Below are 56,859 nucleotides of genomic sequence, written 5' to 3' on the forward strand. Positions count from 1 at the left end.
GACCGGCTGTGGTCGCTGCTCACCGAGGAGCAGACTCCGACCGTGGGCGGCCCGCCGCCGATCCGGGCGACCAACGCGCACGTCGAGGCGGGTGAGCTCGTCGGTGTCGAGCCGCCTCGGTGGCTGGAGTACGAGTGGCGGCACGACGACGCGGTGGCAGGCACCGTGCGCTGGTCCTTCGAAGCCGATCCCGACCTCGGCGTGCGGGTGGAGCTGACCCAGACCCTGCCGGAAAAACTGGCTAGGCTACGGCCCCAACTGCTGGCCGCCTGGCACGTCCACCTGGAAGTCTTCTTCGCCGCTACCCGAGGAGACATCCGGTGCCCCTGGCCCGCCGAACGCGTCGCCTCGCTCTCCGAACGGTATGCGGCGGACCTCGGCGAATGATCAGGCCGACCATCGCAGGAACGCCGAACCGCCGGTCGCGCAACGGCGGGGCTCGGTTCAGTCGCCACGACGCTTCCGCTGATACTGAAGAGGCGCTCCGGCGGGGCATCCACGCCCGTCCGAATGAGCGGACGTACGTGACCGAGGCCTCTGCCATCACTGAATCGCCAGTGCGACGGACCACCTTCCCGGATGAATCGCGATGCGGCACTGAGCCGATAAACCCCCTACGGGGACGACGAGGGCGGCCATGACGAAACACGGTCGAGAGGCGCCTGCCGAGCGGCGCGAGCAAGCCCCGGACCGACGCAGCCGCCGCGAACAGCTCCGCGTTCACCGATCGGGCGACTCAAACCGCCCCACCACGGCGCTGGAACTGCTTACGATCCCGTAGCTACATCGGAAAACATGCACCTGACCGGCGCGTAGCCGACCCCGCGTGCCCCGCACGCACCGGCGACGAGCCTCCCCTTCTGGAGTCATGCCCTTTGTCCACGCCACAGTCCCCGCAATCCACTTCTGAGAGCACGAAAAGCTGTCCAGTTCAGCACAATTCGCCACTAGACACCGACGGGCCACGGGTCGCGTTGTACACGGAGGCATTCGCCGCGGACCCGCATCACGCCTACCGTGAGATGCGCCGCCGGTACGGCTCGCTCGTGCCGATCGAACTGGCGCCGAATGTGCCCGCGACGTTGGTGATCGGTTACTACACGGCGCTGCGAATCCTCAACGACCCGGTGCACTTTCCCTCGGACCCACGCACTTGGCAGCAGGGCATTCCCGGTGGCTGCCCGATCCTGCCGATGATGGAGTGGCGGCCGAACGCGCTGCGCAACACCGGATTCGAGCACCAGCGCTACCGGCAGGTGAATGTCGCCGCTATCGACGCGGTCGACCTGCACGCACTGCACGCGACGACCGAACAGATCGCGGGCCCGCTGATCAACGCCTTCTGCCAGGACGGTGCGGCGGATCTGATCAGCCAGTACGCGTTCCCGCTCACATTCGCGGTGCTCAATTCGATGCTCGGCTGCCCGCCGGAGATCGGGCAGCACGTCGCGATCGGCATGGCCGCCATCTTCGAGGGCGTCAACGCGGACAAGGGCAACGCGATGCTCGCCGACGCGCTGTTCGACCTGGTGCAGATGAAACGGCGGAGTCCGGGGGACGACATCACCTCGCGACTGCTGCGGCACCCTGTCGGCCTCGACGACATGGAGATGATCCACCAGTTGGTCACCCTGTACGGGGCGGGGATCGAGCCACAGCAGAACCTGATCGCCAACACCTTGCGGCTGATGCTCACCGACCGCCGATTCGCGGGCGGGATATTCGGCGGCAGCTTGTCCACCCGCGACGCACTCGACGAGGTGCTGTTCGACGACCCGCCCGGCGCCAACTACTGCTTCAGCTACCCGAAACAGCCGATCCTGATCGACGACGTGTGGTTGCCCGCGCACCAGCCGGTCGTGATCAGCATGGCCGCGTGCAACAACGATCCGGCGATCCACACCGGCCAGCACACCGACAGCCGGGCGCACCTGGCTTGGGGAGCCGGACCGCACTCCTGCCCCGCCAAATCGATGGCGTACCTGATCGCGCAGGACGCCATCGACCAACTACTGGATGCCCTGCCCGAGATGCGACTGGCGGTCGAGCCGGAAGAGCTGTCCTGGCGACCTGGACCGTTCCACCGTGCCCTCGTGTCGTTGCCCGTCGTCTTCCCGGAATCCCCGCCGATGCCCGGGTTCGGGTAGCCGAACGGCGGTGGCGCCGCACGCCGAGGCCCGGTGTGCGGCCGTGACGGCGATCGATGAATTTTATTCGCCCTGATCGTGATTCGTGAAAATCCGGGCGCGATGGCGGAGAATCCACGCGGCAGCCACGAGCCGCTCATCCGATCGATCCCGTCAGGAGCACATGTGACCACATCCGTTCCGGTGAACCTCAAGCACGCGCGCGATATCCATCCCGACATCGACGTGCCGCTGGTTCGAGACGCCATCCACCCGGAGCGGACGCTGTGGTCACCCGCCGAGTTACACCGGTTGACCAGCTTGGTGGCCGCGGAATTGGCCACGCCGCTGCTGGACATCGTGCGCTTCGACGCCGAGCAGCGCTGGTGGACCCGCCTGGCCCTGACCATGGGCGTGGAGTTGTGGCTGCTGTCCTGGGCTCCTGGGCAGGGCACCGAACCGCACGACCACGGCGGCGCGTCCGGCTCGTTCACCATGACCGTGGGGGAACTCAGCGAGGAATATCTGCATCTGGGCGGGACGGTCCAGAAGGCGGAACGACGGGCAGGTGACACGGTCGGATTCGGCCCCGATCGAGCGCATCAGCTGCGCAACGACAAGCCGTGGCCCGCCGCGTCGGTGCACGCGTACTCTCCCCCGCTTCGACCGGTCCGCGAATACCGTACGCTGGCTGACTTCGCAGGGACGTCAGCGAGCGGAGTGGATGCACGATGAGTACAGGCGCCGAGGACATGGTGACCAGGGCCAGAGCGCAGCTGGAACGGGTGACGCCGGAGCAGGCCGCCGCGGTGCAGGCCGAGGGCGGACTGATCGTGGACATCCGGCCGCACTCGAACCGCAGTGCCGAGGGTGAGATACCCGGCGCGGTCGTGGTCGAGCGGATCGTCCTGGAGTGGCGCCTCGACCCGAACGGCGACCACCGGCTGCCCGGCGTCGCCGCCGACACCCCGGTGGTGATCGTGTGCAACGAGGGCTACGCCTCCAGTCTCGCGGCCGCCGACGGGCTGCGTCTGGGACTGCGTCAGGTGACCGACCTCGTCGGAGGGTTCCGAGCCTGGAAGGCGGCGGGCTTGCCGGTGGTCCCGGGCGGAAGCCCGGCCGTGCCGTAGCCGACCTGCGCCGCACCGTCAGTAGACGTACACCACCGCGTTCTCGCCGCCGCTGCACGTGACGACCTGACCTTCGGGCAGGCAGTTCATGGTGTAGCTGCGGCCGGTGACCGGGCTGATCGCGACGACCGAGCGCGGCGCGTCACGAGTCGCGTTCTGCGTCTGGCCGAGTGCGGCATAGGCTCTGCGCACCTCCTCGGCGAACGCGCAGCTGGTCACGGCGGTACCCGTCGCCGACTGGGTGAACGTCCCGGCGGCGGCCTGCCCCTGGCCGCACGGCTTCGCACCCGCGGGCAGCGTGACCTGGGTCGGCTTCGCCGAGGTCGACGTGGCCGACGGGGCCGATGTGCGGCTCGGCGCCCGAGTGGTGGGCCCGGCCACCGGCGCGGACTCCTCGGAGTGCGCGACGGCGGAGGTCGTCTCGACTTGCCCGCGGCCGAACGACTGCCAGGCGATCGCGCCGCCGACGGTCAACGCGACGATGGCGAAAACGGCCACCATGATGGGCAGCGCTATGGAGCGACTCGGACGAGACTCGGAGTAATCGGGCTCGTCGTACTCGTCATAGCCGTACTCCGGTTCGTCGCGGCCCAGGGGGCGGCCGGTGCGCGCGGGGTAATCGCCATGCGGCGGATAGTCGGTGCGAGCCGCGTGTGCGTGGTGCTCCGCCGGCGCCAGATACTGGGTCGGGGCCGAGTCCGGTGCGGGAAGGTGGTCGGGCGTGCCGTGCGGTGCGGGTGGCTGTTCTCGATCCGGATACTGCGGGTAGTTCCCGAGCCCCGGATGACTTTCGGTGAAGACGTTTTCGGCGGCCTGCGAATAGGGTTGCGGCGGCGTATCGGAATACGCCTGCGCCACAGTCGGTTCCGCGTATACCCGCGTGGAATCCGGATCGGCGTACGCGGCGTCGTCCGCCTGCCCCGCGTACGCGGAATCGAAAACCCCCGGCGCGGCTGAACCCTGCCCGAACACCTGCGTCGGCGGGGCAGCGGGCTCCGGATACACCCGAGTGGAATCCGGATCGGGGTACGCGGCGTCGTCCAGCTGTCGCGCGTACGCGGAATCGAAAACCCCCGGCGCGGCGGAATCGGTGTAGCCCTGCCGATACACCTGTGTCGGCGGCGCGGCAGGCTCCGGCGCCTGCGGGTATCCCGCCGCCTCCAGATACGCCTGGGTTTCCGGATACAGGTGCGCGTCCGGGAAGGGACGTATCGGAGGCAAGTCCACCTCCGGCGGGAACGGGGCTCGCGGCGGCTCCGGCGCATCAGCCGACGGAAGCGGCGTGAACTGGAACTCCGTCGGCCGGACCACCGTCGGCGCGCTCGGATGGATCACGGGCAGCTCGCCGGTCGATTCCGGCGCGACCGCCGCACCGGTCTGCTGCGACCGGTCGGGCGCGCGCACCACCAGCGTCTGCCCGGTGGCAGGCGCCGAGGTGAGGGCGGCGCGGGCAGCCCTGGCCAGCGCGGTCGCGGTCGGGTAGCGGTCGGCCGGGTCCTTGGCCATACCGCGGTTCACCACCTCGTCCAACGCGGCGGGAATGCCACTGGCCTGCGCGCTCGGCCGCGGCGGCGGATCGGACATGTGCGATTTGATCAGGACGTTCATGCTGGCCGCCGGGAACGGCGTCGCTCCGGTCAGGCACTCGTGCAGCACGCAGGCCAGCGAGTAGACGTCGGCGCGGCCGGTCACCGGGCCGACGTCGAAGCGCTCAGGAGCCATGTAGATGTAGGAGCCGACGGCCATGCCGACCAGCGTCACCGCGCTGTCGCCTTCGGTATGCGCGATACCGAAATCGGCTAGATACGCGAAATCCGCGTCCGTGACAAGGATGTTCGCCGGTTTCACGTCGCGATGCACCAGATTGTTCGCGTGCGCCGCGTCGAGCGCCGAAGCGATCTGCTCGATGATGCCGACGGCGCGAGCGGGGCTCAGCGGACCCTTGCCGCGCAACAGGGTGCGCAGATCGACGCCCCGGACCAACCGCATGTCGATGAACAGCACCCCGTCGATGACGCCCCAGTCGTGGATCGGGATGACGTGCGGTTCGGCCAGCCGTGCCGCGGCCTGCGATTCGCGCCGGAAACGCAACTGGTACATCGGGTCTTTGGCGAGTTCTTCGGAGAGCAGCTTGACCGCGACCACCCGGTCCTTGACCGTGTCGTACGCCTCGTATACCTCTCCCATTCCCCCCTTGCCCAGCAACGACCGCAGTTCGTACGGCCCGAACCGCGTCCCGGTTCTCGGCCCAGGTTCCTGCACCCGTCATCCTCCGCATCCCGGGCCTGGAACGCACACCGAGATCACGCGGTACGCGACCGGAGCCTGCCCGTCATAGATTGGATTCTCCGGGTGTCACCACCCCGTGGTCAAACGCGAACACGATCGCCGCGGCCCGGTCCCGCAGCTCGAGCTTGCCGAAGATATGCCCCACATGACTTTTCACGGTCACTTCCGAGATGCCGAGTTCACGAGCGATTTCCGCGTTCACCCGACCGCGCCCGATCAGTTCGAGCACCTCGTATTCGCGTGCGGTCAGCTCGGACAGGCGTGCATCCGTGTTGGTGCGCACCGGGCGTACGGTGCGGTAGGCCGACAGCACGCGGCCGGTCACCGCGGGGTCGAGCCAGGCGCCGCCGCCCGCGACCATCCGTACCGCGCGAATGAGGTCCTCGGCGGGCGAGTCCTTGAGGATGAATCCGGCCGCGCCCGCGCGCAGCGCTCCGGACAGCAACTGATCGTCGTCGAAAGTGGTGAGCACCAGGACCGGCGGAGCCCCGTCGCGCGCCCGCAGCATCCTGGTCGCGTCGATGCCGCCGACCCGTTTCATCCGCAGGTCCATCAGCACCACGTCGGGGCCGACCTCCGCGACGGCGGCGGGCACCTCGTCGCCGTCGGCGCATTCGGCGACCACGAATCCGTCCCGCCTGCGCAGGATGCGCCGCAGACCGCCGCGCACGAGCTCCTGGTCGTCGACCACCAGCACGGTTACGGCGTCCTCGCCACTGGCGGGTGTCGTCACACTCACGACCGCACCCCGGTGGCGTTCGGTTCCGACCTGCACGACGGCACGCTCCGTTCTCGGTTCACTCGCCGGTGAACGCGCACAACTCCACCTCGTTGCCCGGACCCGGCAACGCCCGATGCTCCGGTTCGCCGACGCTCGCTCACGAAACCTCCCGGCCGGTGGTGGAGCTTCCCGGCAGCACCGAACACGAGAATCCGCCGCGACCGGGCGCGAGCGGGATACCGGCTCGCACCGTCCAGCCGCGGCTGGACGGGCCCGCCGTCATGCGCCCGCCGAGCAGTTCGGCGCGCTGCCGCATACCGGACAGACCCATGCCCGCGCCGCGCTGGGCGGGCAGCCCTGCGGGCACCGTGTTGTCCACCGTGAGGGTGACCATCGTCGTGTCCACCGCGACCCGGATCCTGGCGGACGCGCCGTGCGCGTGTTTGACCACGTTCGCCAGCGACTCCTGGCCGATCCGGTACAGCGCGAGCCCGACCGCGGGCGACACCGCGCCGAGATCGCCCTCGCGGTCGTAGCGCACGTCCAGACCGGCCCGCACGAAATCGCCGACCAGATCCTCGATGTCCTCCACACCCGGTTCCGGCGCCTGCTTCCAGGGGCGCGCGTCGAGCAGGCCCACCGTGCGGCGGATGTCGGCCATCGCCTGCCTGCCGAGTCGTTCGGCGTCGGTCAGCGCTTCCACGGCTTCGTCCACGTCGCGGTCGGTCTGCAGCGCGTGCCGGGCGGCGGTGAGATGCAACAGCGTGACGCTCAGCGAGTGCGCGATCACGTCGTGCACTTCTCTGGCGATCCGGCGCCGCTCCTCGTCGGCGGCCTGCGCGGCGCGGATATCCTGATACCCGCGTTCCTGATAGAGGAAGCGGCGCTGATACTGCAGCATCAACCCGGCCATCCAGCCGAAGGCGACGCCGACCAGATAGGTCGGCAACCCTTCGGTCACATGGCCGATCAGGGCGAAAGCGACCAGTTGCAGCATCATCGCGATGGTGACCGGGATGCTCACCCGTTTCGGCGCGATCGCCGCGATCTCGCCCGCGGCGGCCACCAGGACGAACGGCGCGAAATCGGCCTCGACCGGTTGAGCGAGGAACAGCGCCTCGGCCGTCATCGCCATCGCGCCGAGCAGCAGCGGGCGCGGCAACACGCCGAGCAACGCGTGCAAGGGACCGAAAGCGCAGGTCAGTAGCACCGCCACGATCGGAAGCAGGGTCGGGAAATAGCTGTGCCGCTGGATCGCCGCCGCGACCGCCACGGCGAAGACCGCGATGTCGACGCTGACGATCACCGAGGGCGGGTAGTCGTAGGGCAACTCCTCGACGCTGCGCCGGAAGGCCGCGACCGGATCGCGCGCGAACTCGGCGCACCGCTCCCCGACACGCCGCATCGAGGCCGGCACGCGGCCCGCGCGAGGCGTACCTGGCGGTGCTTCGGATACGCCGGTCGAACCCATTCTGTAAGGCTAGCCGCCGGATCCGGGCCGGTACATCGTCCCGCGAGTGGGCCGCCGCTCCTACCGTGGTCGGAGACGCATTCGGGTCCCTGGCACGACGACAACAACACGGTCGCGTCCGTAGCGTTGGCGGTATTCACAGAGGAAGGCGATGGCCATGTCCTGGACGGATCAGCACGCTCGAACCGACATCGTGCACACCGTACTCACCCGCGCGGCGCTCGACCCGGCCGATCCCGACTTGTTCGCGGGACTCCCCGATCTGGATCGGCTGTTCGGCGGCGAGGACGGGCTCCTGCTCACATTGCGCTACCGGTGGAATCTCCACTTCGCCGCGAAACTCGACCAGGGATCGACGGCGATGGAGGCCTATCTCGAACTGGCGGCCGAGCAGCCGGTGCTGCGCGCGGTGCTCGACGCACAGTATCGTCGCCGCAAACTCGCGTCGGAGGCCATGGCGCGGTAACGCGCGACGAGGAACGAAGAACTTTGATCGACCATACGGAGCGGGGGACGACGATGCCGGAACCGGCGATGCTGGAACTATCGGGCGTGACGAAGGAGTATCGGGTCGGCGGCCAGGCGGTCCGCGCACTCGACGACGTCGCATTGCGAATAGAGACTGGGGAATTCACCTCGATCATCGGGCCATCCGGTTCCGGTAAGAGCACCTTGTTGCATCTGCTCGGCGCGCTGGACAGTCCCGACGCGGGCTCGATCCGGTTCCGGGGCGAGGAGATCGGCGTGCTGGACGAGGAGCAGCAGTCGGAATTCCGGCGTCACCAGGTCGGATTCGTCTTCCAATTCTTCAACCTGCTGCCCACGCTCTCGGCGTGGGAGAACGTGGCGATACCGAAACTGCTGGACGGCACGGGTTTGCGCAAGGCCAAGCCGCGCGCCCTGGAGTTGCTCGACCGGGTGGGCCTCGCGGCGCGGGCCGAACACCGTCCAGCCGAATTGTCCGGCGGGCAGATGCAGCGGGTGGCGGTGGCGCGGGCGTTGATCATGGACCCGCCGCTGATCCTGGCCGACGAGCCCACCGGCAATCTCGACTCCAAGACCGGCGCCGCCATCCTCGAGTTGCTCGGCGAGATCGCCGCATCGGGCAGTTCGGTGGTGATGGTGACCCACGACATGGGCGCGGTGACCTACTGCGACCGTGTGATCACCCTGCGCGACGGCCGGATCGGGTCCAACGACAAGGTCGAGCGGACGGTCAACGCGTGAACGGTCGGCGGCGCGGCGTGGACATGCGGGCGAGAAGGGAAACAGCATGATCGGCGCGGCGTGGGATCGCCTGCGGCTGTTCAACATCGGCGAGCTGCTCGCCCATCGCGGCCGCACCTTCATGTCGCTGATCGTGATGGGCGTGTCGGCGTCGCTGCTGGTGGCGGTGCTGAGCATCTCCGGATCGGTCACCGGCTCGGTGGACAGACTGACCCGCGGCCTGGGCGGGAAGGCGCAGCTGGAGGTCAGCGGGATCACCGACGCGGGATTCGACCAGCAATTGCTGCGGCGGATCGCGACCACACCCGGCGTCGCGGTGGCGGTGCCGATGCTGCGCGCGCAGATCGGCACCGGCGCCGACCGCGCGCTGCTGATCGGCGCCGACTCGAACATCGGCGCGCTGGGCAGCGAATTGACCGCGCCGATGAGCGCTTTCACGGGGAAGCTGCTCTCGGTGCCCAATGGGGTGCTGGTGGGCACCGGGCTCGGCCGCGCCGAGGGCGAGCAGTTCGCGCTCGGCGGCACGACGGTCACGGTCGCGGGTGTCCTCGACGCGGAGACCTCCCGGAAACTCGACGACGGCCACCTCATCGCCGCCCCGCTCGGGCTGGCGCAGAAGATCACCGACCGGGCCGGGCGGCTGGACTCGGTGCAGATCATCCCAGCCCAGGGCGCCGATCTCGGTCAGGTGCGCGCGGCGCTCACCGACGCGGTGGACGGCCGCGCGGTGGTGGCCGAGCCGAGTCTGCGCACCGCGCAGGCGGGCGGCGCGGTGCAGATCGTCCGCTACTCCACCACCATGGCGTCGGCGGCCGCGCTGATCGTCTCGGCGTTCCTCATCTACAACGCGATGAGCATGGCGATCGCCCAGCGCAGGCCGATGCTCTCGCTGCTGCGCGCGATCGGCGGCAAGCGCGGCCCGATGGTGCGCGACCTGCTGGCCGAGGCGGCGTTGCTCGGCGTGCTCGGCGGCGCGGTCGGCGCGGCGCTGGGTGTGTTCATGGGCAGCATCGCGATCGGCACACTGCCCACCGCGATCGTGCAGTCCGTGGAGGCACGCACCGAATACTCGGTGCCCTGGTACGTGATTCCGTTCGCCGTCGTGGCCTGCGTGTTCACCAGCGTGCTCGCGGCCTCCCTCGCCGCCCGCCAGGTGTACAAGGTCCAGCCCATCGAGGCGCTGGCTCCGGTCGGAGCGGGCCGGACCGACACCGCGAGCCCGCTGCTGCGCTGGCTCGCCGTCATCGCAGGTGGCGGGCTGGCCGGGGCGGCGGTGCTGATCGCGAGCAGCGATCTCGGCCGCTACTCGCTGACCGCGATCTCGATGTCGTTCATCGCCGCGATCCTGATCTGTTTCGCCGCGACCGGCCCGATCGTGCGGGCCGCGGCGGGGATCGCGCGCTGGTTCCGCGCTCCCGGCGCCCTGGGCGCGACCACGCTGGAGCGTTCGCCGCGGCGCGTGTGGGCGACCGCGATGACGGTGATGATCGGTGTCGGGGCCACCGTCGGCATGAGCGGCGCCTCCAGCAACATGATCGACTCGGCCACGGTCACTTTCACCGATCTGGCCCGCAACGACGTCTACGTCAGCCCCGCCTCGATGGCGCAGTTCCCGACCGGGCCGCTGCTGCCCGCGGATCTGGCGGGCAAGCTCGCGGCGGTGCCCGGCGTCGCGCATCTCAGCCCGGCGCAGATGGCCTTCGCCACGCTGGGCGGCAGTCGCGTGATGCTGCAAGGGTTTCCGCCCGACGCCAGGGAAACGCGGATGCGCATGCTCACCGACGAATCGGTCGCCCGGCTGTCGGCCGGGGAAGGCGTGGCCATCTCGCGCGACGTGGCGCGCTCACTCGGCGTCGGCGCGGGCGCGGAACTGACCCTGCCGACCCCTACCGGCCCCCACACCGTGCGTGTGTTGCAGGTGATTCCGTACTTCTCCGCCATCGCCGGCGTGGTGATGATGGACCTGAACCTGATGCGCAGCTGGTACGAACGGCCCGGGGAGACGGTCATCGCGGTCGACATCGCACCGGGCGCCGACCGCGCGGCGGTGTTCGCGGCGATACGGCAAGTGGTGCCGCCGGAGTTGAACGTGGACACCGGCGCGGACACGGTGGTGGCCGCTTCGTCGAGCATCCGGCAGGGTATGGCGATGAGCAACGCCATTCTCTGGATCGTGGTGCTGGTCGCCACGGTCGCGTTGCTCAACACGTTGATGCTCTCGGTGCTGGAGCGCCGCAGGGAACTCGGCGTACTTCGTGCCATGGGCACCGGGCGCAAGTTCCTGATGCGTTCGGTGCTGGCCGAGGCCGCCGGTATCGGGATCGTCGGCGCGGTGCTTGGTCTGGCGCTCGGCGCGTCGGTGCAGTTCCTGGGCACGGTCGCCATCGGACACGCGCTGACCATCGACGTGGCCTACCGGCCGAGCCCGATGCTGCTGGTCTACGCCGTGATCGCGCTGGCGCTGGCGCTGCTCGGGTCGATTCCACCCGCGTTGCGCGCGGCCCGGCTGCCCATCGTGGAGGCGCTGGCCGTCGACTGAGACTCCTGGTTCACAGCGGCAGGTCGGCGAACCAGGCCTTGAATTTCGCCGAGGTGATGCCGAACCCGGAGGTCGGCATGCTGTCGGTGAGGGTCACCGTGGCGAACAGCAGGTAGTTCGACCGGGCCGGGTCGTCGGCGAAGTCGACGACGAGATAGCCGTCCGGCAGTCCGCTCGCTTTCTCCTGCCACCGGTAGGTCGAATACGACTCGCCGTTGTTGCGTTCGGTTGTCGCGGTATTCGACGGCAGGTCCCGCACCGCGGCCTGGGCATCGACGGACGACTTGAAGCCGATGAGGACGTAGTCGGGCTCGTCGATCGGTGTGCCCCAGCAGTTCCAGGCCGTCGCCCAGTTCGGGAAGTCGGGTACGCCGTTGGCGCTGGACACCTTGCCGCCCGGCTTGGCGGTGCCGAGGAAGCAGGTCTTGCCGCGATAGCCCGGTCCGGAGCCGATGTCGTATTTCGTATCGACGCCTTGCGGCAGCAGCTTCGGGAACGCTTCGGCGAGCTTGTCCGCGGCGGACGGGCCCGACGGCGTCTTGGTGGGGAGGTCGAGCGGCGACGCGGAATTCGAGAATCCGACCTTCGCGACGACGATGCCGACGCCGACCAGCAGCGCGACGATCACCAGGACGATGGTCACGATCAGGCCGGTATTGGAGCGGCCCTGCGACGGATAATTCGGCTGGTGGGGCGGATAGGCGATCGGTGCCGGAGCCGAAGGCGGCGGCGCCGCAGGGTAACTCGGCTGCGGAGCCGCCGCGGCATAGCCATTGGACGCCGAGAACTGCTGGCCGCTCATGGGGTTCGGGTTGTACTGCGGTGGAGCGGTATAGCCGGGGGCGGAGGCGGTGGGGACGTAGGTCGGCGGACTCGCCTCCGGCCCGGGATAGGCCGGTTGCGCGAGGACGGTGGGCGCCGGCTGCGGTTGGTACTGCGCGGCCACCACCGTCGGAGCGGGCTCGGTGAGCGCTCGCCGCGCGGCCGAGGCGAATTCGACGCAGGAGACGTATCGGTCGTCGGGTCGCTTCGCCATGGCCTTGGCGATCACCGCGTCCAGCGCGGGCGACAGACCGGCGCGCCGGGCCGCGACGGAGGGCGGCGGCAACTGGAGGTGGCCGCGGATGATGTCGGCGGGGGCGGGCGCGTCGAACGGGGCGACGCCGGTCAGCAACCAATACAGCGCGCACGCCAGCGAGTACTGATCGGAGCGGTGGTCCAGGTGGGCCCCGGTCATCTGCTCGGGCGAGGCGTAGGCCAGCGTCGCGGTGAACATGCCGGTCTGGGTCAGGTGGGTGGAATCCTCACGCAGCCGGGCGATGCCGAAATCGGTGAGGAAGACCCGCTCACCGTGGCCGCCCACCGCGCGGGCCAGCATGATGTTCGCCGGCTTGACGTCGCGGTGCAGCACCCCCATCCCGTGCGCGTAGTCAAGGGCGGAGGCGACGCCTTCGACGATCTGCACGGCACGCTCCGGCGGCAGGTTCTGCGGGTTCACCGTGGCCGCGTCGACGCCGTCGACGTACTGCATGGAGATCCACAGCTGCTCGTCCTCGGTGCCGCGGTCGTACACCGCGACGATGTTCGGATGGTCCAACTGCGCCGCCAGGTCCGCCTCCCGCTCGAAGCGGGCCCGGACCTCCACGTCGGTGAACAGCTCCCGGTTGAGCAGTTTGAGCGCGGTCTGCCGAGGAAGTCTGGGATGACGGGCGAGATACACCGATCCCATGCCGCCCTGACCGAGGAGCTTCTCTATGGTGAACCCGGCGAACACCGCACCGCTGTCGAGCAACACGCCCCCTTCAGGTGACCGCTTTCCTACCGATCCTGGAGCCTACCGGGTGACGCCGTGGCCACGGGGTTTCGAATTCTCCGGGAAGATCGGCAAAACTATGTTCGAGACATCGTGCCGTCGACGCCGCCGCGCGCCGCGGTGATGTCTCTCGTCCGGTCACCGACCGGACGGGCCCGATGAGATATTTTGCACCGCCGTTCTACAGCGCGACGCGTCACCGGTGGTGGGGAGGACTCGGTGGTGAGGTCGACGGGATCCGCTTCGTCGTGTCGTTCGGTGCTGCGCGCCGCAGCGATGGTGGTGCTGCTCACGCTGACTTCGTGCACGCTGCTTCCCGGCAATCGGGCCGACACCGATCCCCCGGCGGTCGTCGTCGACACCGCGGGGGCGTGGCGGCCGCGGCTCGCCATATCCATGCCCGACTCGCTGGCCGCCGATTTCACCCAGTTACAACCCCAGCTCGGCGGACAGGTCGGCATGGCGATCATCCCCGTCGGCGGGGGCCGGATGACCGTCTTCGGCGACTGGGTCAGCGGCATCGCGTGGTCGACGATCAAGGTGCCGCTCGCGATCGCCGCGCTGCGGCACGACCCGCAGGAGGGCATCATCCACGACGTGGAGGCGGCCATCACGTGGTCGGACAACGACGCCGCGGAGGCGCTGTGGCAATCGCTCGGCGACGGGCTGGAAGCGGCCAAGGCGGTGCAGGACGTGATCGACGAGGCGGGCGACGCCACGACCGGGGTGGCGGGCCCGCGCACCACCTTGGACTACACCTCCTTCGGCGGCACCGAATGGACGCTGGCCAATCAAGCCCGCTTCGCCTCCCGGCTGCCGTGCCTGCCCGAGTCGTTCCAGGTCACCGAGCTGATGACGAAGATAACGCCCGAGCAGGCATGGGGTCTTGGCGTCCTGGAGGGCACGGCCTTCAAAGGCGGCTGGGGTCCCGACGACGACACCGGCGTCTACACCGTCCGCCAGTTCGGCCTGGTACCGGTGCGGTCCGGCATGGTCGCCGTCGCGCTGGCGGCGACGGCCGATTCCGGCAGCTTCGACGACTCCACCACCATCCTGAGCCGGATGGCGCGGATGCTCGGCGGTCATCTCGACGAACTGCGCGGCGGGTCCTGCCCGCCGATGTGACCCGGCTCAGCCCGGGGTGACCAAGCCGGTTTCGTAGGCCAGCACCACGGCTTGCGCCCGGTCGCGCAGATTCAGCTTCGAGAACACCTTGGAAACATGGGTTTTCACGGTTTGCTCGGCCACGAACAGGGTTTCGGCGATCTCGGAGTTCGACATGCCTTTCGCGATCAGTTCCAGCACTTCCCGCTCCCGGGGAGTCAGCGCGGACAGCTGCGGCGACGGCTTGGCGCGGGCAGCGCTGCGGCGGCGGGTGACGTCGGCGATGAGTCTGCGGGTGACCGTGGGCGCGAGCAGCGCCTGACCGTCGGCGACCACCCGCACCGCGCGGACCAGTTCCTCGGCGGGCGCGTCCTTGAGCAGGAACCCGCTGGCGCCGAGGCTCAGCGCCTCGTAGACGTAGTCGTCGATGTCGAAGGTGGTGAGCATCAGTACGCGCACCGGCGGGTCGAACCCGGCCGCCAGGATGGCGCGGGCCGCGTCGAGCCCGTTCATCTCCGGCATACGCACATCCATCAGCACGACGTCCGGGCGCAGCCGCTTCGCCTCGGCCACCGCGACCTTGCCGTCCGCCGCGTCGCCCACCACGCTGATATCCGGCTGCGCGGCCAGCAGCGCCCCGAACCCCTGACGGACCATCGCCTGGTCGTCGGCGATCAACACCGTAATTGCCACCAGCTCACCCTAATTGCCCCGTACGACTGCGCGTCGCGCCGACCGGACGCACGAGCATGCCAGGGGCCCACTGTCCCGACTGTGCATCGACGGGCACGCTCGGCCCGTGTCCGAGGCCAGCACATCTGATCGCCGCTCGGGCGCTGCGGCCACGGTCTGCTCTGATGCGATGTCTCGACACCGCTCAACTCCCGATTCGGTGTCGTGCCCGGCAGCCTCGGGTGCTTTGTGCAACGGCGGCACGTGCCTTCCGTCGCTGCCTCCGATCGGCATCCGCAGGAACCCGCAGCGCACTGCGCATCCTCCCGGCGGTGCTCAGCGTCCTGGTTCGCCGTGCAGCGCGCCTGCACCGACAACTGCGGCAGCCGCTTCAGGCACGGTAAGCGGGAAGCGCGCGTGGACCCGGAATCCGCCGTCCGTGCGCGGCCCCGCCGTCACCTCGCCGCCCACGGCCAGCGCTCGTGCCTGCATACCCGCGATGCCGTGGCCGCCGTTGCCGACCGTCCGGGCGGGCGTGGCCCCCGGCTCGTTCTCGACGTCGAGCAGCAGCTCCGCGTCGCGGGCGATGCGCACCTGGACCGGCGCGCCCGGGGCGTGCCGGGAGGCGTTGGACAGTGATTCCTGCACGACGCGGAACAAGGCGAGGCCGGTGGTCTCCGGGATCGTGTCCAGCGCACCCTCGACGGTCCACTCGATGCGGACACCAGCGCGGCGCGCGCCTTCGAACAGGCCGATCACGTCGGCCGCCTTCGGCTGGGGCGCGTGCTCGGGCAACTGGCCGTCGCTGCGCAGCACACCCAGCATGCCGCGGATCTCGTTGAGCGCTTCGCGCGCTGTGGCGCCGATCGACTCGAACTCGGCGCGCGCGGCCGGGGTGACGCCCTCGACCCGGTACGGCGCGGTCTGCGCCTGCACCACCACCAAGGACATGTGGTGGGCCACGACGTCGTGCAGATCGCGGGCGATGCGCGCCTTCTCCTCCAAGATGGCCCGGCGGGCCCGCTCGAGTTCGTTCTCCTCCTCCTGGCGCACCAGCTGCCGCCGCGACAGCGCCAGCCAGCGGACGAGCAGTCCGAACAGCACCAGCGCGCCCAGCGCGATCGGCCAGCCCCACGCGGCGTTCGCGAACGCTTCGCCCTCGCCGGGCATGGTGGTCGCGAACAGCAGGGCGGTCGCCGCCCAGGACACCGCCACGATCTGTCCCGGGGCGCGCAATGCCACCGCGAACAACAGCACCAGCACACAGAGCACGTGCACGACCTGGAACGGCAGGTCGTTGTTCGGCTGATGCGGGATCGCCAGCGCGATCACCAGCGCGGAGCCCGCCGAGATGGCCCAGCCCAGCGCCGGGTTGACCCGGACCAGCAGCACCGGGAACGCGGCGAGCGCCGCGATGAACGGCTGCGCCGCGGCGGGCACCGCGTGGGTCAGGTGCAGGGTCGGCCAGGCCACCGCGTACCAGATCAGCGCGACCAGCACCGTGCCCAGGTCGAACCAGGTCCGCGCGTCCAGCCGTCGCGTCCAGCCGCGACTTTCTCGGTTCATGCCTACGACACTAGGAACTCCCAGTTCACCGCGGCCTCATACCCACGGGTGATTTCCGCCCCGATACCCCGGTGTGAGGCGGCGCGGCGGCTCCCCCGGCGGCACGGCGCGCGAAACCTCCCCGGGCGTGAGGCGGGACCGGAAAGCCGGCCCCTAACGTCGTCGCCATGAGCACACCGACCAGCGCCGGGCGCGAGACCCGGTCCGCTTCGGCCGTAGGAGCCCGAAATCATTCCGCCGCAGCCTCTTCCGTCACCGCGCACACGCGACGCTACGCCGCGCTCACCGCGACCGCGCTGACCACCGTGGCGGCGACGGTCTTCCTCTCCCCCGCCCCGCAGGCCGCCGCGGCGGCCGCGCCGATCGAGAGCCCGCAGGCGAGCGCCGCCGTCGCCGAGTTGGCCGCCGGTGGCCCCGACGCGCTCACCGCGATCCCGGCGGACTTCGTCGCGTCGTTCGGTTACCGGCCCAGCACGGTGGACGGTTTGCTGGTCGATCCGGACGGCGACTGCTCGTCCCCGGTGACGCTGCCCGCCGAGTTCGACACCGCGTGCAAGGCCCATGACCTCGGCTACGACCTGTTGCGCTACGCCGACCAGCGCGGCGAACCGCTGGGCCCGTGGGCGCGGCAGGCCCTCGACGCGTCGCTGGACCGGCAGATGCACCAGGCCTGCGCCACCCGCGTGGACCCGTTCTCCCGCGCCCGCTGCGATGCGATGGCATCGATCGCGAACACCGCGGTCGATCTGAACTCGCGGCGGCAGGATTACGGCGTACCGGTGGTCGAGCCCCTGTTCGACGCCGCCGAGTCCGACTCCGCGTCGAGCTGGAAGCTGCTCGGCGTGCTCGTCGCCGGAATCGCCGGTCTGAGCGCGGCTCTCGTCGTCCACAACCGGCGGCGTGGCTCCGGACTCGCGGATTGCCCGCCACCTGCGTCCGTCGCGGCAACGGTGCGGCGATGACGGCGTTCCCGAACCGCCGTCTCCGACTCCAGGCACGACCGCCGCGGATCGGCACCACACTCGGCATCGGGCTCGGCACACTGGCGTCGTTGGCCCCAGGTCTGCTCCCTCGCACACCGGGCGCGCAAGCCGTGCTGACCGGGCTCCTCGCGGCGCTGACGCTCGGCGTGGCCGGAACGCTGCGAATCATCGTGCGGCGACGCGGTTTCGACTTCGATCGGCACCATGCGTGGCTGCGGCTGCCCCTGCTGATCGCGATATCGGTGCTGGTGGTGGGAGCAGCGGCGAACGCGGGACACTGGCAGAACCGGCTGCGCGCCGCGATGGGCACGCCGCCGATCGGCGCCGACTACTGGGTGCGCTGCGCGCTCGGCGCGGCGCTGATCGTCGGGCTGTTCGCCGCCGCCACCCGCTCGATCGCCTGGTCTCGGCGGAAACTGGGCTGGTCGCGGAGCATCTCGCTGGCCGCCGTCGCGGCGGTGCTGCTGTACCTGGTCGGTGTGCCCGCGGTGGTCGGATGGCGGGAGGCGGCGTACGCGCGGGCCAACGCCGAGCTGGATCCCACTCTGGTGCGACCGGTTTCGCACGCCGGGTCGGGTAGCGCGGAGTCGGCGGTGAGCTGGACGTCGCTGGGCGCCGAGGGGCGCAAATTCGTGAGCGACGCGTCGGTGCGCGCCGTGCGGGTCTACGTCGGGGTGGCCTCCGCACCCGACCTGGACAGCCGCGTCGCGCTGGCGATCCGGGAACTGGAACGGTCGGGCGGCTTCGCGCGCTCGCACCTGGTCGTCACGGTGCCCACCGGATCGGGCTGGATCGACGCGAACGCCGTGGCGGGGTTCGATCGGCGCTTCGGCGGTGACGTGGCGCTGGTCGGGCTGCAATACTCCTATCTCCCGAGCTGGGCGACGTTCGTGTTCGGCCGGGAATCGGCGGTGACGGCCGCTCGCGCCTTGTTCACCGCCGTCGAGCGCCACATCCAAAGCCTGGCGCACAAGCCGAAGCTGTACCTGTACGGGCAGAGCCTGGGCGCTCTGGGCGGCAACGCCGTCTTCGCCGACGACGCCGAGCAGGACGACCGAACCTGCGCGGTTCTTTGGGCGGGTCCACCGGCCGACAATGTCCACCGCGCCGGCGCGACCGTGCTGGCAAATAGCTCGGATCCGGTGATCCACTGGTCGCTTTCCCAGCTGTGGCGCGCGCCCGACCTGACCGGCGCCCGCGTCGACGCTCCGGTTCCGCAATGGCTTCCGGTGCTCAGCTTCGCGCAGACCACCGCCGATCTGCTCGCCGCGCTGCACGCTCCGCCGGGCCACGGCCACCGGTACGGCCAGGATCAAGGGACGGCGATGGGCTCGTGCTGAGCTGTTCGGCACGCCACTCGCCCGCGACCGCCATAGAACATGTTCTAATTTCTTCATGGCCTTCGTCATCGACCTCGCCGCCGACATCGACGCCCCAGCCGACCTGGTGTGGCAGGTGATCACCGACTTCCCGCGCTACGGCGAATGGAATCCCTTCGTCACGGAGTGCCGCAGTTCGCTGGTGCCCGGCGAGCCGATCGACATGCTCGTCCAGGTCTCCGGCTCGAAGCCGCGCAAGCAGCGGGAATGGATCCGCTCGCACACCCGGGGCCGCGAGCTGAGTTACGCGATGAAACCCGTACCCCTGGGCGCGCTGCACAGCCTGCGCTCCCACATCGTGACGCCGCTTCCGGACAACCGCACTCGCTACGAATCCCATTTCGAACTCGGCGGATGGCTGCATCCCGTGGTCGTCGCATCGCTGGGCAAGAATCTGCGCCGGGGTTTCGAGGGCATGACCGACGGCATCCAGAAGCAGGCCGAATCGCTGCGCGCTTCCTGACGATGGAAACCCTCGGGCGCCGAACGACTTCCTTGTTGCCGAACCGGCCTGCTGGAGTCGGACGGCGTCGGAGTCCAGGCGACTGGAAACCGAGTCGGACCGGACGGATTCACGCGCGCAGATAGGCCAGCGCGGCGTCGAGCGCGGCGTCGGCGTAGGCCTGGGTGAGGCCACCGAGCCCGAGGGACCACCGCATCTGCACCGGACCGAGCAGCAGATCGATGGCGAGCTCGAGATCCAGATCCGCGCGCACTTCGCCTGCGGCGACGGCGGCGGCCAAGCGGTCGGCGACAGCGGCGCGCTGGGGCAGCAGCAAACGCTCACGGTAGGCGGCGCCCAACTCGGCGTCCTGCTGGATCTCGATGTACATCGCGCGGAGGAAGGATTCGAACCCGGGATCGGTCAGCGCGACGATCGAACCGCGCAGCAACCGGCGCAGATCGGCGGCGATGTCGCCGGTGTCGGGTAGCGCCGGACCCTCCGGCCCCGAATCGGCTTCGAGCATGGCATCGAACACCACCGCCCCCTTCGACGGCCACCAGCGGTAGATCGTCTGCTTGCCGACACCCGCACGGGCCGCGATGGCCTCGATGCCCAGCTTCGCGTAGGACACCTCACGGATCAGCTCGGCGGTCGCGGCGAGTATCGCCGCACGGGAGCGCTCGCTGCGGCGCGCGGCGGCGGGAGTCTCGGGCATGCCGTCACGGTAGCAGATGACGAGACGAAACGTCTCGTCTTGACAAGGCGCGAGCGACTTGGCACGGTATCCGACGAGACGGAGCGTCTCGCGACGAAAGGATCACCCATGACCAGAACGTGGTTCATCACCGGGGCAGGCCGCGGACTCGGCCGCGCCTTCACGACGGCCGCGCTCGCCGAGGGGGATCGCGTCGTCGCGACCGCCAGAAACCCGGAGGCCCTCGCGGGCATTGCCGACGACCGTCTCACCGTGTTGCCCTTGGACGTTCGCGACCGCGCCGGCGTGATCGCCACCGTGGACAAGGCGTTCGCGCTGACGGGCACGATCGATGTGCTGGTGAACAACGCGGGTTACGGCTTGGTCGGCGCCGTGGAGGAACTGACCGAGACGCAGATCCGCGACCAGATGGACACCAACTTCTTCGGCGCCCTCTGGGTTTCCCAAGCGGCGGCGCCCCATCTGCGCACGCAGGGTTCGGGGCACATCGTGCAGATCTCCACGGTCGGGGCCGTGGGCAGTCTGCCCCTGTTCGGGCTGTACAACGCGAGCAAGTGGGCACTGGAGGGATTCAGCGCCTCGCTCGCGGACGAACTGCGCCCCTTCGGCATCCGGGTCACGCTCGCGCAGATGGGCGGCTTCGACACCGACTGGGCCAAGTCGAGCATGCGATTCGCCAGCGGCATTCCCGCCTATGCGCCGGTACGTAACGCCATCCTGGGCATGCCGGACTACCCGGCCGAGGCGACCGGAACGGAGTCGACCGAAGCCGAGCCGGCGAACACACCGAACGAGCCCGCCGCCCCGGTCGAATCGGGCGCCGACACCGAGTCCGAGTGGATCGAAGCGCCTCCGGAGGTCGGCGCCGCGGGTCTGATCGAGTTGGTGAACATGCGGAACCCGCCGCTACGCAAGATCATCGGGCCTGGCGCGCACCAGATGGTCGCGCTCGCGTTGGATCAACGCCGCGCCGACTACGCCGGCGACCCCGAATTCACCTGGCCCGCCTGATTGTTCACCGAGCCGCCCGGCACCGCGGGTGCGGTGAGCCGAGCGGCTCGGGGTGCGAAATATCAGGCGACGGGACCGCGGGCGGCCTCGTAGGCCGCGCCCACCCGGTAGAGGCGATCGTCGGCGAGGGCGGGGGCCATGATCTGGAGGCCGACGGGCATGCCGTCGTCCTTGCTCAGCCCGGAGGGGACCGACATGGCGGGGTGACCGGCCAGATTGGTCGGGAGGGTGCACAGGTCAGACAGGTACATGGCCAGCGGATCGTCGACCTTCTCGCCCAGCTTCCACGGCGTGAACGGGCTGGTCGGCGAGACGAGCACGTCGACCTGCTCGTAGGCCTTGTCGAAGTCGCGGGCGATCAGCGTGCGCACCTTCAGCGCCTGGCCGTAGTAGGCGTCGTAGTAACCCGCCGACAGCGCGTAGGTGCCGATCATGATGCGCCGCTTGACCTCGGGGCCGAACCCGGCCGCGCGCGTGGCCGCCATGACCTGCTCGGCGCTGTGCTGACCGTCGTCGGCGACGCGCAGGCCGTAGCGCATCGCGTCGAACCGCGCGAGGTTCGACGACACCTCCGACGGCATCACCAAGTAGTAGGAAGACAGCGCGTATTCGAAGTGCGGACAGGACACTTCGATCACTTCGGCGCCGAGATCCTTCAGCACCGCCACGGCGGCGTCGAAGGAGGCGAGCACGCCGGGCTGGTAGCTGTCGGAGTGCAGTTCCTTCACCACGCCGATCTTGACGCCGCGCAGATCGCCCTGCGCCCCGGCGCGCGCGGCGGCCACCACCGGCGGCACCGGCACGTCGCGCGAGGTGGAGTCGCGCGGGTCGTATCCGGCGATCACCTCGTGCAGCAGCGCCGTGTCCAGCACCGTTCGACCGCACGGACCGCCCTGGTCCAGCGACGACGCGCACGCGACCAGGCCGAAGCGCGACACCGTGCCATAGGTGGGTTTGGTGCCGACGGTGGCGGTGACGGCTGCGGGCTGGCGGATCGATCCGCCGGTGTCGGTGCCGATGGCCAGCGGGGCCTGGTGCGAGGCCAGCGCCGCCGCGGAGCCGCCGCCCGAACCGCCCGGGATGCGGGTGGTGTCCCACGGGTTGCGGGTGGGACCGTAGGCGGAGTTCTCGGTGGAGGAGCCCATGGCGAACTCGTCCATGTTGGTCTTGCCGAGGATCGGGATGCCCGCCGCGCGCAACCGCGTGGTGAGGGTCGCGTCGTACGGCGACACCCAACCCTCGAGGATCTTCGACGCACAGGTGGTGGGCATGTCCGTGGTGGTGAACACGTCCTTGAGCGCCAACGGAACTCCGGCCAGCGGCGAGGCGGGCTCGGCGCCGGAGGCGATCGCGGCGTCCACCGCGGCCGCGGCCTCTAGCGCCTGCTCTCCCGCGACGTGCAGGAAGGCGTGGTACTCGCCGTCGACCGCGGCGATCCGGTCCAGGTGCGCCTGGGTGACCTCGACCGAGGACAGCTCGCGGCCGTGGATCTTGTCGGCAAGCTCGGCCGCCGACAGCGTCGTCAAGACGGAATCGTGATGCGATGCCGCGCTCATTCGCCCTCCCCCAGAATCTGCGGCACCATGAACCGCTGCTCGTCCACGGCGGGCGCGCCCGACAGCGCCTCCCGCGGGGTCAGGCCCGGCACCACCTCGTCGGGACGGGTCACATTGGTCGCCGGGTTCGGCGACGCCGTAGCCGGGACGTCGGCGGCGGCTACCTCGGAAATGGTCCGCACGTGGCTCAGGATCGAATCCAGCTGTCCGGCGAACTGATCCAGTTCCGCGTCGGACAGCGCGAGCCGGGACAGCCGGGCGAGGTGTGCGACCTCGTCGCGGGAGATGGCGGGCACCGCGGGACCCCTTTCGGCTTCGTTATCAACAGTGCTCAACCCACACAGCCTAGCCACCGGGGACCGGGTCACCACCCGGCACCCGGGCTTCGTCGGCGCGGCGGAGGAACCATCGCCCAGCAGGCCCCCGGCAACCCCCTCCGGCGCGCGACACGGCCGCTCGGACTAGCCCGACACGCCGGTTTCGCGCGAATTCATCGAGTGGCGCGCGTCACTCGCCGGTCTTCGACTCGATAACCGGCCGTAAGGGGTGTAAGTATTGCGTCACCCGGGTATCCGTTCAGAGCCTCGGCCGCCCTAAGAAAGGAAACGCACGTGTCGTATCTGCTCCGCGTGCAACTTCCGGATCGACCGGGAAGCCTCGGTGCGCTCGCCCTCGCACTCGGCTCCGTCGGTGCCGACATCCTCTCGCTGGACGTGGTCGAGCGCGGCGCGGGCTACGCCGTCGACGATCTGGTCGTCGAGGTGCCCTCCGGCGCACTCCCCGACACCCTCATCACCGCCGCCGAATCGATCGGCGACGTGCACGTGGACTCGATCCGCCCGTACTCCGGCGTGCTCGACACCCATCGCGAGCTCGAACTCATCGATCACGTGGCCAGCGCTCGCGACGACCGGATGCAGGTGCTGGTGGACGGTGTGCCGCGGGTGCTGCGGGTCGGCTGGAGCACGATCATCGACATCGGGCCGCACGGCGCCTACCGGGTGGTCGGCAGCCCGAGTGCGCCACAGACACAAGCGGGTTCGGCACCGTGGATGCCGCTCGAGAAGCCGACGGTGCTCGACCCCGAAGCCGACTGGGTGCCCGAGATCTGGCGGGACATGGACACCAAACTCGCCGCCGCTCCGCTCGGCAACACCGGCAAGGTCCTGCTGCTCGGCAGGCCGGGCGGCCCCGACTTCCGGCCCTCCGAGGTGGCCCGGCTCGGCTACCTCGCCGGGATAGTCGCCACCGTCCTCGGCTGATTCACAAGCGGCGCAGCGGATTCCGCGCCACGGACGCTACCTAGGCGGAATCGCCAGAAGGGCCGAGCGGTAGCCGGAGCACATGCAGCAGCTCCCCCGCGGGAGTACGCCAGTCCCGGCTCGGTACGGGGAGGAAGCCGAAGCGATCGTATATCCGCCGGGCGTCGACCATGGCGGCCATGGTGGTGAGGGCGACCGCCGCGCAACCTTCCGCGCGGGCGAGATCCAGCACGGTGCGCACCAGTGCCGTCCCAGCGCCGAGTCCGCGCGCGGTCTTCGCGACGGCGAGCATGCGGAACTCGAGTTCACCCGGCAGCGCGATCTCCGCGTACGGATTACCCGCGGGTGCGACCGTCAGCGAGCCGACGATCCGGCCCGCGTGCGTGGCGACCAGGACCCGGGCCGAGGCGGCGCGGCGGGCGGTGTCGGCCAGCTCGCCCGCGTACCAGCTGCCCGCTTCCACGTAGCTTTCGCCGACGTAGACCTCCACCGTCAACTCGCCGATCGTCGCGTACTCCTCGGGCCGCGCCGCCCGGACGACGACACCCGCGTCCCGCTCATCCATATCCGGCATGATGCCATCGACCATAGTGTGGGCTACGGCACGGCGACCGCTCAGCCGGGACGAGAAATCTGCCAGCGGTCGGGCTTGCCCGCCGGATACACGACGGTGAGCAGGTCGCCGATCGACGGCCAGGAACTCGTGTCCCAGGCGAAACGGCCGTACACGACCTTGCCGGAGACGGAAGGACCGCTGAGATTCCCGGTGATGGTCACGTACTGTTCGCCCGTCGCGTCGGGGCGCGGGCTCACACCGGTGACGTACAGCGTCCCCTCCTCCGGGTTCGCCGGGCGGTAGCCCCGCTTGCCGCGGATGGTGAACACGATCAGCGACACCAGCACCGCGGTCAGGGTTACCAGCGCGACGAACTCCAACATGCCCCCATGCTAAGTCGCGTCACACCGGCGTGAGCTCGCTGGCGCCCTGAGCCGTGCGCCGGACCTGCCAGACCGATGTGCGGGTGCGTTGCGATCGTCCGTTGCCCCGATCGATCAGCGTCCGATTGTTCGTGGTGAAGATCAACTGCGCCCCGCGCGCATTCGTCTCCGGATTCTGGAACAGCTGGATCAACCGATCGGTCTCCTCCGCGGGCAGGCACGCGCCGATGTCGTCGACGGCGAGTACACGGCCCTCGTCCAGCGCGTCGAGCATGGCGGGCAGGACCCGCAGCAACGACAGCGTTGCGGAGGATTCGTCGCCGATGCCGAACGGGGCGTCGATGCCGTCGTGCACCAGGCTCAGGCCGACACCGCGCCGGGCCACCATGCGCGTGTACAAGGCGTCGCGCGCGGCCTTCAGATTGGTCAGCTCACGTTCGAGCAGCACCGGGGTCAGGCCGTTGTCGCGAAGCAATTGGTCGGCGTGGCCGGGCGAGGAGGCGCACAAATCGATCTGCTTGCCCAGACCGGCGATGTCGGCGTCCAGATCACGCAGGTAGTCGGCGTACAACGGGTCGTGTTCGGCGACGAGCAGGTCGGTGATGCCCAACTCGGCCGTGCGCAGCAGCATCAGCAGCCGCGCCGCGTTGTCCGGGGATCGGGAGATGTGACTGCCCAGCCGATGGGCGATGGCGTCGGGTTCGGAGGGACCGCGCTGCACTTCGAGCATGGAATCGAACCAGCGGTAGGCGGGCACGAGCGCGTCGGAATACATCTGACCGGCGAGGCTGAGCAGCAACGCGTTCGGACGAACCAGCGGAGCCAGCGCGGTGATACCGTAGCGCGCGGCCTCGAACATCGGGCCGATCTTGATCTGTTCCCCGTTGCGCTCGAAGACGATTCGCTTGCGCGAGCGCGGATGGGTGTGCAGCCATTCCGCCGTCACGTCGGCGTTGTCCAGCCGGAACCCGTAGGTATACGGCACGCCCTCGGCGACGAACGCCGCCACGAACTCCGAAGGCCGGTCCGGGAATCCGAGATGCGGCGCCCGCACCGGGCCCGCGTACGGGTCCCACCCGGTCACCGAGTGCAACACCGCGTCACGCATCTGCCCGAGCGCATCGATCAGGTTCGTCTTGCCCGCAGCGGCGCCGCCGTGCACGGCGGTCACCGGCACCGCCACCGGCCCGCTTCCTCTGGTGAGCCGCAACTCCTGCTCGTCGGCCAGCGATCTGTGATTGGTCACCTGAAAACTGCGCAGCATGCCGCCATACTTCCGTCTGTGGCATGGGTAGGCGACATCAGGCCGGTAGCGTCCGCGATCCGCGCCTGATCTCGCCCCACGTCGGCGACACGCGCACCGAGCCCACACACAGTTCGCCGAAGGCTCGAACGTCCTCCCTCTCTTTGTTCGATCACGAGCATTACCTGGGGGAACAGGTCTGCGACCGATGGCTGCGCGATCGGCGGCACGGTACCCTGATCGCATGACCGAGGCTTCGATCGCCTACCGCTGGACGCGCAGCGAGTTCCTGCGCGCGTGGGAGGCGGGCGCGTTCGACCATCGTGTCGAACTCGTCGAGGGGGAGGTATGGCCGGTGGTTATCGGGTCGTGGCACGGCCGAGCGGTGTTTCGCATCGCGCGGGAGCTTCCGACCAAGGGGGTCGAGGTGACCAGCGAGACGCTGCCCACCGCCCAGTCGCTACCCGATCCCGACTGCTGGGTACTGCGGGCAGACGCGGATCAGGTCGATTTGATCGGTTCGAAAATCGCTGTGTGGGATCCGGCTGATGTGCTCCTGGTCATCGAAATCTCCGACGAAACGGTGATGCAAGACCTCGGAGTCAAAGCGAAACTATATGGCCGCGCCGGGTATTCGACCTACTGGGTAGTCACGAGAACCGTGATCTACGAGCACACCGAACCGATACCCACGGGTTACCGGACTCGCAAAGAGTACCGGCCCGGCGACCACATCCCGGTCCGCTATGCGGACACCACCATCGCCGTCGACACCCTGCTGTTTCCGGAGTAGCTCGACAGCAGTCGCCAGGACAGCAGGCGTGATAGCGGGTTAGCATGCCTGCACGCTGCGGTCTTGCCGCGGCGTACTGCCGAAGTTGTTCGATGGGATGAGGGTAACGATGGGATCGACGGTTCGTCGCGTAGTGGTCGGAGGCTCCGCCGTCGCCGCGCTCGCGCTGGGCTCGCTGACCGTGGCGCCGGAGGCGGTGGCGGACGCGCCGTGTCCGGAGGGCACCGCACGCGTGTTCCTGGCCAACAGCACGAACACCTGCCAGGGCGGAGGGACGGTCAGCTACGACCCGCCCGGCGTGGTGTCGAAGGTGTGCTCGACGGCGAGCGCCGACGTGTCCGCCGAGGCGACGTTCAAGAATCGCCGCGGCAAGATCATCACCCAGAAGCTCGACCTGAGCGACGGCCGTTGCGGGCGATTCGACATCGCGGGCCAGCTGGGCGCCACGGTCACGGTCCACTGAGCGGGCCACGCCCGAACAGCAGAGCGCTGTCGCCGAACTCGTGCCACAGGTAGCCGGTGTCCACGGCGGCGGCATACGCGGCGGCGACGGTTTCCTCCCCCGCCACTGCTACCAGGAGATCCAGGTGTGACGCGCCGGGCGCGTGCCAACCGGTGATCAGACCATCCACCACACGAGCCGGTCGCCGTGCGCCGAGCACCAGGTCGGTCCACCCGCGCGACGCGTGGACCAGTCCCGCCGGGTCGGCGGCGGTCTCCAACGCCCGCGTCACCGTCGTGCCCACCGCGACGACCCGCCCGCCGGCGGCTTTCGTGTCGTTCACCAGCCGCGCCGTCGAGGCGGCAACGGCGAACCGTTCCGGGCTCGGCGGTTCCCCGGCCTCGGGCGAGGAGACGCCGGTATGCAGGGTGATCGGCGCGAGAGCAACCCCTGCGGTGATCAGATCCAACACCACACGCTCGGTGAACGGCCGTGCCGCGCTCGGCATTTCCGCGCTGCCCGGAACCCTGCCGAAGACCGTCGTGTAATAGGCCGCCGACCACCGCTGCGGCACATAGGCATACGTGATGGGGCGGCCGTGTGCGGCGAGCAACCCGAACACGTCGCCGGTGACGTCCGCACTCCAGAGACGACGTCCGCCGGGAAGCCAGGGCGCCCGCAGTGTGGCCGTCGCACCCGGCAATCGCAACACGGTCCCGGCCGAGAGCCGCTCGGGCGGATAGGGAGTGCGCTCGGTGGTCCGGACCTCGACCACCCAGCGGCCGTCGTCCAGCCAGGTGGAGAAATGCAGCACGACCGGCTCGCCGTCCATCGTGGCGTCGACCGCCGACGACATGGTCGCCGAGTTGTTCACCACCAAAAGGTCGCCCGGGCGCAGGCGGTCGGGCAGCTCTCGGAATCGGGCGTGCGTCAGACCGTCCTCGACGACGAGCAAACGGACCTCGTCGCGCGCCATCCCTCTCGCCTCGGGCGGGAGGGTGGCGTTGCGATCCGGGGACAGATCGAAGAACGGCAGTTCGGTCCGCACCGTCATGACGCCCGCCCGGCCACGAAATCCGCGGCGGCATAACGCCCGCTCTTCGGCTTCTCGGCGAGCAACCGCAGCAGCGCGGGCACTACTGTCGCGGGCTCGGGCCGGTCGGAGATGTCGACGCCGGGAAACGCGGCCTGATGCATCTCGGTACGCATGTCGCCGGGATCGAACGCGTAGATGGACAGGCCCGGATGTTCCGCACCGAGGATCGCCGTGAGCTGGTCGAGCGCTGCCTTCGACGAACCGTATCCACCCCACGTGGGATACGGCTCAACCGCGGCGTCGGAGCTGATGTTCACCACAACGCCGTCCGGCCGCAGCAGCGGCAGCACGATGCGCAGAATCGCCAGTGGCGCGACCACATTCGTGCGCAAGACGCGCTCGAACTCGTCGAGTGGATAGTCCGCGAGGCCCAGCAACGGACTCGGCCCGAGACGGCTGGCGTTGTTCACCACCAGGGCGAGTTCCCCCGCACCGCGCGCGGCGTCCGCCAACCTGGCGCGATCCGCCGGCTCCGTGACGTCGCCCGGGACCGCCTGGAACGACGGCCCGAGTTCGGCGGCCACCCGCGTCAACCGGTCGGCTCGACGCCCGGTCCCCAGCACCCGCCACCCTTGTTCGATCAGCGCCCGCGCGAGCGCAGCGCCGAATCCTGCCGATGCGCCGGTGATCAGTGCGGTAGGACGAGACATGATGACCTCCTGGTAGTCGCCTACCAGTCGATCCTCATACCTCAACGTATCTTCAGGTCAAGCGCCGATCACTCCTCGGCTTCGGCGTCCTCCGCGGCCGTCTCCGGCGTGACCGCCTCGGGACCACCGGCCAGCAGCCGCTGGAACCCCTCCTCGTCGAGAATCGGCACACCGAGTTCCTCCGCTTTGGCGGCCTTGGACCCCGGCGCGTCACCGATCACCACGAACGCGGTCTTCTTCGAAACCGAACTGGCCGCCTTGCCGCCGCGCACCAGGATCGCCTCCTTGGCGCCGTCGCGGGTGAAGCCTTGCAGCGAACCGGTCACCACGATGGACAGACCCTCCAAGTTGCGCTCGATGGATTCGTCCCGCTCGTCTTCCATCCGCACACCCGCGGCCCGCCATTTCGCCACCACGGCGCGGTGCCAGTCGACGGTGAACCACTCCGCCACCGCGGCCGCGATGGTAGGGCCCACGCCGTCGGCGGCGGCCAATTCCTCGACCGACGCCGCCTCGACGCGGTCCAGGCTGCCGAACTCGGCGGCGAGCGCCCGCGCCGCGGTGGGGCCGACGTGCCGGATGGACAGGCCGACCAGCACCCGCCACAGCGGCCGGTTCTTGACCGCGGCCAGGTTCTCCAGCAGCCGCTTGCCGTTGGCGGAGAGGCTGCCGTTCTTGTTGGCGTAGAGGGACGTGGTGAGCAGCGTCGCCTCGTCCAAGTCGAACAAGTCGCCCTCGTCGGTGATGGCGCCGGACTTCAGCAGATCGATCGCGCCTTCGTAACCGAGGGCCTCGATGTCGAAAGCGCCGCGGCCTGCCACGTGGTAGACGCGCTCGCGCAATTGGGCCGGGCAGAACTGCTGGTTCGGGCAGCGGATGTCGGCGTCGCCCTCCTTCTCGGGGCGCAGTTCGGTGCCGCATTCGGGACAGTGCGTCGGCATGACGAACTCGCGCGCGTCTTCGGGGCGCGCGTCCACCACCGGCCCCAGCACCTCGGGGATCACGTCACCCGCCTTGCGGATGGTGACCGTGTCGCCGATCAGCACGCCTTTGCGCTTGACCTCGGCCGCGTTGTGCAAGGTGGCCATCGCGACCGTCGACCCCGCGATCGACACCGGCTCCATCACCGCGAACGGCGTCACCCGCCCGGTGCGGCCGACGTTCACCTGGATGTTCAGCAGCTTGGTCGTCGCCTCCTCGGGCGGGTACTTGTAGGCGATCGCCCAGCGCGGAGCCCGCGAGGTGGAGCCGAGGCGGCGTTGCAGCGCGGTCTCGTCGACCTTGATCACCTGGCCGTCGATCTCGTGCTCGATGTCGTGCCGGTGCTCGCCCCAATACGCGACCCGCTCGATCACCGCGTCGATGCCCTGCACCCGTCTGGTGTGCTCGGACACCGGCAGGCCCCACGCGGCGAGCGCGCGGTACGCCTCGTATTGCGAGGTCGGCGTGTAGCCCTCGATCCGGCCGAAGCCGTGACAGATCATGCGCAGCCTGCGCCGCGCGGTGACCGACGGATCCTTCTGCCGCAGCGAACCGGCCGCGGTGTTGCGCGGGTTGGCGTAGGGCGGTTTGCCCTCGGCCACGATGGCGGCGTTGAGCGTCTCGAAATCCTCCAGCCGGAAGTACACCTCGCCGCGGACCTCCAGTAGTCGCGGGATCGGGAACTCGTCGCTGGGGTTCAGCTCGCCGGGGATGTCATCGATGGTGCGCGCGTTGAGCGTCACGTCTTCACCCGTGCGTCCGTCGCCTCGGGTGGCGCCACGGACCAGCCTGCCGTTCTCGTAGACCAGGTTCAGCGCGACGCCGTCGATCTTGACCTCGCACAGATAGTGCAGGTCCGGCCCGGTCTCCGCCTCCACCCGGGCGGCCCAGGCGCGTAGCTCGTCGACGTCGAACACGTTGTCCAGCGACAGCATCCGCTCGAGATGGTCGACGGCGGTGAAATCGGTCGCGAACCCACCGCCGACCAGCTGGGTCGGCGAGTCCGGCGTGCGCAGGTCCGGATGCTCGTCCTCCATGGCCTGCAACCGCCGCAACAGCGCGTCGAACTCGCCGTCGGAGATGATCGGCGCGTCCCGGACGTAGTAGCGGAACTGATGCTCACGCACCTCGTCCGCGAGTTGCTGCCAGTCCACCCGCTGCTCTGGCGTCGCCGGGGCCGCCGCGCTCTCGCTGTCACTCACCCATCGCACATTAGCGGAGGCCACCGACAGGGAGCCGCCGTGTTCGCGCACGTCGCCGCCCTGGCGGACACGAATTCCGGCCGGTCCGTTTCTCGGCGCGAGCACAGCGTTCCGGCGGCGTGGCGGCATCGACGCGCGGCATGCCCGTCTCGACGGTGTGGCGCCCACACCGGCAGATCGAGTTCGAGAGCTGTCATCCAGGCGAACAGACCTGACCCGAAGGCCCGGACAATATGATGACGAAGCCGAACCCACACATCATGGCGAGAACTCCGGAGCCGCTCGACAAGAATCGAAGTCGGCTGATCCGATGGCGATGAGCCGACAGATCAGCCAGCAGAGCGAACCCGGCGACCAGCATGGTGCTCGCGCCGGCGATTTGAAAACCTTGCGCCGCTCCGAACGCCCCTTCGCGTGCGGCGCTATCGCAGTAATCCATGAGCCCGTCGGTGAAAAGTAAATATCCACCCAGGTAGATGGCCGGGCCGAGCAGGATCCCCAGATCAGGGCCTTCCCGAACTGCCCGCGACCGAGCTTGTTCCCGTCACGGAACTGGTCGGCCTGGGCGGGGATTTGCGTCCGGGAACGTCAGGAGAACGAAAGCTCCTCCGGCTCCTCGGCATACGCCCGCGCGACGTCCGCGGCCAAGCGCAGCGCTCGTCTGCTCCACTCCAGCGGCGCGCCCGCCAGTCCGCATGCCGGGCTGACCGCGACCCGCTCCGCCAGCGTGCGGCGGCCGAAGCCGAGCCGATCGATCAGCCGCACGCCCGGTTCGGCGAAGGTCCGCCAGGTGACCGTCGTGGCAGGCGCCTCGGTGGGGACGACACCGAGCACCAGCTGCTTGCCCGCTTCCATGGCCTCCCCGACCTCGTCGAGTTGCCCGGTGCCGATGATGCTCAGATCGAACCCGATCCCCGCGGCGGCGCTACGGCGCAGCGCACCGAGCGCGGGCGGCTCGGCACAACTGTGCACCAGCACCGGCGCGGACTGTGCGGTGATCACCGCGTCCAGCACGGCCAGCGCTTCCGGTTCGGGCAACGCGCGCACGGTGTTCAGCACGCTCACCCCGCGCAGGGAGCCGTCCAGCACGGCGGTCAGCGACGGTTCGTCCAGCTGCACGACGACCTGCGCGCCGAGCCGCTTGCGCACCTCCGCCACGTGCTGCGCCAGCCCCTCGGCCAGGGACTCCGAGAGGTCGCGCACCGCGCCGGCGTCGGTGAGCACGCGATGACCGCCGGGCAACTCGACCTGCGCGGCCAGCGTCAGCGGGCCCGCCGACTGCACCTTCACCGTCCGGCCGCGACCGGACAGGCCCGCGTTCTCCCACGCTTCCTCGAGCGCGTCCAGATCGGTCCGCAGCAGGTCATGGGCGCGCCGCGAGACCGAACCCGGGCGCGGCGCCAGTCGATAGCCCCTGGAGGTGGTGTCGAAACGCAGATCGACCAGCAACGCGGAGGCGCGGCCGACCAGGTCCGCGCCCGCGCCCCGACCGGGCAGCTCCACCAGGTGCGGTAACTCACCGAGTTCGCCGACGATGGTCGCGGCGGCCTCGCGCGGGTCGGTGCCCGGCCAAGAGCCGACGCCGGTGGCGACGCCGCCTCGCAAACGCACCGGCTCGGCGGTCACGTCCGTCCCGCTGTCTCGCGTCACGTCATCCGTGCCGGTCTCGTACACCGTTACCGCACTCCATCCGATCGATTCCGCCATTACGAGGCCCGCCGTCCTCGACGGTCACAGCCCAGTTTTCCGCACCGGACGACACCGGAGGATGGTGCGGGATCACCGCGCCGCCTCGGCCCCCGTTTCACTCGTGACAGGCTCTTGCGCGGTGGCGGAGATGGTCCCGCTGCCGATCACCTCGTCACCCGCGGGATCCGGACGGTAGACGACCACGGCTTGGCCGCGCGCGACGCCGGTCAGCGGCTCGCGCAGCCGCACGAGCAGTCCGTCGCCCACCGCCTCGGCCACCGCGGGCGCGGTGCCGCCGTGCGCGCGCACCTGCGCCACGCACTCGATCGGGCCCGCGGGCGCGGAGCCGGACGTCCAGATCGCGCGCTCCGCCTCGATCGTCCAGACCTGCAAGTCCTCGGCCGACCCCACGCGGACCGTGCCGGACTCGGGATCGATGCCGGTGACGTACCGCGGCTTGCCGTCGGCGGCGGGACCCGGCAACCCCAGGCCCTTGCGCTGGCCGATGGTGAATCCGTGCACGCCCTCGTGCCGCGCGAGCTCCCGGCCGTCGGCGTCGACGACCGCGCCGGGCCGGATGCCGATCTTCGCGCCAAGGAAGGCGCGCGTGTCGCCGGAGGGGATGAAGCAGATGTCGTGGCTGTCGGGCTTGTTCGCGACGGCGAGCCCGCGCTCGGCGGCCTCGGCGCGGATCTGCGGCTTGGGGGTGTCGCCCACCGGGAACATCGCGCGCGAGAGCTGCTGCGCGGTCAGCACAGCCAGCACATAGGACTGGTCCTTGTCGGCGTCGACGGCGCGCCGCAGCACACCGTCCTCGAGCCGCGCGTAGTGCCCGGTGACCACGGCGTCGAAGCCGAGCGCCACCGCCCGGTCGGCCAGGGCGGAGAACTTGATCTTCTCGTTGCAGCGCAGGCACGGGTTCGGCGTCTCGCCCGCCGCGTAGGCCGCGACGAAGTCGTCGATGACGTCTTCCTTGAAGCGGTCGGCGAAATCCCAGACGTAGAACGGGATGCCGAGCACGTCGGCGGCGCGCCGGGCGTCACCCGCGTCCTCCTTCGAGCAGCAACCGCGCGATCCGGTGCGCAGCGTGCCCGGTGTCGCCGACAGCGCCAGATGCACCCCGACCACCTCGTGACCGGCGTCGACGGCACGCGCCGCCGCCACGGCCGAATCCACACCACCGCTCATCGCGGCGAGTACCCGCATCAAACACCTCCTTTCGCACCGGCCAGGCCCGCGGCCTTGGCCCGCTCCACCACTTGCGGCAAGACTTTCAGTACTGCGTCGACGTCGGCACGCGTCGAGGTGTGCCCCAGCGAGAAGCGCAGCGATCCGCGCGCCTGCCAGGGTTCGACACCCATCGCGATCAGCACGTGACTGGGCGTGGCGACGCCCGCGGTGCACGCCGAACCGGTCGAGCATTCGATCCCCGCCGCGTCCAGCAGCATCAGTAGCGAATCCCCTTCGCAGCCGGGAAAAGTGACGTGCGCGTTGCCGGGTAGCCGCCGTTCGCCGGCCGGACCGTTGAGCACCGCGTCGGGCGCCGTCGCGCGGATGCCGTCGATCAACGCGTCCCGCAACGCGACCAGCTCGGCGGTCCGGGCGTGTAGTTCGATCGAAGTCTGGCGCAGCGCGGCGGCCAGCCCGATCGCGGCCGCCGTGTCCGAGGTGCCCGACCGCAGGTCGCGCTCGTGCCCGCCGCCGTGCAGCAGCGGCACGCACGGCACCTGCCTGCCGAGCAGTAGCACCCCGATACCGTGCGGGCCGCCGACCTTGTGCCCGGCGAAGCTGGCCGCGGACAGGCCGCTCGCGGCGAAGTCGATGGGCAGCTGCGCCGCCGCCTGCACCGCGTCGCTGTGCATCGGCACGCCGAATTCGGCTGCGACGGAGGCGAGTTCGACGATCGGCTGGATCGTGCCGACCTCGTTGTTCGCCCACATGACGGTGACCAGCGCGACCTCGTCGGGATGGGCGGCGAGCGCGGCGCGCAGCGCTCCGGCCGCGACCACGCCCTCGGCGTCGACCGGCAGCCAGGTGACTTCCGCGCCCTCGTGCCGCTCCAGCCACTCCACCGCGTCGATCACCGCGTGGTGCTCGACCGAGCTGGCGATGATCCGGTTCCGGCGCGGATCGGCGTCGCGGCGCGCCCAGAAGATGCCCTTCACCGCCAGGTTGTCGCTCTCGGTGCCGCCGGAGGTGAAGATGACCTCCGAGGGCCGGGCGCCCAGGTCGGCCGCGATCGACTCGCGCGCCTCCTCCAGCAGCCGACGGGCGGCGCGCCCGGAGCCGTGCAACGAGGACGCGTTGCCTGTGCTGCGCAAGGCAGCCGTCATCGCCTCGATGGCCGCGGGCAGCATCGGTGTGGTGGCCGCGTGATCGAGGTAGACCGTCTGGGGCGCAGCACCGTTGACCGGACCCGAAAAAGCCGACTTCATGACCAGTTAAGGATAGCCGTCACCCTCCGCCGGTTATTCCCCCCTGCTCGCCCGCTCGCGCGGGGTCCGTTCACGGACCCGGTTCAGGCTTGAACGCCCTGCGACCGGCGGAATCTCAGGGTTTTCACCTATTGAATGTACCGCTATTTAGCGGTACGTTATTCAGCGTGTTGATCGCCGATCCGTTCCGTTCCGGGAGTGGATCCGGGGCCGAAACGCCGAGCGGTCGACGCCCGGACGAATCGATAGTGAGGAAGTTCCGATGGACCATCACACCCATGGACGCACGCGACGCGTGCTGGCACGCGCCGCGGCCGCGTCCGCACTCGCCCTGATGCCGGTCGCCGCCGTCGCGGTGCCCGCGCTCGCCGACCCGATCGTGCTCGAGCAGGCCGACCAGCTCGATGCGACCCACGGCCGCCACGGCCACGACGACTGGAATCGCGGCAGGCACAACGACTGGGATCGCGGCCGCAACGACGACTGGTTCCGCGGCCGCAACCGCCACGACGACTGGGATCACGGCAGGCCCGGGTGGGACCACGGGTGGCGGCCGCCGACGGGAAGCGGTTTCTGAGTTCTTTCCCTATATCCGGGGCGGGCCGACATCGGCTCGCCCCGGACTCGGTGCAGCCCTGCCGCATTCGACGCCGGTGATCACGATCACGGCGTGGACGGGAGCGAGCCAGGCCCACACCGATGCGCCACGAGGCACCCGCAGCCATGATGCCGAACACCGTGCGTACGGCGAAACGTCTGCGAGTGGCACATGGCTGTGGCAAACCGCGAGTGGACCTTTCGATGGTGTGCCACTCGCGAAACCTGTCGAGTTACCGCGCGACCGCAGCACTCCGGCGCCCGCGCAGCATCGGGCGGCGGCGCGGGCGGCGCACTTCTGGTGCGTCGGTCGCGAGCGACGGGTCCTGGACTCGGGTGTGCCCCGCCTCGATCCACTCCGTGGTTTCCGCACCGTGGCGGGGCGACGCGGTGCCGCGGACCGCGGCCTCGCAGCGGCGGGCCAGTTCGCGCCGGTCGGGGCCGGGTTCCAGCACCGGCTCCAGCACCACTTCGGCGACCATTCCGCGCGAACGCAGCACCCGCCCGGCGGAGGAGCCGAAGGTGTCGACGCCGACGAAAGCGGGCACCGTGCACGGCACGCCGTGCCGGTCCAGGTACCGCAATCGCACCGGCTGCACGGGGGTGCCGGTGTCCACCGCCGCCTGGAGCAACGCGGGACGCATGCTGCCGTAGGCGCGGCCACACCACGTGGTGCCCTCGGGGAAGACGCCGATCCGCTCACCGGCGGCCAGCCGCGCTCCGACCGCGGCCACTACGCCCGGCAACTGCCGCAGGCTCTCGCGTTCGATCGGGATCACCCGCATCAACTCGGCGAGTTTTCCGATCATCGGCCAGTCCAGCATGTCGGCGCGGGCCACGAAGCCGAGCGGCTGCACCGAGGCCAGGGCGACGATGTCGGTCCAGCTGATGTGCCCGGTGACGATCAGCACACCCCGGCCTGCGGCGCCGAAACCGGCGGGTGCGAGCGTGGCGTCGCCCTCATCGACGACACCGCGCTCTTCCGCGGTCACCCGGTTGTCGACGACGCGCAACCGCAGGCCGATGGAACCGAGCAGTAGGCGCGCGTAGCCGCGCTGCAACGGCGTGCGCTTGCCGCGCGGGGTCAGCGCGTGCGCGATCGGGTAGCTGAGCAGCAGGCCGGCGACTCCGGCCAGCCGGGCGGCCACCCGCGCCGGGCCGACCTGGTCGATCGAATCGATGCAGCCGGAACCGCAGGGGCTCGACGGCATCCATGCGTGCGCGGCGGACGGGGCGGGTGGCGCGTCGAAGACCACGGTCCTCACCGTCCCCCGTCGAACGACGCGGCGGCGTCTTGTAGGCGATTGAGGTAGCGGGTGTTGATGGTGTTCAGCCCGAGCAGCACGACGAAGTCGGCGACCGCGAAGGCGGGATCGTGGGCGGGCTCGCCGCAGATCTCCGCGCCCAGCCGCAGGTAGCCGCGCACCAGCGGGGGCAGTTTCGGCCGCGACGGCGGGGTCAGTTCGTCGAGGGTCTTGCCGTCGACGATCACCGGGTTGTAGGGGTGCACCCGGCGCTCCGGGTCGGAGGCGTGCCGCCCGAGCAGCATGTCGCGCACGCCGCGCACGTTCACTCCGGGCGGGTCGGCCGGGGTGTCCTGCATCGGCACCGACACGCAGCCCATCACCCACTCGTAGCCGGTGAGCTGGATGTAGTGCAGGATCCCCGCCCACATGAGGGTGAGCACCGAGCCGTTGCGGTGGTCGGGGACCACGCACGCGCGGCCCATCTCGACGATCCGCATGCCTTCCGGATCCAGTTGAGCGAGATCGAATTCCGTCGCCGTGTAGTACCCGCCCGCCGCGGCGACCTTGTCCGGCGGCAGCATCCGGTAGCAGCCGACGAATTCCCCGCTGGCGTCGTCGCGCACCAGCATGTGGTCGCAGTGCTCGTCGAAATGGTCGGCGTCCAAACCGCTGCCGTCGTCCGGAATCCGGAAACCCGGCTCGTTGGCGAACACGTCGTAGCGCAGGCGCTGCGCGGCGACGCGGTGATCGAGGTCGGAGGAGACCACCAGCGAGTAACGCGACCGTCCCTCCCCGGAGTCCGTCGGTCGAGCCGGGGCCGTCAGCACGGACGAAATAGTCATATCCACGATGAAGCCAGCCCGACAATGCGCCCCAGCAACCTCGAAGTGTCGCCGCGATGCCGGTTGGGTGAACGAGACGGCTGTCACACCGAGCGTTCACCGAACGGTTCCACCGCGTTCGCCCTCCCGCACCGAAACCGCTTCCGACATGCGGTTTACCGTGCGAATCGCGGTTCGTTCCTGGGCAGCGTGAATGCCGCGCGCACCGTGAATCGCGCCGCCTTTCGATTGTGCGCGACGCGATTCTCAGGTGCGAGAAGCCATTTAAGCGGCTCGACTCTCCGCGGCGAGTACCTTCGGCGCGGTCGCGTCCTCCTCGGCGAAACCGGGGCGCCCGGTGAAGATGAACGCGACCAGCCAGGACGCGACCGCGGCGAAGCGGTTGCGGAAACCGACCAGGTAGAACAGGTGCACCGCGAGCCACATGAACCAGGCGATCACACCGCGGAAGGTGATGCGGTCGTTCAGCTTCGTCACGGCGCTGAACCGGCTGATCACCGCCATGCTGCCCTTGTCCCAGTAGGTGAAGGGCGTGCCGGGCTGCTTCTTGCGGCGGATGATGTCGGCGGCGTGCCTGCCTTCCTGCATGGCCACCGGCGATTGCCCGGGGTAGCCGTTGAGCGAGGTCATGTCGCCGATGGCGTAGATGTCGGCGTAGCCGCCGACGGTGAGATCGGGGTTGATCAGCAGCCGGCCGGCCCGGTCGGTCGCCACGCCCGTGGCCTCGGCCAGGATCTTCGCGAACCCGCCCGCCTGCACGCCCGCCGACCACACCACGGTCTCGGCCGCGATGGCGTGCTCGACCCCGTCGGCGCTCTTGACGGTGACCTTGCCGTGCTCGATGTCGGTGACGAAGGTGCCGAGCAGCACCTCCACGCCGCTGCCGGTCAGCGACTTCTTCGCGTACTCCGACAGCCCGCCGCCGAACGGCGGGAGCACCTCGCCCGCGCCCTCCACGAGCGTGACCGAAACCTCCTGGTGGTAATACCGTTTCGCCAGCTCCTTCAGCTGACCGGCCACCTCGACGCCGGTCGCGCCCGCGCCGACCACGACGAAGCTCAGCAGCTTGCGCTTGGTCTGCTCGTCGGCCTGCGCGGCTTCGGCGAAGACGCGCGCGATCTGGGCGCGCAGCCGCCGCGCGTCGTCGATGGTCTTGAGCGAATAGGTCTTCTCCGCGAAGTCGTCGCGGCCGAAGTAGGACTGGCTCGCGCCGGTGGCCGCGATCAGCGAGCCGTAGCGGATGCGGTGCGAAACGCCCTCGTGTTCGTAGGTGACGATGGCGCGGTCGGGATCGATGCCGACCACGGTGCCGAGGCGAACGTCGGCCTCGCGATGGCGGCGCAGGATGCCCGCGATCGGCGGCGCGATCTCCTCCGATGTGAGCACACCGGTCGCTACCTGGTACAACAGCGGTTGGAACAGATGCTCGGGCGTGCTGGAGATCAGCACATAGTCCACCCCCGACTTGGCCAGTTGCTTGGCGGCGGCGAGCCCGCCGAACCCCGATCCGACAATGACGACACCCGCGGTTTCGATTCCCGCGTCCACGTACTGCATGACAGCCTCCTTCTCTCATTACGAACCGCGATCCGGAGGGCGGATATTTCAGGTGTGTGGGCGCATAATTAAGATGACTCTTATCTCGATTCGTAATTAATCAGGAGGCGCCGTGGAACTTCGGCAGCTCACCTACTTCGTCGCGGTGTGCGAGGAGCTCAGCTTCAGCGGCGCCGCGGCGCGCTGCTTCATCTCGCAGTCGGCGATCAGCCACCAGATCTCCCGGCTCGAACGCGACCTCGGCGTGCAACTGTTCGAGCGCTCGACCCGCTCGGTCGTGCCCACCGACGCCACCGCACGGCTACTTCCCCTTGCGAAACAAATGCTGAGCCTGGAGTCGGCGATCCGCGCCGCCGTGCGGACGGTCGGCCCGCGCATCCGGCTGGCCGCGAACATGTCCTTCGCCACCCGCTCGCTGTCGGCCATCGCGGGAGCGCGCGCCGCGCATCCGGAGGCGGAGATCGAGTTCGTCATCAAACCCTTCCGTCAGCGCATCACCGCGGTGACCGACGGCGACTGCGATCTGGCCCTGATCCGCGGCCGCGTCGACCAGCCCGGCCTCGTGGTCGAGCAGCTGTGGGTCGAGGATCTGGTGATCGCCACCTCCAGCGCGCATCCGCTGGCCACGAAGGACACGGTGACCCTGGCGGATCTGGCCTCCTACCCCCTGTTACTCCCCCCGGAGCAGGAACAGGTGTTGCTACACACGGTGATCCGCAACGCGTTCGCCGAACTGCCTACCGGCCCCACCTTCGGCCCGCCCATCCCGCCGGACCACACCGCGACGATGGAGCTGATCAACCGGCCCGAGGCGTGGACGGTGCTCTACGCGGAGAGCACGACCGAGGGTCTGGTGGTGCTGCGGCTGGCCGAATCCAAGCTGCGCATCCCCGTGTCGGCGGTCCTGCGCGCCGACGCCCGGCGCTCACCGATCCTCGACACCCTGCTCACCGCATTGCATCGTTGCTGATTCGAGCATCGGGGTGGCCGCCGCCTCTCCCCTCCGTGTCCGGATCAGCGTACAAGACAGAGAATTCACCGCCTGACGGGAACTCGCACACGTAACCGGAACGACCGGCCGCACCGTCCGGAGCGGGGCCGCTCCACATGCGTCTATCGAATTCCACTACAACGCAACGACCCTGCTGCGTGTCTGGGCTGAACCAGCTTGCAACCGCAATCCGACCCTGCGCGAGAGGACCGGCCCCGGCCTGAACCGGGGCGAGTCACCGCAATTCAGACGCCCAATTCCGTCGCCGCCAGCGCCGTGCCCTCGATACGCGCACGGATCTTGGCGAACGCGGTCTCCCGCGAGGTGGAGGTGTCGTCGGCGAACGGCGAGAAGCCGCAGTCGTCGCAGGTGCCCAACCGTTCGACGGGCAGGTAGCGGGCGGCGAGCAGCACCCGGTCGCGGACCTGTTCGGGTGTCTCGACCTGCGGGTCGATCGGGTCGGTGACACCGATGAACACCCGCGCCTCGGCGGGCAGGTGCTCGGCGACCACGGCGAGCACCTTCTCCGGATCCGGCTCGCTCGCGAACTGGAGGTAGAACGCGCCCACCCGCAGTTGCAGCAGCTTCGGCAGCAATTCGACGTAGTCCACGTCCAGGCTGTGCGTGGAGTCCTGGTCGCCGCCCGGGCAGGTGTGCACGCCGATCCTGGCCCGCTCCTCGTACGAGAACCGGTCGAGCACTGTGTTGTTCAGCTCGATGAACTGGTCGAGCACGCCGCCGCTGGGATCCAGTTTGAGCGACAGCCGCCCTTCGGTGAAGTCGAGTTGCACCAGGTGCGCGCCCGCCTCCAAGCAGGCGCGGATGTCGGCCTCCGCCGCGTCGGCGAGGTCGGCGAGGAACTGCTCGCGGGGGTAACCCTCGATCCCGTCGGCCGGATACAGCAGGCTCAACGCCGATGGCGCGATGACGGCCTGCTTCACCGGAACGGTGGCGTGCTGCTGCGCGTCGCGCAGGTAGTCCGCCGCGTGCGCGGCATAGCGGAACGGACCGGAGGCCAGCCGGGGCAGCTGTCTCTGGTGTCCGTCGGCGAACGGGATGATCGCCCCGTCCGGGGCCAGATTATCGAGCCCGGCAATCGGATAGGTGGCGAAACTCGGCTTGGACTGCTCGCCGTCGGTGACGACGGGAGAGCCGAGTTCTTCCAGCTTGCGGACGGTCTCGGCGACCGCGCTGCGCTGGAGTTCGGCGAGCGCGGCGGCGTCGCCGGATTCGTCGGCCATGGCGGCCAACAGATCGTGAGGTCGAGGGATGCTACCGATCGGTTCCGTTGGGATGCTCACCGGCCGAGTGTAAGTCCGCCACCCGCATCTCCGATGCGAAATCACCTGCGCCGTAATTTCTTTCGCATCGGTCACGATTTTCGCTCACCTGGCCTCGAGAGTTCGCACCAATTTCGCGCCGATTTTTCCCGACCGAGCACAACGAACCAAGCGCTCGACGATCAGCGCCACTACATCCTCATTGGCCACAACGGTTCGAGCCGACCAGCGCCTCGGCGGAGTCGCTCGAACCCGGTGTCAGTTCTCTCGTTTCCTCGCGAGGCGCACGAACAACATGTCGGCCGCGCGGCGGCTATTCGCTCGACCAGTTGGATCAGGTCACAGTCGCAAGTGGTGGATCGCGAGACTCGAATTGCCAGTCGGCCGCCGCCGAACCGGCCTGCCTCGCAGCCTCTCGACAGGCCATCATCGGTCTCACACGAGAGTTCCGGTGGCCGGAGGCAAGTATTTTCGGCGGTGGTCGAAAACGGGACAGGACCACCGCGCAGCAATCGACGCGGTGGTCCTGGGGTTGTGCGACAGATCGTCCGGCGAGGGTGGTGCGGATCAGGTCAGCCCGCCCTCACCACTCCGATCAGCGGAAGATGCCCACTCGCCAGCCGTTTCCTACGGCCTTGCAGCTGTAATGGGGGACGTTGATGTCACCCTCGGAAACGCGCCGCGCCTCCTCTCGCTTCGCGGCGGCCAGGCATTCCTTTTCGTTCGGATACACCTCTGCCTGCGCCGCAGGCGCCAAGGCGATCAGTGCCCCCGTGGCCAGCGCGCCCATCAGCAGTCCCGTAACCGTCTTCTTCACTTCTGAATCCCCTAGTGTCGATGACTCCCCCCCTTCGGGGGACTTGACGCCGATGAAACTAGCAAGCAACGCGTGAGATCGGCGAATCGGGTCATCAACCGTGCCGACCACGAGCAGTCTCGGGCCATCTGGTAATCCCAAGGGCGCGTTGGGGACCGAGCACCAGAACCGCAAGCTGACCAAATCAGCGAAAGGCGGCCGAAGGGTGTCAGCCCTTGTGCGTCTTGACCGCTTCGGTCAGCTGCGGCGCGACGTTGAACAGGTCGCCCACGATGCCGAAGTCGGCGATCTCGAAGATCGGCACCTCTTCGTCCTTGTTGACGGGCGACTTTCGCATCGACCAGATCCCGGGCAGAGTTTCTCGCACGCCGACGTCAGCTCTCCCGGTGTAGATAACTCGAGTCCAGGCTGATCATCCCGGTCAGGCGCCAAGCACCGCGTTCGAACACGAGATCGCCGGACACGACAATCGGCTGCTTGCTCTGGTGTGCGCGGATCGCCCACTGATAGTCGTCACCGACGAGCGGTACGTGCACTTTTCGCAGACGTCCGTCTACGTGTGCCGACAATACGATGCTCGTGGCTTCTTGGTCATCGTCACCGAGGTCATCCCGGTTCAGGGTGCGCACCAGACCGATCAGGGTCAAATGACGCGGCGGCTCTTCACGGCGAACCAAACGCTCTCGGACACGAGGCAACCCCGCCATCGCGTTGCGGTCGATAACGATCCGTGAGGTCTCGACCTCCGGCGGCCGCTCGCCGGCTGCCCAGTCGAAGGATAGATCGAGTGCGCGTAGGGCTTCGGGCTGCGTCAGGTCCAGCACAGATTCGACCAAACTGCCACTCAGGCCCAACTGTCCCGCGTGGTCTAAGGCGCGCTCGTCCCAGTCGAGCGCGAGCTGCCGCGCCGACTGCAGACCTGTCGCCAACGTTGTCATCACCTTGCGCGGAAACGGCACCGCTGGTGGCCCGGCGACTTGCGGTAACGGAATCTCACCGAGACGGGTCACCACGGTGAACACGAAACTGCCGCGCCTGGTGTGTCCGAGACGAATGTCGTCTTCCAGAAAATTGGTGACCACGGCCGATCTGCGACCCCGATGCGAGTGGGTCGGGTCGTCGGCAGTGGTCGCGGCGGCCTTCATCATCGTGAACAGGGCTTCCAAGGTTGTCTCGGCCTGCCGGAACGGGATGGTGCCGTCACTCATTTCCTGGTCGAGTCGCACGAAGAACAAGTCCGCTCGAGCAGCCGCTATTCGTTCGACCAGTTGCACTGGGTCCCAGTCGTAGATGGTGGCGAGCGATTGCAGTGTTTCGCGGAACCGCCGGGAGAAGTCGACGTAATCGGTCGCCAAGGGCAGCATGATCCGCCCTAGAAGGCCGTCCTCGCCCGAAAGTTGCCAAATCTCTTTGACACCTTGCTCGCGAACCTCGAGCTGCCAGTCATGGGTCGCGAGGTACTGGGACACAGCTGGGGGCGATAGCGCGGACGCGACCTCACGGAGGCTGTCGAGCGGAGTACTTCTCACCACTGACCTCCTTCGCCGATCGACTGCATGATGCCGCGCAGTCCACCCACGTCGAAGAGGTTACTTCGCGGTAGGTGGACCGTCTTGCTGGCTTTATCGTCCTCGATCCCGCCGAGGTTCGCCGCGCGTTCCCAGTACATGCGGCTGGATGTTCTGAGCCCGTCCTCGGAAAGGTCTAGCAGTTCATCCGGCTCATCCGGTATGAGCAACACGCCGAGCACTGCCGGGACGAACCGCTTGGGATTCACCAGCTTGAGAAACCCGTCTCGCTTCATCGACCACGTCATGTCCTGTGGTCTGAGCAAGTGCTGCTGCGTCGTGCACTTGAGCTGCATTTCGAATTCAGGGCAGTAGTATCTCGCATAATCCGCGGAAGCCACGATGGTGATGTCAACCCCGTCGTAGTCGGTCTCGTGACTCTTGACCGAACAGCCCGCAGCGGCGGCGACCATGCGCACGAAACCGAGGCTGAATTGTTCCTGCCGCGCGGTGATCGGCAGACCGCCGTCCACGCCGGTCGCCGTCTGAGAACTGCCGCTGTCCACGACGCCGCTCATCGCCCCCCTTGTCCCCATCCTGCAGTGCAGCAACGCACGCCAACAGTAGCTCAAAAGCGTTGCAAGCACCGCTATTTGGATGTGCGAAGAAAAAGTGGCCCCGACCGTCCGGTCGGGGCCACTTCTCGATCGCTCCGAGGGTGTCAGCCCTTGTGCGTGTTGACCGCTTCCGTCAGCTGCGGCGCGACGTTGAACAGGTCGCCCACGATGCCGTAGTCGGCGATCTCGAAGATCGGCGCCTCTTCGTCCTTGTTGACGGCGACGATGGTCTTCGAGGTCTGCATGCCCGCGCGGTGCTGGATCGCGCCCGAGATGCCGAGGGCGATGTACAGCTGCGGGGAGACCGTCTTACCGGTCTGGCCGACCTGGAACTGGCCCGGGTAGTAGCCCGAGTCGACGGCGGCGCGCGAAGCGCCCACGGCCGCGCCGAGCGAGTCGGCCAGGGCCTCGACCACCGAGAAGTTGTCGGCGGAACCGACGCCGCGGCCACCGGAGACCACGATGCTCGCCTCGGTGAGTTCCGGGCGGTCACCGCCGACGACCGGCTCGCGCGAGGTCACCTTGACCACGCCCTCTTCCTGCGCGGGCACCTCGACGGTCACCTTCTCGCCTGCGCCGGCCTGCGCGGAGGCCTCGACGGCGCCCGGGCGGACCGAGATCACCGGGACATCGCCGGTGACCTTGGCGTCGACGGTGAACGCGCCACCGAAGATGGAGTGCACGGCGGTGCCGTCGGACTTCACGTCGATGACGTCGACCAGCAGGCCGGAGCCGATGCGGGCGGCCAGGCGACCCGACACCTCCTTGCCCTCGGCGCTGGCGGCGACGATGACGGCGGCGGGCGAGACCGACTCGGTCAGCGCGGCCAGCACGTCGACCTTCGGGGTCACCAGGTAGTTCTCCACATCGTCGGACTCGGCGATGTAGATCTTCTCGGCGCCCGCGGCGGCCAGCGCGTCGGCCAGCTTCTCGCCGGTGCCCGCCGTGCCGAGCACGACGGCGGCGGGCTCGCCAAGGGCGCGAGCGGCGGTGAGCAGTTCGGTGCTGACCTTCTTGATCGCACCCTCGGCGTGCTCGACGAGCACGAGTACTTCAGCCATGTGTTCTCTCCTAGGAAGTCTGCAGCGCTACCGAGATCAGATGATCTTCTGGCCGATCAGGTACTGGGCGATCTTGGTGCCGCCGTCGCCTTCGTCGGCGATCTTCTCGCCCGCGGTGCGCGGAGGCTTCGGCGTGGCGGCGGTGACGGCGGAACCCGCGTTCGCGACGCCCACGGTCGAGGGGTCGACGCCCAGGTCGGCCAGCGTGAAGGTCTGCACTTCCTTCTTCTTCGCGGCCATGATGCCCTTGAAGGACGGGAAACGCGGCTCGTTGATCTTCTCGGTGACGCTGACGATGGCGGGCAGCGAGGCCTCCAGCTTGAACACGCCCTCGTCGGTCTCGCGCTCACCGGTGATCTTGTCGCCGTCGACGACCAGCTTGCGCAGGTGCGTCAGCTGCGGCAGGCCGAGGTACTCGGCGATGATCGCCGGCACCGCGCCCGCGCGGCCGTCGGTGGCCTCGTTGCCCGCGATGACCAGCTCGACACCCTCGACCTGACCGAGCGCACTCGCCAGCACCCACGCCGTCTGCACGGCGTCGGAGCCGTGGATGGCCGGGTCGTTGATGTGGATGGCCTTGTCGGCGCCCATGGACAGCGCCTTGCGGATGGCCTCGGTGGCGCGGTCCGGACCGGCGGCCAGCACGGTGACCTCACCGCCCTGGGCCTCCTTGATCAGCAGCGCCTCTTCGACGGCGCGCTCGTTGATCTCGTCGAGGACGGCGTCGGCGGCCTCGCGATCGAGCGTGAAGTCACCATCGGTGAGCTTGCGCTCGGACCAGGTGTCGGGAACCTGCTTGATGAGTACGACGATGTTCGGCATCGGTCTTCGTCGACCTCCTGTTCTGGTTACACGTATGTGGTGGTCGCACGAACTGCGCCGTACGCCCGGGTGGGTGGCTCAGGCCGTGACATTACCTTACGTTAAGTTACCCGTGGGTAACTTAGTGGCTTCTCTCTCACAATTGGTTACCACGCACTACAGTGCGCGGTTCCGGCGACCCCTTTCCCGGCGAGCGAAGCCGCCCTCCGGGGCAGCCGGGTGGGGTATGCCCCGCGGATGCCGTGCCAGTAACGTCGGAGTGATGAGCGAGGCTGTGATCCCTGCCGCAGTGGACGACCCGTCCGGCATCACCGTGGCATCCGAGACGAGCACCGGCGCCGTCGAACCACTGCCGCTGACCGGCGAGCGCACCGTTCCGGGCATCGCCGAGGAGAACTACTGGTTCCGCAGGCACGAGATCGCCTACGCCCGTCTGCTGGACCGTTGCGCCGGAAAGACGGTGCTGGAGGCGGGTTCCGGTGAGGGCTACGGCGCCGACATGATCGCCGGCGTGGCCACCAAGGTGATCGGCGTCGACTACGACACCGGCGCCGTCGAACACGTGCGCGTGCGCTACCCCCGCGTGGAGATGCTCCACGGCAACCTCGCCGAGCTGCCGCTGGAGGACGCCTCGGTCGACGTCGTGGTGAACTTTCAAGTGATCGAGCACCTTTGGGATCAGGCCCAGTTCCTGCGCGAATGCCTGCGCGTGCTTCGTCCCGGCGGTGAGCTGCTGATCAGCACCCCCAACCGGATCACCTTCTCGCCCGGTCGCGACACTCCGCTCAACCCGTTCCACACGAGGGAACTCAACGCGGCCGAGCTGACCGAATTGCTGGTCGAGGCCGGATTCGAGGTGTCGGAGATGATCGGCGTGCACCACGGGCCCGGCCTGAAAGCATTGGACGCCAAGCACGGCGGGTCGTTCATCGACGCGCAGATCGAACGCGCGCTGGCCGGGGAACCCTGGCCCGCGGAACTCACCGCGGACGTCGCGAGCGTCGCGGTGGACGATTTCGAGTTGCTGGCCGCGAACATCGACGCGAGCCTGGATCTGATCGCCATCGCGGTGAAGCCTTGACCGATCGCGGTACCGTGCCCGGCGGGCACGCGGCAAGTCCCGTGCCGGGCCAGTTCACCTTGGTCCTGCACTCCCACCTGCCCTGGCTGGCACATCACGGTCGCTGGCCGGTCGGCGAGGAATGGCTCTACCAGTCCTGGGCCGCCTCCTACCTGCCCGTCGTCGAAGTGTTGCGAACCCTTGCGGCCGAAGGCCGTTCGCATCTGCTCAGCCTCGGTATCACACCGGTACTCGCGGCCCAGCTGGACGACCCGCACTGCCTGGCGGGCATGCACCACTGGCTGGGCAACTGGCAGCTGCGCGCCGACGAAGCCGCCATGGCGGGCAATGTCGCGCTGGGCAGGCACGAACACCGCCTGGCCGCCGCCGCCCTGGCCGAGTTCGAGCAGTACTGGCGGCACGGCGCCGCGCCGGTCTGGCGCGCGCTCGTCGACGCGGAGGCCATCGAACTGCTCGGCGGCCCGCTGGCCCACCCGTTCCAGCCGCTGCTGGACCCACGGCTGCGCCAGTTCCAGCTCACCGAGGGCCTGGCCGACGCGCGACACCGCTGGGGCCACACACCGACCGGCATCTGGGCGCCGGAATGCGGCTACACCCCCGGCATGGAGGTCGGCTACGCCGCCGCGGGTGTGACGCATTTCATGGTCGACGGCCCCGCGCTGCGCGGCGATACCACGCTCGGCCGACCGGTCCGGGATTCCGACGTGGTCGCGTTCGGGCGCGATTTGCAGGTGAGTTACCGCGTGTGGTCACCGAAATCCGGCTATCCCGGCCACGGCGCCTACCGTGACTTTCATCACTATGACCACGCCACAGGTCTCAAACCCGCGCGGGTCACCGGCAAGACCGTCGCGGGCCCGGACAAGGCTCCCTACGATCCGGAACTCGCCGCCGCGGCCGTCGTCCGGGATGTGGACGACTTCGTGCGGACGGTGCGCGAGCGGTTGATCTCCGAGTCCGAGCGGATCGGCAGGCCCGCCCTGGTCGTCGCCGCGTTCGACACCGAACTGTTCGGCCACTGGTGGCACGAGGGCCCGCAGTGGCTGGCGCAGGTACTGCGGGCGCTGCCGGAGGCGGGCGTCACCGTGGGCACCCTCGCCGACGCCCGAGCGCGCGGCTACCTGGGCGAACCGGTGCCACTGGCCGACTCGTCCTGGGGTTCGGGCAAGGACTGGCGGGTGTGGGCGGGCGAACAAGTGCGCGACCTGGTCGAGCTCAACGACGACATCGTGCGGCTGACCCTGGACACCGTCGACAAGATGCGCGCCGCCCAGGGCGGCGCACCCGGACTCCGCGATCACGTCGCCGATCAGCTGCTGCGCGAAGCGATCCTGACCGTCTCCAGCGACTGGGCGTTCATGGTCAGCAAGGACTCCGCCGCGGGGTACGCGCGCGACCGCGCGCACCGCCACGCCCACGCCGTCCGGGAAATCGCCGCGGCCGTCGGGGCGGGCCAACTCGCGAAAGCACGGCAGTTGGCGGCAGGATGGGGGGCAGCTGACGGACTCTTCCCCGGCGTGGACGCGCGACGACTCACGTCCGCGGGGTCCGTGCCCAGCGCCACCGGGGCAGTATCCGCCGCCGAGCCAGGCCCGGACTCCGCCACCGCGGACCACGGACCGGTTCCGGCGGACCCGGGCTCGGCCGCAGAAGGACTTGCATGAAGATTTTGATGGTGTCGTGGGAGTACCCACCCGTCGTGGTCGGCGGGCTGGGTAGGCACGTGCATCACCTCGCCGTCGAACTCGCCGCGGCCGGCCACGAGGTGGTCGTCCTGTCCCGGCGCCCCTCCGGCACCGACGCCTCCACCCATCCCACGCACTCCTACATCGCCGAAGGCGTGCTGGTGGTCGCGGTCGCCGAGGACCCGCCGGTGTTCGACTTCGGCGAGGACATGCTCGCCTGGACGCTGGCCATGGGACACGCCATGGTGCGCGCGGGCGTCGCGCTCGGGAAGCCCGGCATCGGCGACGGCTGGACGCCGGACGTGGTGCACGCGCACGACTGGCTGGTCGCCCACCCCGGCATCGCCCTGGCCGAGTACTACGACGTGCCGCTGGTGTCGACCATCCACGCCACCGAGGCCGGGCGGCACAGCGGCTGGGTCGCGGGCAAGGTCAACAAGCAGGTGCACTCGGTGGAGTGGTGGCTCGCCAACGAGTCCGACGCGCTGATCACCTGCTCGTCGTCCATGCAGGACGAAGTCGAGCGGCTCTACGGTCCGGAGCGGATCCCGATGACGGTGATCCGCAACGGCATCGACGTGGGCGCGTGGACTTTCCGCCCGCGCGCGCCGCGCAGCGGTCCGCCCCGGCTGCTGTACGTGGGCAGGCTCGAGTACGAGAAGGGCGTGCAGGACGCGATCGCCGCGCTGCCGCGCATCCGCCGCGCCCACCCCGGCACCACCCTGACCGTCGCGGGCGTCGGCACCCAGTTCGAGTGGTTGCGCGAGCGCGCCCGGGTGCACCGCGTCGCCCGCGCGGTGAACTTCGCCGGTCAGCTCGACCACGCGGAACTGCTCGGCTGGCTGCACGGCGCCGACGCGATCGTGCTGCCGAGCCGATACGAACCGTTCGGCATCGTCGCGCTGGAGGCGGCCGCGGCGGGCACCCCGCTGATCACCTCGACGGCGGGCGGCCTGGGCGAGGCCGTGATCGACGGCGTCACCGGCGCCTCCTTCGCGCCCGCCGACGTCGACGGATTGGTCGAGGCGGTCCGCGCCACCCTCGACGACCCCGCCGCCGCGCAGCAGCGCGCCTACGCCGCCCGGGAACGGCTCACCGCCGACTTCGCCTGGGACGTGGTGGCCGCCGAGACCGCTCAGGTGTACCACTCGGCCAAGCGGCGGGTGCGCAACCCGTTGGGCCGCCCGTCCATCGTGGAACGCCCGCTGCCGGAACGCGATCCGAAGTAGCCCGCTAAGCCGCCAGTTTCTTGACTACGCGCTCGATCGTGAGCCAGGTGCGGGTGGTGATGTCCTTGCCGTATGTCTTCTCCAGCCAGGCCATGAAGTCGGGCGTCTTGCCCGGCTGACTGTTGTCGATGACCGCGAGGAAGGCACGGGCCGCCTCGTCGTAGCCCACGACCCGGGTGAGCGGGTCCGGCCGCTCGGGCAGGGTTGCCGGAGGCTCGGCCGTGTCCTTGAGGAACGTGGCGATCAGATACGTGCCGCGTCCGTGGGTCAGGCCGTGGAAAGGGTCGGTGTCCAGCAACGCGCGCAGTTCGTCGTGGCTGCGGATGATCGTGCCGCCGCCGATGCCCAATTCCTGGACCAGCGCCTGCTGGATACGCTCCTCGAGCGCGGGCACGTCGGTCTCCGCGCTGCGGAACACGATGTTGCCGCTGGTCAGCACCGAACCGACGCCCTCGAATCCGAGCGATTCGAACACCGCGCGCAACTTCGCGTTGCTCATGTTCGGATTGCTCGGCATGATCCCGCGCAACAGGGCGGCGTAGGCAGTCATAGCGCGAACCTACCCGCCCGCACCGACGAACTCTCAGGCGTTCTGCGCGGCACCGTTCTTCTTGCGCGCGATGTCCTCCAGCGCGGCAAGGTATTCGGCGCGCTGCTCGGCGCCCGCCTCCCAGGCCGCCTTGCGGTTCTTGACCACCTTGGCCGGCGCGCCGACGGCGATGCTGAAGTCCGGGATCTCGCCCTTGACCACGGCGTGCGCGCCGAGCACGCAGCCGCGCCCGACGCGGGTGTCGCGCAGCACGGTCACCTTGGCCGCGATCCAGGTGTCGGGGCCGATGCGCACCGGGCTCTTCACGATGCCTTGGTCTTTGATCGGCACGTTGATGTCGTCCATCTTGTGGTCGAAGTCGCAGATGTAGCACCAGTCGGCGACCAGGGTCGATTCCCCGATCTCGATGTCGAGGTAGGTGTTGACCACGTTGTCCTTGCCGAACACCACCTTGTCGCCGATGCGCAGCGAACCCTCGTGGCAGCGGATCGCGTTGCCGTCGCCGATGTGCACCCAGCGGCCGATCTCCATGCGGCTCAGTTCCGGCGTGGCGTGGATCTCGACGCGGCGGCCGAGGAAGACCATGCCGCGCAGCACGATGTGCGGGTTGGCCAGGCGGAACTTGAACAGCCGGTAGTAACGCACCAGATACCAGGGCGTGTACGCCCGGTTCGCGAGCACCCAGCGCAGCGACGCCCGCGTCAGAAAACGCGCCTGCTGCGGATCCCGGCGGCGCGATCCCCGCCAGCGCGAGCGCAACGGTGCGCCCCACATGCTCGTCACGAACGGTTCTCCTGTCGTGGTCCTACCGGCCGTCGCCCGCCTCGGCGGCGACGGATAGAGCCTATCGCCCGTGGCGAGCATCGCGACGAGCACCCGCTACGACAACGCCGGGACTCGTTCACCCGCGCAAAGGCCTCCCGTACAGTGACTCCTGCGCCGGACAGGGCGCGGGTGCGAGCCAACGACGACAGGAGTACGGCAGGTGCGAAGCGGCGGCGTACTGGCTACTTCCATGTGGCGACCGTCCCGGAAACGCGCCGCGGTCGTGCTGGCCGCGGTCGGCGCGCTGACGCTGGCCGGTTGCGGCACCGACTACGACGACATCACCGTCGGCACCGGCAAGGGCTGGACCGCCGCCTACCACGACGGCCGCAACAGCGGCACCGCTCCGGTCACCGGGTCGCGGAAGCTCGGACTGAGCTGGCAGCGGCCGGTCGGCGGACCGATCGCCCAGCCGATCACGCTGGGGCCCGACGGCCAGCTGTTCGTCACCACGCGTCTGGCGAACTGCTCGATCTTCTCCTTCCAGATGGCCACCGGCCGCAAGCGGTTCTGCAACGCCCTCGGCCCGAGCGCGATCTCCTCGCCGTCGGCGGTCGACTGGATGTCCAATGTCTACATCGGCGACGACAGCAGGGTGATCTCCTTCAACTACCTGGGCCAGCCGCGGTGGGCGACGCCCGTGGCCGGAACGCCGGTCTCGGTGCAGTTCACCGGGGACGGCAAACTGCTGACGATCAGCCAGTCCGGTCAGGTCGACGTGCTGTCCAGGCAGACCGGGGACCGGGCGGTTCCGAGCGTGCAGTTGCTCGGCGAACCGGATTTCCTCGCGCACGCGGGCCTCGGCTGGCCGGACGCGGGCCAGGGACTGGACGACTGCGCCACCGGAGGGCCGCACTGCCCGGTCGCGAACATCTCCCCCATCGACGCCGCCAGTGGCCGTTTCTACGTGACGTTGTGGCAGCCGGGGCGGCCTGCCGCGTCCCTCGTCGCGCTGCGCTACACCGGCGCGAAGGTCGCGCGGGAGTGGAGCGCCGAGTTGTTGCTCGGTGGCAGCGCGACCAGTCCGGCCCTGTCCGCGGACGGCGGCACCGTCTACGTCGGCGACAACAACAACCGCCTGATCGCGCTCGACACCGTTGACGGGCGGACCAAGTGGGTGCACCGGCTGGATTGGACGCCGCGCGGCGGCATCTCGGTGTCCGACGACGGCCTGATCATCCCGTCGGGCGAGGAAGGCTACCTGCTCGCACTGCGGGACAACGGCGACAGTGTCGAGACGGTTTGGGAACGTAAGGATCTGGCGCTGCGCGGCCCTGCGGCGCAGACGGCGGGCGACACCGGCTACGTCACCGCGGCGATCGGCGACGGCCTGAACCTCGTCACCTTCGACACGCGGACCGGAACCACCATCGATTCCGACGTCCTCCCGGGCGCGAAGGGTACGACCACCGGTACGTCGGTCGGCGCGAAGGGTGAGGTCGTGGTCGCCACCCGCATCGGCGAGATCTTCGCGTTCACACCGGAATAGCGCCCGGTCGCGAGGTCCGGGTGCGGAGCCCGCTGGAGCGGCCCGCGCGCGGATACCAGCCGGGCAGACTCGTTTCGGATACCGGGCCCGCAGTGCAGACGCGGGGTTGATCCGCGCGGGACGCGGACGGTCGGCGCGGCCGGTAGAGTCGCCGATCTTCGGCAGCGATCTGCCCGCACAGCCGACGGACCAACGGTGTGCCGACGCCGCACGGCTCGTCGTCGCGGGACTTCCGGCGTAGGGCACGATTCGCCCCGGATGGTCACGGGGTGACACAGAGGAAGACCGTCGCGCTACGGCCTATGCGAGTGATCACCAGCGTATGCGGTTGACTGCCACGGAGCTTGAGGCGCGAACGGAGGGCATCGGGGTCGATGTCGACACCCCGGGCGAGGATTTCGAGGGGTCCGCAGTCACGGCGATGCAGTTCGGCGCGGAGCGCCTTCTCACGGAAGTCCATACGGTCGAGGACGCGGAAGCCACGTACTCCCTCGGGCACGGTGTCGCCGGTGAGATAGGCGATGCGGGGATCGAGTTGCCACAAGCCGTGTTTCGCGGCGTAGTGGCGGACGAGACCGGCGCGCACGACCGCGCCGTCCGGGTCGACGATCCACTGCCCCGGCGGGCGCTCGTCGATGACGTCGGGTTCGGCGTCGGTGATAGTCCAGGCGGCGGCCTTGGAGGAGAGCACCGTGGCCCGACGGGTGACGCCGGGCTCGGTGAGTCCCGACGACCAGAGGCACGCCTCGCGCACGGAGCCGTCGAGCGACACCACCTCCACCTCGCCGGGCCAGCCGAGACGGTCGAAATCCAAACCGGGCGCGCACTTCACGGCGAGATCGCGCCCACGATAGGCGTCGAGCAGATCCGGCAGTGGCGGTTGCAGTTTGGCCGGGTCGTGGGTGCGGCGGCCGTCGGCGCGCCGGGCCGGGTCGGCGGTCACGACGGTGTCGACGCTGCACGGCGTCAGCGCATCCGCCTTGGCCAGCAAGACATTCCGATGACCGGACAGATTGCGGGACGCCATCGCCAACCGTACGTCGTCCAGATCGCTGCCGAGCACGGCGGGACAGTGCGGCGCCAGGGCCGCCAGCTCCGCGCCGATCGAGCAGGTCACGTCGTGCACCGCCCGCCCGGCCAGGCGCGTGGCCCGGTGCCTGGCGACAGCGGTCGGGGTCGCCTGCTGCAAGGCGTCGTCGGTGAACAACCACTCCCCCGCGTCGGCCAGTTTGGCCGTGGCGCGGCGGCGCAACCGGACCGTCTCGACCAGCGCCGCGGCGCGGTCACCATAGGCGCCGCGCACCTGCTCGAGATCCTTCAGCAGGGACACGGACGTCAGCGCCAGGCGATCCACTTCGGCCAGTGCGGCCCGACCGGTCGCGCTACCCAGGTACCCGACGTCGTCGCGGGTGAAGAGATAGCCCACTATCGGCCCCGCATAGGGATCGAGTCGACCCGCCTGATTCCGGCGATCGTGATCGTGCCGGTTCGGATCGTGGAAGACCGAGCCCGGTCACGGCATTCGAACCGGCGCGGCGATATGGGCGCGTGTAAACCCACCGCGGCAGCCCCGATGGTGCTGCCGCGATGAGCGATGCGGTCGCGACAGGTATCGCGCGCCACTACTTTCCGGCGGAGGTGGGCTTCACGCCGGTGATCATGGCGTTGTAGAAGAACTGGCGCGGGACGACACGGCGCATGACGTTCTCGTCCACCCAGCTCAGGCCCAGCCAGGCGCGGTACATCGCCATCCGGTAGCGCCAGGTGAGCTTCTCGGCGGGGACCGCGGCCTCGAAGGTGCGCACGGGCCAGCCCCACAGGGCGGCCGCGAACTCCTCGGTCTTGGCCGCCACCTCGACGGCGCCCGCCGAGCGAGCCATCGACTCCAGGGAGCGCGGATCGAAGGTGTGCAGGTCGACGACGGCCTCGAGGGCCGCCGCGCGCGAGGACTCGTCCAGCTCCTCCTGCGGACGCCGCCAGTCGCTGAGCATCGGCAGCTTGGTCACCGTGGTGGTGGCCTTCCACGTGATGCGGCCCAGCCAGCGGGCGTAGAAGTTGCCGACCGTGGTCGGCTCACCGGCGAACACGAAGCGGCCGCCCGGCTTCAGCACGCGCAGGCACTCCTTGAGCGCCAGCTCGACGTCGGGGATGTGGTGCAGCACCGCGTGGCCGACCACCAGATCGAAGGTGTCGTCGTCGTAGGGGATGGTCTCCGCGTCGGCGACCCGGCCGTCCACGTCCAGTCCGAGGTTCTGCGCGTTTCGCAGCGCCACCTTCACCATGCCCGGCGACAGGTCGGTGACCGAGCCCGATTTCGCCACGCCCGCCTGCATCAGGTTCAGCAGGAAGAATCCGGTACCGCAGCCCAGTTCGAGCGCCTTGCCGTAAGGCAGCGGCGCGGGGCCGACGGCCAAGTCGAACCGGCCGCGCGCGTATTCGATACAGCGCTCGTCATAGGAAATGGACCATTTGTCGTCATAGGTCTCGGCTTCCCAGTCGTGGTAGAGCACCTGGGCCAGCTTCGTATCCTTGAGCGCTGCTTCGACCTCTGCCTCGGTGGCGTGCGGGTTCGGCGCGGGGTCGTCGGGACGTACCGTCATGGTCGGCAAGCCTACCCAAATCCGCAGTTGACGCCTGCTATCGGCCCACGAATTCGGCCGACCCTGGACCGTTGGCCAGATAAGAACCTGTTCCTATCAGGCGATCTTCCGTCGTGAACAGGGCCGACCACTCGCCGCGGGCGCGATCGAGGCCGTGCGGACCGGCTTCGAAAACCGCTTTCGCGGCGGCCAGCGCGCGGGCGGGACCGTCGGCGAACTGGCGCGCCCACCGCATCGCGGCGGTGTACACGTCGTCCGGCGCGACGACTTCGTCGACGAGGCCGAGCGCCTTCGCCTCGTCCGGTTCGACGAAACGACCAGTGTAGACGAGGTCCTTGGCCGCTCCCGGCCCGATCAGCAGGGACAGGCGCCGGATGCCCGCGAGCGGGATCAATCCCGTCTCGATCTGCGGCAGGCCCAATTTGACGTTGTCACCGATGATGCGGCGGTCCGCTCCCAGAGCCAACTCCAGCCCGCCGCCGAGGCAGTAACCGCTGATCGCCGCGACGGTGGGTTGCGGGATCCGGGCCAGACAGCCAAGGGCGTGCTGCAGGTCGGCCGCCATGGCGGCGGCCTGGGCGC

52 protein-coding genes and 2 pseudogenes (2 of these 54 cut by a window edge) are annotated in these 56,859 nt (G+C 69.3%); 21 read left to right on the forward strand and 33 right to left on the reverse strand.

From position 1 onward, the window contains the following. From AB0L97_RS14675 to AB0L97_RS14690, 4 genes are all read left to right on the forward strand, one after another. Positions 1-387, forward strand: the 3' portion of a protein-coding gene (locus AB0L97_RS14675; protein WP_364429261.1) for an SRPBCC family protein. It extends 573 nt beyond the left edge of the window; 387 of the gene's 960 nt are visible here — the last part of the coding sequence; the start codon falls outside the window, past its left edge; the stop codon is at positions 385-387. A gap of 659 nt (positions 388-1,046) precedes the next feature. Then, positions 1,047-2,147 (forward strand): cytochrome P450, encoded by a 1,101-nt coding sequence (locus tag AB0L97_RS14680; protein WP_355078815.1) that lies wholly within the window; start codon positions 1,047-1,049, stop codon positions 2,145-2,147. Positions 2,148-2,312: 165 nt separating this feature from the next. Continuing rightward, complete coding sequence (locus AB0L97_RS14685) at positions 2,313-2,861, forward strand: cysteine dioxygenase family protein (protein ID WP_356961158.1); 549 nt, start codon at positions 2,313-2,315, stop codon at positions 2,859-2,861. Continuing rightward, complete coding sequence (locus tag AB0L97_RS14690) at positions 2,858-3,256, forward strand: rhodanese-like domain-containing protein (protein WP_364429266.1); 399 nt, start codon at positions 2,858-2,860, stop codon at positions 3,254-3,256. The genes AB0L97_RS14685 and AB0L97_RS14690 overlap by 4 nt, the downstream gene beginning before the upstream one ends. A 1,431-nt stretch (positions 3,257-4,687) precedes the next feature. Here the strand turns inward: AB0L97_RS14690 and AB0L97_RS14695 are convergent. The 3 genes and pseudogenes from AB0L97_RS14695 to AB0L97_RS14705 all read right to left on the reverse strand — a co-directional run. After that, positions 4,688-5,518 (reverse strand): annotated as a pseudogene (locus AB0L97_RS14695) (serine/threonine-protein kinase); the annotation flags it as partial. Positions 5,519-5,588: 70 nt separating this feature from the next. After that, positions 5,589-6,242, reverse strand: a complete 654-nt coding sequence (locus AB0L97_RS14700) for a response regulator transcription factor (RefSeq protein ID WP_364429610.1) — start codon at positions 6,240-6,242, stop codon at positions 5,589-5,591. 181 nt (positions 6,243-6,423) lie between these two features. Then, a complete protein-coding gene (locus AB0L97_RS14705) occupies positions 6,424-7,737 on the reverse strand; it encodes a histidine kinase (protein WP_364429269.1) in 1,314 nt (437 codons plus the stop codon). A gap of 157 nt (positions 7,738-7,894) precedes the next feature. Here AB0L97_RS14705 and AB0L97_RS14710 point away from each other — a divergent pair, with 157 nt between their 5' ends. From AB0L97_RS14710 to AB0L97_RS14720, 3 genes are read left to right on the forward strand one after another with little or no spacing between them, the layout of a single operon-like run. After that, positions 7,895-8,203: a hypothetical protein gene (locus AB0L97_RS14710; RefSeq protein WP_355078811.1), complete on the forward strand. Its 309-nt coding sequence runs from the start codon at positions 7,895-7,897 to the stop codon at positions 8,201-8,203. A 53-nt stretch (positions 8,204-8,256) separates the two neighbouring features. Beyond that, complete coding sequence (locus AB0L97_RS14715; protein WP_355078810.1) at positions 8,257-8,964, forward strand: ABC transporter ATP-binding protein; 708 nt, start codon at positions 8,257-8,259, stop codon at positions 8,962-8,964. Positions 8,965-9,010: 46 nt separating this feature from the next. Further along, positions 9,011-11,503: an FtsX-like permease family protein gene (locus AB0L97_RS14720; protein WP_364429273.1), complete on the forward strand. Its 2,493-nt coding sequence runs from the start codon at positions 9,011-9,013 to the stop codon at positions 11,501-11,503. Positions 11,504-11,513: 10 nt separating this feature from the next. Here the strand turns inward: AB0L97_RS14720 and AB0L97_RS14725 are convergent, their stop codons facing one another. After that, positions 11,514-13,298: a protein kinase gene (locus tag AB0L97_RS14725; protein ID WP_364429276.1), complete on the reverse strand. Its 1,785-nt coding sequence runs from the start codon at positions 13,296-13,298 to the stop codon at positions 11,514-11,516. A gap of 240 nt (positions 13,299-13,538) precedes the next feature. Here AB0L97_RS14725 and AB0L97_RS14730 point away from each other — a divergent pair, with 240 nt between their 5' ends. Further along, positions 13,539-14,441: a hypothetical protein gene (locus tag AB0L97_RS14730; RefSeq protein ID WP_355078807.1), complete on the forward strand. Its 903-nt coding sequence runs from the start codon at positions 13,539-13,541 to the stop codon at positions 14,439-14,441. A 6-nt stretch (positions 14,442-14,447) separates the two neighbouring features. Here the strand turns inward: AB0L97_RS14730 and AB0L97_RS14735 are convergent, their stop codons facing one another. Together AB0L97_RS14735 and AB0L97_RS14740 are read right to left on the reverse strand one after the other, a co-directional pair. Beyond that, positions 14,448-15,113, reverse strand: a complete 666-nt coding sequence (locus AB0L97_RS14735) for a response regulator transcription factor (RefSeq protein ID WP_039799687.1) — start codon at positions 15,111-15,113, stop codon at positions 14,448-14,450. Between the two features lie 315 nt (positions 15,114-15,428). Next, on the reverse strand, positions 15,429-16,658 hold the full coding sequence (locus AB0L97_RS14740) for a histidine kinase (protein ID WP_364429281.1): 1,230 nt from the start codon (positions 16,656-16,658) through the stop codon (positions 15,429-15,431). 167 nt (positions 16,659-16,825) lie between these two features. Between AB0L97_RS14740 and AB0L97_RS14745 the strand changes: the two genes are divergently transcribed. Genes AB0L97_RS14745 through AB0L97_RS14755 form a run of 3 tightly spaced genes read left to right on the forward strand, consistent with a single transcriptional unit; the run spans position 16,826 to position 19,483 of the window. Next, complete coding sequence (locus AB0L97_RS14745) at positions 16,826-17,620, forward strand: hypothetical protein (RefSeq protein WP_364429284.1); 795 nt, start codon at positions 16,826-16,828, stop codon at positions 17,618-17,620. Beyond that, positions 17,617-18,981 carry an alpha/beta-hydrolase family protein gene (locus AB0L97_RS14750; protein WP_364429287.1) on the forward strand — a complete coding sequence of 455 codons (1,365 nt, stop codon included), beginning with the start codon at positions 17,617-17,619 and terminating at the stop codon, positions 18,979-18,981. Before AB0L97_RS14745 ends, AB0L97_RS14750 begins: the two co-directional genes overlap by 4 nt. A gap of 55 nt (positions 18,982-19,036) precedes the next feature. Further along, positions 19,037-19,483 (forward strand): SRPBCC domain-containing protein, encoded by a 447-nt coding sequence (locus tag AB0L97_RS14755; RefSeq protein WP_364429290.1) that lies wholly within the window; start codon positions 19,037-19,039, stop codon positions 19,481-19,483. Positions 19,484-19,592: 109 nt separating this feature from the next. On the opposite strand, the gene AB0L97_RS14760 is transcribed toward AB0L97_RS14755, so the two are convergent. Continuing rightward, positions 19,593-20,180, reverse strand: a complete 588-nt coding sequence (locus tag AB0L97_RS14760; protein ID WP_364429293.1) for a TetR/AcrR family transcriptional regulator — start codon at positions 20,178-20,180, stop codon at positions 19,593-19,595. A gap of 108 nt (positions 20,181-20,288) precedes the next feature. On the opposite strand from AB0L97_RS14760, the gene AB0L97_RS14765 reads away from it, so the two are divergent. After that, positions 20,289-21,191 (forward strand): SDR family NAD(P)-dependent oxidoreductase, encoded by a 903-nt coding sequence (locus AB0L97_RS14765; RefSeq protein WP_364429296.1) that lies wholly within the window; start codon positions 20,289-20,291, stop codon positions 21,189-21,191. A 62-nt stretch (positions 21,192-21,253) separates the two neighbouring features. Here AB0L97_RS14765 and gatA read toward each other — a convergent pair whose 3' ends face one another. Then, positions 21,254-22,747 (reverse strand): Asp-tRNA(Asn)/Glu-tRNA(Gln) amidotransferase subunit GatA, encoded by a 1,494-nt coding sequence (gene gatA, locus AB0L97_RS14770; protein WP_364429299.1) that lies wholly within the window; start codon positions 22,745-22,747, stop codon positions 21,254-21,256. Then, complete coding sequence (gatC, locus tag AB0L97_RS14775) at positions 22,744-23,043, reverse strand: Asp-tRNA(Asn)/Glu-tRNA(Gln) amidotransferase subunit GatC (RefSeq protein WP_067797657.1); 300 nt, start codon at positions 23,041-23,043, stop codon at positions 22,744-22,746. Before gatC ends, gatA begins: the two co-directional genes overlap by 4 nt. A gap of 315 nt (positions 23,044-23,358) precedes the next feature. Between gatC and AB0L97_RS14780 the strand changes: the two genes are divergently transcribed. Next, a complete protein-coding gene (locus tag AB0L97_RS14780) occupies positions 23,359-24,009 on the forward strand; it encodes an amino acid-binding protein (RefSeq protein ID WP_355078799.1) in 651 nt (216 codons plus the stop codon). A 40-nt stretch (positions 24,010-24,049) separates the two neighbouring features. Here the strand turns inward: AB0L97_RS14780 and AB0L97_RS14785 are convergent, their stop codons facing one another. Genes AB0L97_RS14785 through AB0L97_RS14795 form a run of 3 tightly spaced genes read right to left on the reverse strand, consistent with a single transcriptional unit; the run spans position 24,050 to position 26,212 of the window. Next, on the reverse strand, positions 24,050-24,583 hold the full coding sequence (locus AB0L97_RS14785) for a GNAT family N-acetyltransferase (protein WP_364429303.1): 534 nt from the start codon (positions 24,581-24,583) through the stop codon (positions 24,050-24,052). A 41-nt stretch (positions 24,584-24,624) separates the two neighbouring features. After that, positions 24,625-24,948, reverse strand: a complete 324-nt coding sequence (locus AB0L97_RS14790) for a hypothetical protein (protein ID WP_355078797.1) — start codon at positions 24,946-24,948, stop codon at positions 24,625-24,627. 19 nt (positions 24,949-24,967) lie between these two features. Further along, positions 24,968-26,212, reverse strand: a complete 1,245-nt coding sequence (locus AB0L97_RS14795) for an ATP-binding protein (RefSeq protein WP_364429307.1) — start codon at positions 26,210-26,212, stop codon at positions 24,968-24,970. 223 nt (positions 26,213-26,435) lie between these two features. Between AB0L97_RS14795 and AB0L97_RS14800 the strand changes: the two genes are divergently transcribed. Beyond that, on the forward strand, positions 26,436-26,984 hold the full coding sequence (locus tag AB0L97_RS14800) for a Uma2 family endonuclease (RefSeq protein ID WP_364429311.1): 549 nt from the start codon (positions 26,436-26,438) through the stop codon (positions 26,982-26,984). A gap of 109 nt (positions 26,985-27,093) precedes the next feature. Further along, positions 27,094-27,447 (forward strand): hypothetical protein, encoded by a 354-nt coding sequence (locus tag AB0L97_RS14805; RefSeq protein WP_157170886.1) that lies wholly within the window; start codon positions 27,094-27,096, stop codon positions 27,445-27,447. On the opposite strand, the gene AB0L97_RS14810 is transcribed toward AB0L97_RS14805, so the two are convergent. From AB0L97_RS14810 to AB0L97_RS14835, 6 genes are all read right to left on the reverse strand, one after another. After that, positions 27,434-28,480, reverse strand: coding sequence for an S-adenosylmethionine:tRNA ribosyltransferase-isomerase (locus tag AB0L97_RS14810; protein ID WP_364429316.1), 1,047 nt, complete (start codon positions 28,478-28,480; stop codon positions 27,434-27,436). The genes AB0L97_RS14805 and AB0L97_RS14810 overlap by 14 nt on opposite strands. After that, on the reverse strand, positions 28,477-29,172 hold the full coding sequence (locus AB0L97_RS14815; RefSeq protein WP_364429319.1) for an SDR family NAD(P)-dependent oxidoreductase: 696 nt from the start codon (positions 29,170-29,172) through the stop codon (positions 28,477-28,479). Before AB0L97_RS14815 ends, AB0L97_RS14810 begins: the two co-directional genes overlap by 4 nt. A 68-nt stretch (positions 29,173-29,240) precedes the next feature. Further along, positions 29,241-31,355 carry an NAD-dependent DNA ligase LigA gene (gene ligA / locus AB0L97_RS14820; protein ID WP_364429323.1) on the reverse strand — a complete coding sequence of 705 codons (2,115 nt, stop codon included), beginning with the start codon at positions 31,353-31,355 and terminating at the stop codon, positions 29,241-29,243. 588 nt (positions 31,356-31,943) lie between these two features. Next, the gene (locus AB0L97_RS14825) at positions 31,944-33,062 is read right to left on the reverse strand and encodes a methionine synthase (RefSeq protein ID WP_364429326.1); all 1,119 of its coding nucleotides are present in this window, start codon (positions 33,060-33,062) and stop codon (positions 31,944-31,946) included. Positions 33,063-33,134: 72 nt separating this feature from the next. Further along, positions 33,135-34,250 (reverse strand): tRNA 2-thiouridine(34) synthase MnmA, encoded by a 1,116-nt coding sequence (gene mnmA, locus AB0L97_RS14830; RefSeq protein WP_355078790.1) that lies wholly within the window; start codon positions 34,248-34,250, stop codon positions 33,135-33,137. Then, positions 34,250-35,479: a cysteine desulfurase family protein gene (locus tag AB0L97_RS14835; protein WP_355078789.1), complete on the reverse strand. Its 1,230-nt coding sequence runs from the start codon at positions 35,477-35,479 to the stop codon at positions 34,250-34,252. Before AB0L97_RS14835 ends, mnmA begins: the two co-directional genes overlap by 1 nt. A 262-nt stretch (positions 35,480-35,741) precedes the next feature. Between AB0L97_RS14835 and AB0L97_RS14840 the strand changes: the two genes are divergently transcribed. Then, positions 35,742-36,056, forward strand: a complete 315-nt coding sequence (locus tag AB0L97_RS14840) for a hypothetical protein (protein ID WP_364429331.1) — start codon at positions 35,742-35,744, stop codon at positions 36,054-36,056. A 253-nt stretch (positions 36,057-36,309) separates the two neighbouring features. Here AB0L97_RS14840 and AB0L97_RS14845 read toward each other — a convergent pair whose 3' ends face one another. The 3 genes from AB0L97_RS14845 to AB0L97_RS14855 form a co-directional block, all read right to left on the reverse strand. Further along, positions 36,310-37,332 (reverse strand): lysophospholipid acyltransferase family protein, encoded by a 1,023-nt coding sequence (locus AB0L97_RS14845; protein WP_364429334.1) that lies wholly within the window; start codon positions 37,330-37,332, stop codon positions 36,310-36,312. Positions 37,333-37,337: 5 nt separating this feature from the next. Continuing rightward, positions 37,338-38,165 carry a GNAT family N-acyltransferase gene (locus AB0L97_RS14850; RefSeq protein WP_364429337.1) on the reverse strand — a complete coding sequence of 276 codons (828 nt, stop codon included), beginning with the start codon at positions 38,163-38,165 and terminating at the stop codon, positions 37,338-37,340. Positions 38,166-38,429: 264 nt separating this feature from the next. Next, complete coding sequence (locus AB0L97_RS14855) at positions 38,430-39,722, reverse strand: NAD(P)/FAD-dependent oxidoreductase (protein ID WP_355078784.1); 1,293 nt, start codon at positions 39,720-39,722, stop codon at positions 38,430-38,432. Positions 39,723-39,834: 112 nt separating this feature from the next. Here AB0L97_RS14855 and AB0L97_RS14860 point away from each other — a divergent pair, with 112 nt between their 5' ends. Beyond that, positions 39,835-40,692 carry a LysR family transcriptional regulator gene (locus AB0L97_RS14860; protein ID WP_355078783.1) on the forward strand — a complete coding sequence of 286 codons (858 nt, stop codon included), beginning with the start codon at positions 39,835-39,837 and terminating at the stop codon, positions 40,690-40,692. Positions 40,693-40,958: 266 nt separating this feature from the next. Here AB0L97_RS14860 and AB0L97_RS14865 read toward each other — a convergent pair whose 3' ends face one another. The 7 genes and pseudogenes from AB0L97_RS14865 to AB0L97_RS14895 all read right to left on the reverse strand — a co-directional run bounded on the left by AB0L97_RS14865 (position 40,959) and on the right by AB0L97_RS14895 (position 46,818). Next, a complete protein-coding gene (locus AB0L97_RS14865) occupies positions 40,959-42,014 on the reverse strand; it encodes a cobalamin-independent methionine synthase II family protein (RefSeq protein WP_364429342.1) in 1,056 nt (351 codons plus the stop codon). Positions 42,015-42,588: 574 nt separating this feature from the next. Next, positions 42,589-42,810 (reverse strand): hypothetical protein, encoded by a 222-nt coding sequence (locus AB0L97_RS14870; RefSeq protein ID WP_356961115.1) that lies wholly within the window; start codon positions 42,808-42,810, stop codon positions 42,589-42,591. Between the two features lie 208 nt (positions 42,811-43,018). After that, positions 43,019-43,132, reverse strand: a pseudogene (locus tag AB0L97_RS14875) (electron transfer flavoprotein subunit alpha/FixB family protein); the annotation flags it as partial. 52 nt (positions 43,133-43,184) lie between these two features. Next, the gene (locus AB0L97_RS14880; protein ID WP_364429345.1) at positions 43,185-44,279 is read right to left on the reverse strand and encodes a hypothetical protein; all 1,095 of its coding nucleotides are present in this window, start codon (positions 44,277-44,279) and stop codon (positions 43,185-43,187) included. A 56-nt stretch (positions 44,280-44,335) separates the two neighbouring features. Further along, positions 44,336-44,896 (reverse strand): DUF4365 domain-containing protein, encoded by a 561-nt coding sequence (locus AB0L97_RS14885; protein WP_364429348.1) that lies wholly within the window; start codon positions 44,894-44,896, stop codon positions 44,336-44,338. A gap of 143 nt (positions 44,897-45,039) precedes the next feature. Continuing rightward, complete coding sequence (locus AB0L97_RS14890) at positions 45,040-45,996, reverse strand: electron transfer flavoprotein subunit alpha/FixB family protein (RefSeq protein ID WP_364429351.1); 957 nt, start codon at positions 45,994-45,996, stop codon at positions 45,040-45,042. Between the two features lie 36 nt (positions 45,997-46,032). Next, a complete protein-coding gene (locus AB0L97_RS14895) occupies positions 46,033-46,818 on the reverse strand; it encodes an electron transfer flavoprotein subunit beta/FixA family protein (protein ID WP_355078775.1) in 786 nt (261 codons plus the stop codon). A gap of 262 nt (positions 46,819-47,080) precedes the next feature. On the opposite strand from AB0L97_RS14895, the gene AB0L97_RS14900 reads away from it, so the two are divergent. From AB0L97_RS14900 to AB0L97_RS14910, 3 genes are read left to right on the forward strand one after another with little or no spacing between them, the layout of a single operon-like run. Continuing rightward, positions 47,081-47,899 carry a methyltransferase domain-containing protein gene (locus AB0L97_RS14900; protein WP_355078774.1) on the forward strand — a complete coding sequence of 273 codons (819 nt, stop codon included), beginning with the start codon at positions 47,081-47,083 and terminating at the stop codon, positions 47,897-47,899. Further along, positions 47,896-49,563, forward strand: coding sequence for a glycoside hydrolase family 57 protein (locus AB0L97_RS14905; RefSeq protein ID WP_355078773.1), 1,668 nt, complete (start codon positions 47,896-47,898; stop codon positions 49,561-49,563). Before AB0L97_RS14900 ends, AB0L97_RS14905 begins: the two co-directional genes overlap by 4 nt. Continuing rightward, positions 49,560-50,813, forward strand: a complete 1,254-nt coding sequence (locus AB0L97_RS14910; RefSeq protein WP_039795312.1) for a glycosyltransferase family 4 protein — start codon at positions 49,560-49,562, stop codon at positions 50,811-50,813. The genes AB0L97_RS14905 and AB0L97_RS14910 overlap by 4 nt, the downstream gene beginning before the upstream one ends. Positions 50,814-50,817: 4 nt before the next feature. Here the strand turns inward: AB0L97_RS14910 and AB0L97_RS14915 are convergent, their stop codons facing one another. Continuing rightward, positions 50,818-51,363: a DUF1697 domain-containing protein gene (locus tag AB0L97_RS14915; protein WP_355078772.1), complete on the reverse strand. Its 546-nt coding sequence runs from the start codon at positions 51,361-51,363 to the stop codon at positions 50,818-50,820. 33 nt (positions 51,364-51,396) lie between these two features. After that, positions 51,397-52,146, reverse strand: a complete 750-nt coding sequence (locus AB0L97_RS14920; RefSeq protein ID WP_355078771.1) for an acyltransferase — start codon at positions 52,144-52,146, stop codon at positions 51,397-51,399. 232 nt (positions 52,147-52,378) lie between these two features. On the opposite strand from AB0L97_RS14920, the gene AB0L97_RS14925 reads away from it, so the two are divergent. Continuing rightward, positions 52,379-53,677: a PQQ-binding-like beta-propeller repeat protein gene (locus AB0L97_RS14925; RefSeq protein ID WP_364429359.1), complete on the forward strand. Its 1,299-nt coding sequence runs from the start codon at positions 52,379-52,381 to the stop codon at positions 53,675-53,677. A 262-nt stretch (positions 53,678-53,939) separates the two neighbouring features. On the opposite strand, the gene AB0L97_RS14930 is transcribed toward AB0L97_RS14925, so the two are convergent. The 3 genes from AB0L97_RS14930 to AB0L97_RS14940 all read right to left on the reverse strand — a co-directional run. Then, positions 53,940-55,103: a class I SAM-dependent methyltransferase gene (locus tag AB0L97_RS14930; RefSeq protein ID WP_364429362.1), complete on the reverse strand. Its 1,164-nt coding sequence runs from the start codon at positions 55,101-55,103 to the stop codon at positions 53,940-53,942. A gap of 196 nt (positions 55,104-55,299) precedes the next feature. Next, positions 55,300-56,277, reverse strand: a complete 978-nt coding sequence (locus AB0L97_RS14935; RefSeq protein WP_364429365.1) for a class I SAM-dependent methyltransferase — start codon at positions 56,275-56,277, stop codon at positions 55,300-55,302. Positions 56,278-56,314: 37 nt separating this feature from the next. Then, positions 56,315-56,859: the 3' portion of an enoyl-CoA hydratase-related protein gene (locus AB0L97_RS14940; RefSeq protein WP_355078767.1), read on the reverse strand. It continues 232 nt past the right edge of the window; 545 of the gene's 777 nt are visible here — the last part of the coding sequence; its start codon lies beyond the right edge, outside the window; it ends in the stop codon at positions 56,315-56,317.

Origin of the sequence: Nocardia sp. NPDC051911, from assembly GCF_040681035.1 — a bacterium.
GTDB classification, from domain to species: Bacteria; Actinomycetota; Actinomycetes; order Mycobacteriales; family Mycobacteriaceae; genus Nocardia; species Nocardia sichangensis.

Coding starts and splice junctions, on each gene's coding strand:
- AB0L97_RS14755 (WP_364429290.1), top strand. CDS start 19,037: ATGGCCTTCGTCATCGACCTCGCCGCCGACATCGACGCCCCAGCCGAC.
- AB0L97_RS14760 (WP_364429293.1), bottom strand. CDS start 20,180: ATGCCCGAGACTCCCGCCGCCGCGCGCCGCAGCGAGCGCTCCCGTGCG.
- AB0L97_RS14750 (WP_364429287.1), top strand. CDS start 17,617: ATGACGGCGTTCCCGAACCGCCGTCTCCGACTCCAGGCACGACCGCCG.
- AB0L97_RS14925 (WP_364429359.1), top strand. CDS start 52,379: ATGTGGCGACCGTCCCGGAAACGCGCCGCGGTCGTGCTGGCCGCGGTC.
- AB0L97_RS14690 (WP_364429266.1), top strand. CDS start 2,858: ATGAGTACAGGCGCCGAGGACATGGTGACCAGGGCCAGAGCGCAGCTG.
- AB0L97_RS14910 (WP_039795312.1), top strand. CDS start 49,560: ATGAAGATTTTGATGGTGTCGTGGGAGTACCCACCCGTCGTGGTCGGC.
- AB0L97_RS14895 (WP_355078775.1), bottom strand. CDS start 46,818: ATGCCGAACATCGTCGTACTCATCAAGCAGGTTCCCGACACCTGGTCC.
- AB0L97_RS14785 (WP_364429303.1), bottom strand. CDS start 24,583: ATGCCGGATATGGATGAGCGGGACGCGGGTGTCGTCGTCCGGGCGGCG.
- AB0L97_RS14890 (WP_364429351.1), bottom strand. CDS start 45,996: ATGGCTGAAGTACTCGTGCTCGTCGAGCACGCCGAGGGTGCGATCAAG.
- mnmA (WP_355078790.1), bottom strand. CDS start 34,250: ATGCGGGTACTCGCCGCGATGAGCGGTGGTGTGGATTCGGCCGTGGCG.
- AB0L97_RS14765 (WP_364429296.1), top strand. CDS start 20,289: ATGACCAGAACGTGGTTCATCACCGGGGCAGGCCGCGGACTCGGCCGC.
- AB0L97_RS14835 (WP_355078789.1), bottom strand. CDS start 35,479: ATGAAGTCGGCTTTTTCGGGTCCGGTCAACGGTGCTGCGCCCCAGACG.
- gatA (WP_364429299.1), bottom strand. CDS start 22,747: ATGAGCGCGGCATCGCATCACGATTCCGTCTTGACGACGCTGTCGGCG.
- AB0L97_RS14850 (WP_364429337.1), bottom strand. CDS start 38,165: ATGACTATTTCGTCCGTGCTGACGGCCCCGGCTCGACCGACGGACTCC.
- AB0L97_RS14900 (WP_355078774.1), top strand. CDS start 47,081: ATGAGCGAGGCTGTGATCCCTGCCGCAGTGGACGACCCGTCCGGCATC.
- AB0L97_RS14885 (WP_364429348.1), bottom strand. CDS start 44,896: ATGAGCGGCGTCGTGGACAGCGGCAGTTCTCAGACGGCGACCGGCGTG.
- AB0L97_RS14720 (WP_364429273.1), top strand. CDS start 9,011: ATGATCGGCGCGGCGTGGGATCGCCTGCGGCTGTTCAACATCGGCGAG.
- AB0L97_RS14745 (WP_364429284.1), top strand. CDS start 16,826: ATGAGCACACCGACCAGCGCCGGGCGCGAGACCCGGTCCGCTTCGGCC.
- AB0L97_RS14840 (WP_364429331.1), top strand. CDS start 35,742: ATGGACCATCACACCCATGGACGCACGCGACGCGTGCTGGCACGCGCC.
- AB0L97_RS14935 (WP_364429365.1), bottom strand. CDS start 56,277: ATGACGGTACGTCCCGACGACCCCGCGCCGAACCCGCACGCCACCGAG.
- AB0L97_RS14855 (WP_355078784.1), bottom strand. CDS start 39,722: ATGCAGTACGTGGACGCGGGAATCGAAACCGCGGGTGTCGTCATTGTC.
- AB0L97_RS14705 (WP_364429269.1), bottom strand. CDS start 7,737: ATGGGTTCGACCGGCGTATCCGAAGCACCGCCAGGTACGCCTCGCGCG.
- AB0L97_RS14800 (WP_364429311.1), top strand. CDS start 26,436: ATGACCGAGGCTTCGATCGCCTACCGCTGGACGCGCAGCGAGTTCCTG.
- AB0L97_RS14740 (WP_364429281.1), bottom strand. CDS start 16,658: ATGAACCGAGAAAGTCGCGGCTGGACGCGACGGCTGGACGCGCGGACC.
- AB0L97_RS14795 (WP_364429307.1), bottom strand. CDS start 26,212: ATGCTGCGCAGTTTTCAGGTGACCAATCACAGATCGCTGGCCGACGAG.
- AB0L97_RS14825 (WP_364429326.1), bottom strand. CDS start 33,062: ATGGCGGAATCGATCGGATGGAGTGCGGTAACGGTGTACGAGACCGGC.
- AB0L97_RS14915 (WP_355078772.1), bottom strand. CDS start 51,363: ATGACTGCCTACGCCGCCCTGTTGCGCGGGATCATGCCGAGCAATCCG.
- AB0L97_RS14810 (WP_364429316.1), bottom strand. CDS start 28,480: ATGACGGTGCGGACCGAACTGCCGTTCTTCGATCTGTCCCCGGATCGC.
- AB0L97_RS14790 (WP_355078797.1), bottom strand. CDS start 24,948: ATGTTGGAGTTCGTCGCGCTGGTAACCCTGACCGCGGTGCTGGTGTCG.
- AB0L97_RS14715 (WP_355078810.1), top strand. CDS start 8,257: ATGCCGGAACCGGCGATGCTGGAACTATCGGGCGTGACGAAGGAGTAT.
- AB0L97_RS14710 (WP_355078811.1), top strand. CDS start 7,895: ATGTCCTGGACGGATCAGCACGCTCGAACCGACATCGTGCACACCGTA.
- AB0L97_RS14815 (WP_364429319.1), bottom strand. CDS start 29,172: ATGTCTCGTCCTACCGCACTGATCACCGGCGCATCGGCAGGATTCGGC.
- AB0L97_RS14805 (WP_157170886.1), top strand. CDS start 27,094: ATGGGATCGACGGTTCGTCGCGTAGTGGTCGGAGGCTCCGCCGTCGCC.